The sequence below is a fragment of the Henriciella sp. genome (assembly GCF_029936995.1).
In the GTDB taxonomy this organism is placed as follows: Bacteria; Pseudomonadota; Alphaproteobacteria; order Caulobacterales; family Hyphomonadaceae; genus Henriciella.
Genome location: NZ_JAPYRE010000003.1, coordinates 226252 through 282204, shown reverse-complemented (window position 1 = coordinate 282204; position 55953 = coordinate 226252). Strand labels below are relative to the sequence as shown.

56 protein-coding genes and 5 tRNA genes (2 of these 61 cut by a window edge) are annotated in these 55953 nt (G+C 58.6%); 16 read left to right on the top strand and 45 right to left on the bottom strand.

Annotation, left to right across the window (positions count from 1 at the left end; all coding sequences use genetic code 11):
* The 27 genes from nuoL to Q1K31_RS08440 all read right to left on the bottom strand — a co-directional run.
* Positions 1-1474, bottom strand: the 5' portion of a protein-coding gene (gene nuoL / locus Q1K31_RS08570; protein ID WP_300378770.1) for an NADH-quinone oxidoreductase subunit L. The gene continues 689 nt to the left of window position 1, outside the view; 1474 of the gene's 2163 nt are visible here — the first part of the coding sequence; it begins with the start codon at positions 1472-1474; the stop codon falls past the left edge of the window.
* Positions 1475-1483: 9 nt separating this feature from the next.
* Positions 1484-1792, bottom strand: a complete 309-nt coding sequence (nuoK, locus tag Q1K31_RS08565; protein ID WP_300378768.1) for an NADH-quinone oxidoreductase subunit NuoK — start codon at positions 1790-1792, stop codon at positions 1484-1486.
* 3 nt (positions 1793-1795) lie between these two features.
* Positions 1796-2386, bottom strand: coding sequence for an NADH-quinone oxidoreductase subunit J (locus Q1K31_RS08560; protein WP_300378766.1), 591 nt, complete (start codon positions 2384-2386; stop codon positions 1796-1798).
* A gap of 60 nt (positions 2387-2446) precedes the next feature.
* The gene (gene nuoI / locus Q1K31_RS08555; RefSeq protein ID WP_300378764.1) at positions 2447-2932 is read right to left on the bottom strand and encodes an NADH-quinone oxidoreductase subunit NuoI; all 486 of its coding nucleotides are present in this window, start codon (positions 2930-2932) and stop codon (positions 2447-2449) included.
* The gene (gene nuoH / locus Q1K31_RS08550; RefSeq protein WP_300378762.1) at positions 2929-4005 is read right to left on the bottom strand and encodes an NADH-quinone oxidoreductase subunit NuoH; all 1077 of its coding nucleotides are present in this window, start codon (positions 4003-4005) and stop codon (positions 2929-2931) included. The genes nuoI and nuoH overlap by 4 nt, the downstream gene beginning before the upstream one ends.
* Before the next feature lie 9 nt (positions 4006-4014).
* Positions 4015-6114, bottom strand: a complete 2100-nt coding sequence (gene nuoG / locus Q1K31_RS08545) for an NADH-quinone oxidoreductase subunit NuoG (RefSeq protein WP_300378760.1) — start codon at positions 6112-6114, stop codon at positions 4015-4017.
* A 3-nt stretch (positions 6115-6117) separates the two neighbouring features.
* Positions 6118-6498 carry a hypothetical protein gene (locus tag Q1K31_RS08540; protein ID WP_300378758.1) on the bottom strand — a complete coding sequence of 127 codons (381 nt, stop codon included), beginning with the start codon at positions 6496-6498 and terminating at the stop codon, positions 6118-6120.
* 14 nt (positions 6499-6512) lie between these two features.
* Positions 6513-7817 (bottom strand): NADH-quinone oxidoreductase subunit NuoF, encoded by a 1305-nt coding sequence (gene nuoF / locus Q1K31_RS08535; RefSeq protein ID WP_300378757.1) that lies wholly within the window; start codon positions 7815-7817, stop codon positions 6513-6515.
* Positions 7817-8827, bottom strand: a complete 1011-nt coding sequence (gene nuoE / locus Q1K31_RS08530) for an NADH-quinone oxidoreductase subunit NuoE (RefSeq protein WP_300378755.1) — start codon at positions 8825-8827, stop codon at positions 7817-7819. The genes nuoF and nuoE overlap by 1 nt, the downstream gene beginning before the upstream one ends.
* A 40-nt stretch (positions 8828-8867) precedes the next feature.
* The gene (locus Q1K31_RS08525; RefSeq protein WP_300378753.1) at positions 8868-10067 is read right to left on the bottom strand and encodes an NADH-quinone oxidoreductase subunit D; all 1200 of its coding nucleotides are present in this window, start codon (positions 10065-10067) and stop codon (positions 8868-8870) included.
* Positions 10060-10677, bottom strand: a complete 618-nt coding sequence (locus Q1K31_RS08520) for an NADH-quinone oxidoreductase subunit C (protein WP_300378751.1) — start codon at positions 10675-10677, stop codon at positions 10060-10062. The genes Q1K31_RS08525 and Q1K31_RS08520 overlap by 8 nt, the downstream gene beginning before the upstream one ends.
* Positions 10678-10695: 18 nt before the next feature.
* Positions 10696-11265, bottom strand: a complete 570-nt coding sequence (locus Q1K31_RS08515; protein ID WP_300378749.1) for an NADH-quinone oxidoreductase subunit B family protein — start codon at positions 11263-11265, stop codon at positions 10696-10698.
* A 1-nt stretch (position 11266) separates the two neighbouring features.
* A complete protein-coding gene (locus Q1K31_RS08510) occupies positions 11267-11641 on the bottom strand; it encodes an NADH-quinone oxidoreductase subunit A (RefSeq protein ID WP_300378747.1) in 375 nt (124 codons plus the stop codon).
* A 189-nt stretch (positions 11642-11830) separates the two neighbouring features.
* Positions 11831-11905: transfer RNA gene (locus Q1K31_RS08505), tRNA-Phe, on the bottom strand.
* 87 nt (positions 11906-11992) lie between these two features.
* A complete protein-coding gene (locus Q1K31_RS08500; protein WP_300378745.1) occupies positions 11993-13237 on the bottom strand; it encodes an aspartate aminotransferase family protein in 1245 nt (414 codons plus the stop codon).
* Between the two features lie 44 nt (positions 13238-13281).
* A tRNA-Arg gene (locus tag Q1K31_RS08495) sits at positions 13282-13358 on the bottom strand.
* A gap of 13 nt (positions 13359-13371) precedes the next feature.
* Positions 13372-13677 (bottom strand): ETC complex I subunit, encoded by a 306-nt coding sequence (locus Q1K31_RS08490; protein ID WP_300378743.1) that lies wholly within the window; start codon positions 13675-13677, stop codon positions 13372-13374.
* 30 nt (positions 13678-13707) lie between these two features.
* A tRNA-Pro gene (locus Q1K31_RS08485) sits at positions 13708-13784 on the bottom strand.
* Positions 13785-13829: 45 nt separating this feature from the next.
* Positions 13830-14261 carry a PaaI family thioesterase gene (locus Q1K31_RS08480; RefSeq protein WP_300378741.1) on the bottom strand — a complete coding sequence of 144 codons (432 nt, stop codon included), beginning with the start codon at positions 14259-14261 and terminating at the stop codon, positions 13830-13832.
* Positions 14251-14754: a DUF192 domain-containing protein gene (locus Q1K31_RS08475; protein WP_300378739.1), complete on the bottom strand. Its 504-nt coding sequence runs from the start codon at positions 14752-14754 to the stop codon at positions 14251-14253. Before Q1K31_RS08475 ends, Q1K31_RS08480 begins: the two co-directional genes overlap by 11 nt.
* A gap of 35 nt (positions 14755-14789) precedes the next feature.
* Positions 14790-15329, bottom strand: a complete 540-nt coding sequence (locus Q1K31_RS08470; protein WP_300378737.1) for a cold-shock protein — start codon at positions 15327-15329, stop codon at positions 14790-14792.
* A 100-nt stretch (positions 15330-15429) separates the two neighbouring features.
* Positions 15430-15504: transfer RNA gene (locus Q1K31_RS08465), tRNA-Glu, on the bottom strand.
* Between the two features lie 77 nt (positions 15505-15581).
* Positions 15582-17369: a single-stranded-DNA-specific exonuclease RecJ gene (gene recJ, locus Q1K31_RS08460; protein WP_300378735.1), complete on the bottom strand. Its 1788-nt coding sequence runs from the start codon at positions 17367-17369 to the stop codon at positions 15582-15584.
* 16 nt (positions 17370-17385) lie between these two features.
* Complete coding sequence (gene glpX / locus Q1K31_RS08455; protein WP_300378733.1) at positions 17386-18342, bottom strand: class II fructose-bisphosphatase; 957 nt, start codon at positions 18340-18342, stop codon at positions 17386-17388.
* Positions 18343-18380: 38 nt separating this feature from the next.
* On the bottom strand, positions 18381-19661 hold the full coding sequence (locus Q1K31_RS08450) for a homoserine dehydrogenase (protein WP_300378731.1): 1281 nt from the start codon (positions 19659-19661) through the stop codon (positions 18381-18383).
* A gap of 5 nt (positions 19662-19666) precedes the next feature.
* Entirely contained in the window at positions 19667-20896 is a 1230-nt protein-coding gene (locus Q1K31_RS08445) for an LL-diaminopimelate aminotransferase (RefSeq protein WP_300378729.1), read from the bottom strand.
* Positions 20897-20942: 46 nt separating this feature from the next.
* The gene (locus tag Q1K31_RS08440) at positions 20943-21332 is read right to left on the bottom strand and encodes a hypothetical protein (protein ID WP_300378727.1); all 390 of its coding nucleotides are present in this window, start codon (positions 21330-21332) and stop codon (positions 20943-20945) included.
* Positions 21333-21450: 118 nt separating this feature from the next.
* On the opposite strand from Q1K31_RS08440, the gene Q1K31_RS08435 reads away from it, so the two are divergent.
* Positions 21451-23469, top strand: a complete 2019-nt coding sequence (locus tag Q1K31_RS08435) for a class I poly(R)-hydroxyalkanoic acid synthase (RefSeq protein WP_300378725.1) — start codon at positions 21451-21453, stop codon at positions 23467-23469.
* On the opposite strand, the gene argC is transcribed toward Q1K31_RS08435, so the two are convergent.
* From argC to rplM, 3 genes are all read right to left on the bottom strand, one after another.
* A complete protein-coding gene (argC, locus tag Q1K31_RS08430) occupies positions 23427-24470 on the bottom strand; it encodes an N-acetyl-gamma-glutamyl-phosphate reductase (RefSeq protein ID WP_300378723.1) in 1044 nt (347 codons plus the stop codon). The two genes, Q1K31_RS08435 and argC, sit on opposite strands and share 43 nt — an antisense overlap.
* 84 nt (positions 24471-24554) lie before the next feature.
* Positions 24555-25043 carry a 30S ribosomal protein S9 gene (gene rpsI / locus Q1K31_RS08425; protein ID WP_367187546.1) on the bottom strand — a complete coding sequence of 163 codons (489 nt, stop codon included), beginning with the start codon at positions 25041-25043 and terminating at the stop codon, positions 24555-24557.
* Positions 25044-25048: 5 nt separating this feature from the next.
* Positions 25049-25513, bottom strand: a complete 465-nt coding sequence (rplM, locus tag Q1K31_RS08420) for a 50S ribosomal protein L13 (protein WP_300378721.1) — start codon at positions 25511-25513, stop codon at positions 25049-25051.
* A 36-nt stretch (positions 25514-25549) separates the two neighbouring features.
* On the opposite strand from rplM, the gene Q1K31_RS08415 reads away from it, so the two are divergent.
* Positions 25550-26584: a hypothetical protein gene (locus tag Q1K31_RS08415; RefSeq protein ID WP_300378719.1), complete on the top strand. Its 1035-nt coding sequence runs from the start codon at positions 25550-25552 to the stop codon at positions 26582-26584.
* On the opposite strand, the gene Q1K31_RS08410 is transcribed toward Q1K31_RS08415, so the two are convergent.
* Entirely contained in the window at positions 26550-27593 is a 1044-nt protein-coding gene (locus tag Q1K31_RS08410) for a COX15/CtaA family protein (RefSeq protein WP_300378717.1), read from the bottom strand. The genes Q1K31_RS08415 and Q1K31_RS08410 overlap by 35 nt on opposite strands.
* Before the next feature lie 80 nt (positions 27594-27673).
* Between Q1K31_RS08410 and Q1K31_RS08405 the strand changes: the two genes are divergently transcribed.
* The gene (locus Q1K31_RS08405; RefSeq protein WP_300378715.1) at positions 27674-27865 is read left to right on the top strand and encodes a DUF2842 domain-containing protein; all 192 of its coding nucleotides are present in this window, start codon (positions 27674-27676) and stop codon (positions 27863-27865) included.
* Between the two features lie 9 nt (positions 27866-27874).
* Here Q1K31_RS08405 and Q1K31_RS08400 read toward each other — a convergent pair whose 3' ends face one another.
* Complete coding sequence (locus Q1K31_RS08400; RefSeq protein WP_300378713.1) at positions 27875-28771, bottom strand: phosphatidylserine decarboxylase; 897 nt, start codon at positions 28769-28771, stop codon at positions 27875-27877.
* An 11-nt stretch (positions 28772-28782) separates the two neighbouring features.
* The gene (locus Q1K31_RS08395; RefSeq protein ID WP_300378711.1) at positions 28783-30624 is read right to left on the bottom strand and encodes an ABC transporter ATP-binding protein/permease; all 1842 of its coding nucleotides are present in this window, start codon (positions 30622-30624) and stop codon (positions 28783-28785) included.
* Positions 30625-30724: 100 nt separating this feature from the next.
* Here Q1K31_RS08395 and Q1K31_RS08390 point away from each other — a divergent pair, with 100 nt between their 5' ends.
* On the top strand, positions 30725-31288 hold the full coding sequence (locus Q1K31_RS08390; protein WP_300378709.1) for a TIGR00730 family Rossman fold protein: 564 nt from the start codon (positions 30725-30727) through the stop codon (positions 31286-31288).
* A 4-nt stretch (positions 31289-31292) separates the two neighbouring features.
* On the opposite strand, the gene gltX is transcribed toward Q1K31_RS08390, so the two are convergent.
* The 3 genes from gltX to Q1K31_RS08375 form a co-directional block, all read right to left on the bottom strand.
* On the bottom strand, positions 31293-32636 hold the full coding sequence (gene gltX, locus Q1K31_RS08385; RefSeq protein ID WP_300378707.1) for a glutamate--tRNA ligase: 1344 nt from the start codon (positions 32634-32636) through the stop codon (positions 31293-31295).
* Positions 32636-34294: an NAD+ synthase gene (locus Q1K31_RS08380; RefSeq protein WP_300378704.1), complete on the bottom strand. Its 1659-nt coding sequence runs from the start codon at positions 34292-34294 to the stop codon at positions 32636-32638. Before Q1K31_RS08380 ends, gltX begins: the two co-directional genes overlap by 1 nt.
* A 73-nt stretch (positions 34295-34367) precedes the next feature.
* Positions 34368-35285: a Gfo/Idh/MocA family oxidoreductase gene (locus Q1K31_RS08375; protein ID WP_300378702.1), complete on the bottom strand. Its 918-nt coding sequence runs from the start codon at positions 35283-35285 to the stop codon at positions 34368-34370.
* A 167-nt stretch (positions 35286-35452) separates the two neighbouring features.
* On the opposite strand from Q1K31_RS08375, the gene Q1K31_RS08370 reads away from it, so the two are divergent.
* The 3 genes from Q1K31_RS08370 to Q1K31_RS08360 all read left to right on the top strand — a co-directional run bounded on the left by Q1K31_RS08370 (position 35453) and on the right by Q1K31_RS08360 (position 37776).
* Positions 35453-36475 (top strand): NADP-dependent oxidoreductase, encoded by a 1023-nt coding sequence (locus Q1K31_RS08370; RefSeq protein ID WP_300378700.1) that lies wholly within the window; start codon positions 35453-35455, stop codon positions 36473-36475.
* Between the two features lie 27 nt (positions 36476-36502).
* Positions 36503-37414 (top strand): hypothetical protein, encoded by a 912-nt coding sequence (locus Q1K31_RS08365; RefSeq protein WP_300378698.1) that lies wholly within the window; start codon positions 36503-36505, stop codon positions 37412-37414.
* 95 nt (positions 37415-37509) lie between these two features.
* Entirely contained in the window at positions 37510-37776 is a 267-nt protein-coding gene (locus Q1K31_RS08360; protein WP_300378696.1) for an HU family DNA-binding protein, read from the top strand.
* Positions 37777-37791: 15 nt separating this feature from the next.
* Here the strand turns inward: Q1K31_RS08360 and Q1K31_RS08355 are convergent, their stop codons facing one another.
* The 5 genes from Q1K31_RS08355 to glmU all read right to left on the bottom strand — a co-directional run bounded on the left by Q1K31_RS08355 (position 37792) and on the right by glmU (position 44195).
* Entirely contained in the window at positions 37792-39174 is a 1383-nt protein-coding gene (locus tag Q1K31_RS08355; RefSeq protein WP_300378694.1) for an MATE family efflux transporter, read from the bottom strand.
* Positions 39175-39188: 14 nt separating this feature from the next.
* Positions 39189-40568 carry a class II 3-deoxy-7-phosphoheptulonate synthase gene (locus Q1K31_RS08350; RefSeq protein WP_300378692.1) on the bottom strand — a complete coding sequence of 460 codons (1380 nt, stop codon included), beginning with the start codon at positions 40566-40568 and terminating at the stop codon, positions 39189-39191.
* A 103-nt stretch (positions 40569-40671) separates the two neighbouring features.
* Complete coding sequence (gor, locus tag Q1K31_RS08345; RefSeq protein WP_300378690.1) at positions 40672-42072, bottom strand: glutathione-disulfide reductase; 1401 nt, start codon at positions 42070-42072, stop codon at positions 40672-40674.
* Positions 42073-42124: 52 nt separating this feature from the next.
* Positions 42125-42823 (bottom strand): ribose-5-phosphate isomerase RpiA, encoded by a 699-nt coding sequence (gene rpiA, locus Q1K31_RS08340; RefSeq protein WP_300378688.1) that lies wholly within the window; start codon positions 42821-42823, stop codon positions 42125-42127.
* Between the two features lie 25 nt (positions 42824-42848).
* The gene (gene glmU / locus Q1K31_RS08335) at positions 42849-44195 is read right to left on the bottom strand and encodes a bifunctional UDP-N-acetylglucosamine diphosphorylase/glucosamine-1-phosphate N-acetyltransferase GlmU (protein ID WP_300378686.1); all 1347 of its coding nucleotides are present in this window, start codon (positions 44193-44195) and stop codon (positions 42849-42851) included.
* A gap of 79 nt (positions 44196-44274) precedes the next feature.
* On the opposite strand from glmU, the gene Q1K31_RS08330 reads away from it, so the two are divergent.
* Positions 44275-44958 (top strand): HAD hydrolase-like protein, encoded by a 684-nt coding sequence (locus tag Q1K31_RS08330; protein WP_300378684.1) that lies wholly within the window; start codon positions 44275-44277, stop codon positions 44956-44958.
* Here the strand turns inward: Q1K31_RS08330 and Q1K31_RS08325 are convergent.
* A complete protein-coding gene (locus tag Q1K31_RS08325; RefSeq protein WP_300378681.1) occupies positions 44955-45203 on the bottom strand; it encodes a hypothetical protein in 249 nt (82 codons plus the stop codon). The genes Q1K31_RS08330 and Q1K31_RS08325 overlap by 4 nt on opposite strands.
* Positions 45204-45699: 496 nt before the next feature.
* On the opposite strand from Q1K31_RS08325, the gene Q1K31_RS08320 reads away from it, so the two are divergent.
* From Q1K31_RS08320 to Q1K31_RS08285, 8 genes are all read left to right on the top strand, one after another.
* Positions 45700-45774 (top strand) — tRNA-Val (locus Q1K31_RS08320).
* Between the two features lie 209 nt (positions 45775-45983).
* Positions 45984-46721 carry a lysophospholipid acyltransferase family protein gene (locus Q1K31_RS08315; protein WP_300378679.1) on the top strand — a complete coding sequence of 246 codons (738 nt, stop codon included), beginning with the start codon at positions 45984-45986 and terminating at the stop codon, positions 46719-46721.
* Between the two features lie 9 nt (positions 46722-46730).
* Positions 46731-48005, top strand: a complete 1275-nt coding sequence (locus tag Q1K31_RS08310) for a glycosyltransferase N-terminal domain-containing protein (protein WP_300378677.1) — start codon at positions 46731-46733, stop codon at positions 48003-48005.
* Complete coding sequence (lpxK, locus tag Q1K31_RS08305; RefSeq protein ID WP_300378676.1) at positions 48002-49003, top strand: tetraacyldisaccharide 4'-kinase; 1002 nt, start codon at positions 48002-48004, stop codon at positions 49001-49003. The genes Q1K31_RS08310 and lpxK overlap by 4 nt, the downstream gene beginning before the upstream one ends.
* Entirely contained in the window at positions 49000-49959 is a 960-nt protein-coding gene (locus Q1K31_RS08300) for a lysophospholipid acyltransferase family protein (RefSeq protein ID WP_300378674.1), read from the top strand. Before lpxK ends, Q1K31_RS08300 begins: the two co-directional genes overlap by 4 nt.
* A gap of 64 nt (positions 49960-50023) precedes the next feature.
* The gene (locus Q1K31_RS08295; protein ID WP_300378672.1) at positions 50024-50449 is read left to right on the top strand and encodes a hypothetical protein; all 426 of its coding nucleotides are present in this window, start codon (positions 50024-50026) and stop codon (positions 50447-50449) included.
* Positions 50450-50459: 10 nt separating this feature from the next.
* Positions 50460-51374 (top strand): pseudouridine synthase, encoded by a 915-nt coding sequence (locus Q1K31_RS08290; protein WP_300378670.1) that lies wholly within the window; start codon positions 50460-50462, stop codon positions 51372-51374.
* Positions 51375-51402: 28 nt separating this feature from the next.
* Complete coding sequence (locus Q1K31_RS08285; RefSeq protein ID WP_300378668.1) at positions 51403-52737, top strand: cytochrome P450; 1335 nt, start codon at positions 51403-51405, stop codon at positions 52735-52737.
* 42 nt (positions 52738-52779) lie between these two features.
* On the opposite strand, the gene Q1K31_RS08280 is transcribed toward Q1K31_RS08285, so the two are convergent.
* The 3 genes from Q1K31_RS08280 to purD form a co-directional block, all read right to left on the bottom strand.
* Positions 52780-53685, bottom strand: a complete 906-nt coding sequence (locus Q1K31_RS08280) for a hypothetical protein (protein ID WP_300378666.1) — start codon at positions 53683-53685, stop codon at positions 52780-52782.
* Positions 53686-53689: 4 nt separating this feature from the next.
* Positions 53690-54778, bottom strand: coding sequence for a phosphotransferase family protein (locus Q1K31_RS08275; RefSeq protein WP_300378664.1), 1089 nt, complete (start codon positions 54776-54778; stop codon positions 53690-53692).
* 100 nt (positions 54779-54878) lie between these two features.
* Positions 54879-55953 carry the 3' portion of a phosphoribosylamine--glycine ligase gene (gene purD, locus Q1K31_RS08270; RefSeq protein WP_300378662.1) on the bottom strand. The gene runs 215 nt beyond the window's last position, so 1075 of the gene's 1290 nt are visible here — the last part of the coding sequence; its start codon lies beyond the right edge, outside the window; it ends in the stop codon at positions 54879-54881.

The window sequence follows — 55953 nt, the reverse complement described above, 5'->3', positions numbered from 1 at the left end:
TGTAGATGAGACGCCAGGAATAGAAGCTCGTCAGGAGCGCGGCGAGAATACCGAACCAGAATGCAAGCTGGCCGAAAGTGACTCCGTTCTCACCCGCAGCGAAGGCTGTCTCGAGGATCGCATCCTTGGAGAAGAAGCCGGCGAAGCCGAGTTGCGTATGCGGCAGCCCAAGCCCGATAATCGCAATCGTGCCGATCATCATCGCGGCATAGGTATACGGCATGAACTTGGCGACACCGCCCATGCGGCGCATGTCCTGCTCGTGATGCATGCCGTGAATAACCGAGCCCGCACCGAGGAACAGCAGCGCTTTGAAGAAGGCGTGTGTAAACAGGTGGAACATGGCCGCCTGATATGCCCCGATACCGGCCGCAAAGAACATGTAGCCCAGCTGCGAACAGGTCGAATAGGCGATCACGCGCTTAATATCGTTCTGGGCAAGTCCGACCGTGGCCGCATAGAGTGCAGTCACAGCGCCAATGAGCGTCACCATGCCGGCCGCGACAGGCGCATACTCATAGATCGGTGACATCAGGCAGACGAGATAGACACCAGCCGTTACCATGGTTGCCGCGTGAATGAGCGCCGAAACAGGTGTCGGGCCCTCCATGGCATCCGGCAGCCAGACATGCAGGAAGAACTGCGCCGACTTGCCCATCGCACCAATGAAGAGCAGCACACCAATCAGCTCCAGCGCGGGAACGTCATAGGCGAGGAATGGAATGACCAGCTCGCGTACCGGTGCGGCCTCGGCCAGCGCAAGCGGGGTCACGCTCGCATTTTCCTTGATTGCATTGAGGACTGGCTCAAACTCGACAGAACCGAACACCACAAATACGGCCATGATGCCAAGTGCCAGACCGAAGTCGCCAACCCGGTTGGTGACGAACGCCTTGATGGCTGCGTCGTTCGGCGCCTTGTTATGATACCAGAAGCCAATGAGCAGGTAGGAGGCGAGGCCGACACCTTCCCAGCCAAAGAAAAGCTGGATGAAATTATCTGCCGTAACCAGCATCAGCATCATGAATGTGAACAGCGACAGGTAGGAGAAGAAGCGCGCACGGTGCGGATCCTCGCTCATATACCCCCAGGAGTAGAGGTGGACGAGGCCAGATACGCCCGTAATCACGGCCATCATGACGATGGATAGCGCATCGACGCGGATCGCCCAGTCGGCCTGGAACTGGCCAACATCGATCCATGTGAAAAGCGTGATGACATGGTGCACGGCATGAACCGGCCCACCACCATGACCGCCATCCGCTGGCGCCGCTGTCAGGACCGCATCAGGCGCGTGTCCGCCAAAGGCGAACATGAAGAGCTGGATGACCGACAGGATGCCTGCCAGCCCGACCGTCCCGGTCGTGATGATCATGGCACCATTGTCGGTGACGTACTTCTGGAAAAGACCGGCGACCAGGGCAGCAAGGCCTGGCGCGAGCACGATGAAGAGCAGTAGAAAGTCCGGCAGCATGTCTGTCCCCTACCCCTTCATCAGATCGACGCTTTCGACGGCGATATCGCCACGATTGCGGAAATAGACGACCAGGATGGCCAGCCCGACAGCCGCTTCTGCGGCGGCAACGGTCAGCACCAGCATTGCGAAAATCTGCCCCGTGATCGTGCCTGTGAAGACCGAAAAGGCCACCAGGTTGATGTTCACAGAGAGCAGGATGAGTTCGAGCGCCATGAGAATGACGATGATATTCTTGCGGTTCACGAAAATGCCGACGACGCCGGTCGTGAACAGGACGGCAGAAACCGCCAGGAAATGATTGATCGTAATATCCATGACCTAGAGCCCCTCGCCTGATTTGACATCGACCCGGCGAATTGCATCGCTGCGGCGCCGCTGCGTCTGATGGGCAACGCTTTGACGTTTGACATGTGGGCGGTGCTGCAGTGTCAGGACGATCGCGCCTATCATGGCAACCAGCAGGATCAGGCCAGACAGCTGGAACAGCAGGAGATACTCCGTGTACATGACCTGCCCGATTGCCTCGACATTGTTTTCCGCACCCGGATGAGGATTGAAGCTTTCAGCACTTGTGCCGCGCGCGAAGGTGGCCAGCGCTATTTCCGCAATGAAGGCAAGGCCGATGAGGGCACCGAAGGGAAGATAGCTGAGAAAGCCCTGCTTAAGCTCGACGAAATCAACGTCGAGCATCATGACGACAAACAGGAAGAGCACCGCAACGGCGCCCACATAAACAACCACCAGCAGCATGGCGAGGAATTCCGCCCCGATCAGAACCATCAGACCAGCCGACGTGAAGAAGGACAGGATCAGCCAGAGCACCGAATGCACCGGGTTTTTCGCGGCGATCACGCATATCGCTGATATCGTGACAATCGCGGCCATTATGTAAAAGGCGATCAGTTCCACCGGTTCAGCCCCAGAATTGAGAGACGGCGAGCCGCCTCATGAAAACAAAAGTCCTGCACCTCAACGATAAGGTGCATCAAGCTCCAGATTACGCGCGATGAGCCGCTCCCAGCGGTCGCCGTTCGCAAGCAGTCTGTCCTTGTCATAAAGAAGTTCTTCGCGGGTCTCGGTCGCGAATTCGAAGTTCGGTCCCTCGACAATCGCATCCACTGGGCAGGCTTCCTGACAGTAGCCGCAATAGATACACTTCACCATGTCGATATCGTAACGCGTGGTACGGCGTGATCCGTCTTCACGCGGTTCAGCATCAATCGTGATCGCCTGGGCTGGACAGATCGCCTCGCACAGCTTGCATGCAATGCAGCGCTCTTCGCCGTTCGGATAGCGGCGCAGCGCATGCTCGCCACGGAAACGCGGCGACAGAGGGTTCTTTTCGAACGGATAATTGTTTGTAGCCTTGCGCCTGAACATTGTCCGTATCCCGAGGCCAAATGCACTCAGGAAATCGGTTAGCAGCGCACCACGAAGGGTCTGGACGAGGCTCATGCCTGCACTCCCATATAAACAACATAACCCGCAACAATGACGACAGCGCCGAGCGATGTCGGCAGGAATATCTTCCAGCCAATCCGCATGAGCTGGTCATAGCGATACCGCGGGACGACAGCTTTAACGAGCGCGAACAGGAAGAAGAAAAAGATAACTTTCAGCATGAACCAGACGAGATGTCCGAGGTTCACCATCCAGAGCGGGAAATTGGCAACAAAATCTTCCCCGAGCGGGATTGGCCCATGCCAGCCGCCCAGGAAGAGAATGGTCATCATCGCACACATCAACACGATGTTGAGATACTCGCCGATCATGAAAAGCAGATACGGCGTTGAGGAATACTCGACCTGATAGCCGGCAACGAGTTCGGACTCAGCCTCCGGCAGATCGAACGGCGGACGGTTCGTCTCTGCCAGTGCCGACACGAAAAACATGACGAACATCGCCAGCATCACCGGGAAGAGTATGAAATGGTTCCAGCTCAGCACATGCCAGGTCCAGAAACCACCAGCCTGGTTGTCGACGATTTCGGTCAGGTTCATGGAACCGACAAGCAGGATCACGGTGATAATGATCAGGCCGATCGAGACTTCGTATGACACCATTTGCGCGGCTGAGCGTAGCGACCCCAGGAACGGGTACTTCGAGTTCGAGGCCCAGCCGCCCATGATGATGCCATAGACGCCCAGCGACGAGACCGCGAAAAGATACAGAACCCCAACATTGAGGTCAGATACAACCCAGCCAGGGGCGACAGGAATCACAGCCCATGCCGCGAAGGCCAGAGTCAGCGAAAGAATCGGCGCCAGCAGGAAAACAGTCTTGTTTGCACCGGCCGGGATAATGATTTCCTTGAGCAGGAATTTCCCGAAGTCCGCAAAGCTCTGCATGAGGCCGAATGGCCCGACCACGTTAGGGCCCTTGCGCAACATCACAGACGCCCAGACCTTCCGGTCCATAAGCAGGAGAAAGGCCAAGGACAGCAGCAGGACAATCGTGAATAGCAGGATCTGACCAATCACGGTCAGCCAGCCAAACAGCAGTCCATGTTCCTGGATGAATGCACTCATGGCGCTCGCCTACTCCGCTGCTACAGGCGTTTCAAGGCCGCGCTTCATAAGCGAGCACTCCGCCATCGTCTTCGATGCCCGGGCTATCGGGTTGGTCATGTAGAAATCGCTGACAGCCGCGCCAAAAGGACGCGCCTTATCAAGAGCTTGCGGCTTTGCAGGCGCTTCAAGCAGGGCTGCATGTCCAGCCGCGCCAGGCGCGAATCCGAGACCCGCGAACACCTCATTATCCTCTCGCAGGATTTCGCGCAGCTCATCGGCAGAATCATAACGTAGTGTCTTGCCAACAACATCCGAAAGTGCCCGGAAAATAGCCCAGCCTTCCCGGGCCTCGCCCTTCGGCTGCACAGCCTTTTGTGTCATCTGCACACGGCCTTCCGTGTTCACAAAGGTCGCATCCAGCTCTGTGTAAGCCGCGCAAGGCAGGATGACATCCGCCCTGGCTGCACCAGCATCCCCGTGATGGCCGACATAGACGACCTTCGTATCCCCGAGGCGGGAAAGGTCATGCTCATCCGCACCGAGCAGGACAAGCGTGTCGAGACCACCAGAAAGCATCGTCTCTGTATCTGCACCGCCCTCTTCGGGGACAAACTTCACATCCAGCGCGCCAACACGGCCTGCAGCATGGTGAAGGACACCAAAGCCTGCCCAGTCTTCCTTGATCGCTCCGGCGTCAAGCGCAATCTGGTGCGCAGCATTGAGAATATCCTGACCGTGCTCGCTTGCCAGTGCGTGCTCGCCAACAACAACCATCGGGCGCTTGGCCGCCTTGAATGCCTTCACAAAGTCATTCTTCTGCTTAAGCAGACCATCCAGTGCCGCCGGCCCATCGCCGAGATGCGTGTAGTCATAGGTCAGGTCGACAGGATCGCCCACTAGACCAACCTGGAGGTCATTCCAGAGCCAGGCCTTGCGCAGGCGCGCATTCCAGACAGCAGCTTCCTGCCGTGGATTCGTACCGATCAGCAGAACCGCATCAGCCTCTTCCGCGCCCATCAGGGTGGGATTCAGGAGATACTGCTCCCGCACACCATTTGCCCCATATGTACTGCCAGCCGGTCGGCAGTCAGCCGACTTCACCCCAAGCGACTTCGCCAGATCATGCGCCGCCTTGACCTGCTCGACCTCAACAAGATCACCAGCAAGAAAACCAACCTTGTCCGCGGGTCCCTCAAGCAGCCCTGCCGTATGCGATAGAGCTTCTTTCCAGCTTGCCGGACGCAACTTTCCATTCTCACGAATATACGGCCTGTCCAGTCGCTGACGCGCCAGACCATCCCAGATGAACCGTGACTTGTCGGAGATCCACTCCTCATTCACTTCCTCATTCAGGACCGGCATGATGCGCATCACGGCATCGCCCTTGGCATCGACCCGGATAGCCGCGCCCATTGCATCCATGACATCGATCGACTCTGTCTTGCGCAGTTCCCAGGGCCGAGCATTGTAGGCGTATGGCTTGGACGTCAGCGCCCCGACAGGGCAAAGGTCGATCACATTGCCTGACAGTTCGGACTTCAGTGACTCTTCAAGATAGGTCGTGATCTCGGCATCTTCGCCGCGTGAAATCATGCCCAGTTCTTCTACACCGGCAACCTCTGCCGCAAAGCGGACACAACGCGTACACTGGATGCAACGCGTCATGATCGTCTTGACCAGCGGTCCCATATTCTTGTTCTCGACGGCACGCTTGTTCAGGGAATAGCGCGAACCGGAACGGCCATAGGCCATCGCCTGGTCCTGCAGGTCACACTCACCGCCCTGATCACAGATCGGGCAGTCCAGCGGGTGGTTGATGAGAAGAAATTCCATCACGCCATTGCGTGCCTTCTCGACATAATCACCCGTAGTCACGACGTTTGGCGGTGTCCCGTCCGGGTTCATACGCATCTCGCCAACAGTCTGCGCACAGCTTGCGATCGGCTTAGGCGCGCCCTTCCACTGGACGAGACACATACGGCAATTTCCTGCCACCGAGAGACGCTCGTGATAGCAGAAGCGCGGAATCTCGGCACCGGCTTCCTCACAGGCTTGCATCAGCGTGTAGGACTTGGGGACTTCGATATCCTTGCCGTCAATATTCAGCTTGAAAAGATCTTCAGCCATGAATCAGAACTCTTTCACGGGATTGAATTCAGGGGTTTGCGCGGCTGCATTCCAGCGCGCAAGGAGGTAGGTCGGTATAATCAGGAAAAGACCGCTGAGCATGGCGGAAGGTCGCCAGACACGTTGCACAACCACATCATGTGTCAGGCCTAGCAGAAGCGCCATGACAGCAACAGCGAACACCGCCCAGAGATACTTTGTTGAAACCAGCGCCATGAGGCCGAAGCCCGCCAATAGGCCAAGCTCCGCCGTGGGCAGCATCAGCACCGTCTCACGCAAGAGATCGCCGCCATGTATACGCACCATCAGGATCAGGCCGAAAACACTCGACCCGATCACGATAGCGCACCAGATGGCAGTAAGGATGTTGCGCAGGAGGCTCATTCTGTCCCTTGTTCCTATTCCGCTGCCACGACGGAACCACGAACCTGCGTGTGAGGTGCGCGGTACTTCGTGATCCGGTCTTCGATTTCATGGCGGAAGTGACGGATGAGGCCCTGGACCGGCCATGCGGCAGCATCGCCAAGCGCACAGATTGTATGACCTTCGACCTGCCCAGCCACATCCAGTAGCAGGTCGATCTCGTTCATTTCGGCCTCGCCTTTGGCCATCCGCTCCAGCACGCGCCACATCCAGCCAGTACCTTCCCGGCAAGGCGTGCACTGACCACAGCTCTCATGTTTGTAGAAATATGAAATGCGGGCAATCGCCTGGATCATGTCGGTGGACTTGTCCATCACAATGACGGCAGCCGTGCCGAGACCAGAGCGCAAGTCGCGAAGCGTGTCAAAATCCATATGAGCATCAAGGATCTGGTCAGCAGGGACGACCGGCACGGATGACCCACCCGGAATGACCGCTTTGAGATTATCCCAGCCGCCCTTGATACCGCCGCAGTGTGTCTCGATCAGCTCACGGAAGGTGATGGACATTTCTTCTTCGACATTGCACGGCTTGTTGACGTGGCCCGAGACGCAGAAAAGCTTGGTGCCGGTGTTGTTCGGACGGCCGAACCCGGCAAACCAGTCTGCCCCACGGCGCAGAATCGTTGGCGCGACAGCAATTGATTCCACATTGTTGACTGTCGTCGGGCAGCCATAAAGCCCGGCATTGGCAGGAAATGGCGGCTTCAGGCGGGGTTGGCCTTTCTTGCCTTCCAGGCTTTCCAGCAGCGCTGTTTCCTCGCCACAGATATATGCGCCGGCCCCGTGATGCATGTAGACGTCGAAGTCCCAGCCATTGACGTTGTCCTTGCCGATCAGCCGGGCCTCATAGGCCTCCTTGATCGCCTTCTCCATGGCTTCGCGTTCGGCAATGTACTCGCCGCGAACATAGATATAGCAGGCATGCGCGCGCATGGCATAGGACGCGACCATGCAGCCCTCGATAAAGAGGTGCGGGTCATGGCGCATGATTTCCCGGTCCTTACACGTGCCGGGCTCGGATTCGTCGGCATTGACGACGAGATAATGCGGCCGGTCGCGAACCTCTTTCGGCATGAAGGTCCACTTCAGCCCCGTCGGAAAACCTGCGCCGCCACGGCCTCGCAAACCAGACGCTTTTATCTGGTCGCAGATCCATTCAGGTGTCTGCTGAAGCATTTCACGCGTCAGGTACCACGCCCCACGCTTCTTCGCCTCTTCCAGATCAGGAGAGTGAAGACCGTAGAGATTGGTAAAGATGCGGTCCTTGTCCTGAAGCATCAGACTTTACCTTTCTTGCCGCCAGATGAGGAGTCGCCGTTTTCCAGAGCCTTGGCCTGCTTCACCCACTCGTCACGCCAGACACGTCCGCGGAAGACAAGCGACTGGTCGATCCATTTGATATTCTCTTCGGTCCATGCCGCAATCTGAGAAAACTTGCAGATACCTGCTTCATTGAGCTTCTTCTCGATCGTCGGTCCGACACCTTCGATCTTCTTCAGATCGTCAGCTTCGCCCTTCTTCACTTCGAGCGTTTCCGGCGGCTCACCCTCTACGCCGGGCTCCTCACGTTCCACATTGGTCGGGTCCTTACGGGGAGGCTCGCCTTTGGCTTCTGGCTCAGGCTTGTCCCCGGCTTCGGCCTCCGGAAGATTTGGCAGCACACCTGATGTATTGCGGCTTCCGTCATAAAGATCACCGGACTTCAGCGTCGTGGGCCCGCCTTCTGGCGCGCTTTTCTGACGATCGACAAAATTTCCAGGTGCGACATCGACCCCATTCCCGAGCTTGCCAAGAATTTCCTCAAGGCTTTCAACGGTCAGGTCTTCATAATAATAGTCATTGATCTGCACCATGGGAGCATTCACGCAGGCGCCCAGACACTCGACCTCTTCCCAGGACAGGCGGCCATCGTCGGTGACGGCCATCTTCTTGCCGATCTTCTGCTGGCATACTTCCTTAAGGTCATTGGCACCGCGCAACATGCACGGCGTCGTACCACAAAGCTGGACATGGTACTTACCGACCGGGGCCAGCTTGAACATGGTGTAGAAGGTCGCGACCTCATAGACGCGGATATAAGGCATCTCCAGGCGGTCAGCGACTTCACGCATGGCAGGCTCTGACAACCAACCATTATTGTCCTTCTGCGCGAGCCAAAGCAGCGGAATGACAGCCGAACGCTGCTTGTCCGCCGGATATTTCTCCCGCCAGAACGTGATCTTCGGTTCAGTCTCAGGCTTGAAGGTGAACTCGTCACCGCCAGCTTCCATGTCGAAACGGCGAAGCATTACGCAGCCCCTCCAGAAAAATATTCAAACGCGACCATCATTAGCGGTCGACCTCCCCGAACACGATGTCGAGCGTACCCAGGATAGCGGATACATCAGCCAGCATATGGCCCTTGCAGAGATGATCCATCGCAGCGAGATGCGGGTATCCCGGCGCACGAATCTTGGCCCTGTAGGGTCGGTTGCTGCCATCTGAAACCAGATACACGCCGAACTCGCCCTTTGGCGCCTCGACAGCGGCATACACTTCGCCTTCAGGCACGTGAAAGCCTTCTGTGTAAAGTTTGAAGTGATGGATCAGCGCTTCCATGGAGCGCTTCATCTCACCCCGGCGTGGCGGCGCGACCTTTGAGCCGGCCATGAGAACCTCACCTTCGGGCATGTTTTCTACGCACCACTTCATGATGTCATTCGCAATCAGCATCTCTTCCATGCGAACGACATAACGGTCGTAATTGTCGCCATTATTGCCAACGACGACCTGAAAGACGTCGCCCGGAATCTCATCGTAGATCTCATAAGGCTGGGAACGGCGCAGATCCCAGGCCAGGCCTGAACCACGCACCATGACCCCCGAGAACCCCCATTCCATGATCGTCTTTTCATCAACTACGCCGATATCGGCATTGCGCTGCTTGAAAATACGGTTTTCGCTCAGGAGACTTTCGATATAGCCAAGCTGCTCTGGAAACTCCTCGCAGAATGTCATGATATCATCGAGGAGTTCCTGCGGCAGGTCCTGATGGACCCCACCGGGCCGAAAATAGGCAGAGTGCATTCGTGACCCAGATGCGCGCTCATAGAATCCCATAAGCTTCTCACGCTCCTCGAAGCCCCAGGTAATCGGCGTCAGGGCGCCAACATCCATGGCCTGCGTCGTGATATTGAGCATATGAGAAAGGATGCGCCCCATTTCCGAGTAAAGCACACGGATAAACTTCGCACGGCGCGGAACCTCGACTCCAAGCAGGCGCTCGATGGCCAGGCACCAGGCGTGCTCCTGATTCATAGGCGCAACATAATCGAGCCTGTCGAAGTAAGGCAGGCCCTGAAGATAGGTCTTGTACTCGAGCAGTTTCTCGGTGCCCCGGTGCAGAAGACCGATATGACTGTCGATGCGGTCGACGACCTCACCGTCCAGATCCATGATCATACGCAGCACACCGTGCGCCGCCGGGTGTTGCGGGCCGAAGTTCAGCGTAAACTTGCGCTCATCGACATTCTCAGCCGTATCAGCCATCGCTCGGCTCCTTTTCGGCTTTCTCGTCGCCCGGCAATTCCTTGGTCATGCCTTCCCAAGGCGAGAGGAAATCAAAGTTTCTGTATTCCTGGACCAGCTGGACAGGCTCATTGATGACGCGCTTCTCGAGATCGTCATAGCGCACTTCCGTAAAGCCGGTGAGCGGGAAGTCCTTGCGCAACGGATAGCCCTCGAAGCCGTAGTCAGTGAGGATCCGGCGCATGTCCGGATGCCCGGCAAAGCGGATACCATACATGTCGAAGGCTTCACGCTCGAACCAGTCCGCACTGGGGTGAAGCTCGGTCAGGCTGGGCACTGGCGTCGCCTCATCGGCGGTAACCTTTATCCGGATACGCTGGTTCAGGCGCATCGACAGGAAATGGTAAACGACGTCGAAGCGCTCATTACGCTCCGGCCAGTCGACACCGCATATGTCGATGAGCGTCTCGAAGACGCACTGGTTATCATCCTTCAGGAACTTGGCGAGCTTCAGGATCGAATCCCGCTCGGCAATGATTGTGAGCTCGCCAAAGCTGACGTGAAAACTCTTCACGACGTCGGCGCACGTCTCACTGATGTGCTCGCCCAGTTCTTGCAAAGCGTCGGTCATTCCGCTCATCCTGATCGCTTACCGCTCAATCGAGCCTTCACGGCGAATTTTCTTCTGTAGCTGCAACATGCCATAGACCAGCGCTTCGGCGGTTGGCGGGCAGCCCGGCACATAGATATCGACCGGAACGATCCGGTCGCAGCCACGCACGACTGAATAGGAATAGTGGTAATAACCACCCCCATTCGCACACGACCCCATGGAAACCACATAGCGCGGCTCCGGCATCTGGTCGTAGACCTTGCGAAGCGCTGGCGCCATCTTGTTGGTCAACGTGCCGGCCACAATCATGACATCAGACTGTCGCGGTGACCCCCTCGGAGCCATGCCAAAGCGCTCAAGGTCATAACGCGGGTTGCCTGCCTGCATCATCTCGACAGCACAACAGGCCAGCCCGAACGTCATCCACATGAGCGAACCGGTACGCGCCCATGCAATCAGGTCATCCGCCTTGGCGGTAAAAAAGCCTTTATCGGCGAGATGGTCGGAGAGCCCGGCGAAGAATGGATCGTCAGGGCGGACATCATGCCCACCCTCAATACCAGCCCGGCTGGCTCCGAGTGCATATGGCTTGAAATCGTCGGCCATTTTATTCCCACTCCAGCGCCCCACGGCGCCATTCGTAGATGAAACCCACGGTCAGGACAGTCAGGAAAAGGACCATGGACCAGAACCCGAAAACACCGATTGCCCCAAGGCTGACAGCCCACGGGAACAAGAAGGCGACTTCGAGGTCAAAGATGATGAAAAGGATCGAAACGAGATAGAAACGGACATCGAATTTCATCCGCGCATCGTCGAAAGCATTAAAGCCGCACTCATAGGCCGAATTCTTCTCAGGATCAGGGTCTGACGGCGCAAGAATCGCCGAACCGACAATGAAGAGAAGAGAGAGAATGACACCCAGCCCGAGGAACAGGATCACCGGGAGATAATCGAGTGCAAACTGTTCAATCTCTGTCATGAGCGCAACTCCTGACCACTTGCCTTTGAAAGCGCCGGGTTAGGACGCTTTCGCGACCTTGGCAACCTGCCACCTCACCAATCATAGCCCTTCTGGCTGTAGATTTCGCCCTTGCAGCATGCGGCGAGGCGACGCGCTCAATGTAGCACGCACGAACAACTGGCCCAGGGCTTCGCGATCATTTGAAAATGGTGCCCGGGGGCGGAATTGAACCACCGACACGCGGATTTTCAATCCGCTGCTCTACCCCTGAGCTACCCGGGCAGGTCACTGGGGAACGCGCGTCATAGCCTTGCAGCCCTGGCTTGTCCAATCCCCTTTCCGAAGTTTTTGCAGAAAGCCTGCATTGGCTCAGCTGTAACGTGCGCTCACCTGCTCTTTCTTGGCGGCTTCGCCAGAGCGAACAGCCGCACAGGCCGATTCAAGATCCCGCAAATAGTCGTCGATCACATCGGCATGCTTTGGCGACAACATGAGATGCAGACTGCGTGGCTCCTTCGTGACCGAAGTGAACCAGCCGCGGTGAAACATCTCCGAATAGAGCGCAAAGGAATGAAGGTCAGGATGCCTGAAAGCAACAAGACCAAGGACCGGTTGCCCAAGAACCTCGAATCCAAGTGCCTTGAGCCCCGATTCGGCCCGCTTGCGCGTTTCGCATACCCGGCCCTGGAGGGCCTTGTATCCTTCGATGCCGAGATAATTCATCACCGCCCATGCGGCGGAGATCGCCCCGCCCGGCCGCGTCCCGGCCAGTGTCGGCGTTGTCATGGGCGCGCCGGACCAGCCATCAAACTTGAACGGCATGAAAGCATAGAGGTCATCGGAACGGAACAGCACGGTCGAGGCACCCTTCGCCGCATAACCATATTTGTGCAGGTCCGCGCTCATCGACATGACCCCCTCAACCTCGAAATCGAATGGCGGAACGTTTTCGCCGTTCATGCGCGCGAAGGGGGCGAAATAGCCCCCGACACAGGCATCAACATGCAGCCAGACATTCTTTTCTCTGGCGAGATCGCCAAGGGCCTCGATCGGGTCGATGATTCCATGTGGAAAATTCGGTGCCGAACCGACCATCATGATCGTGTTCGCATCCAGCTGTCCGGACATGGCCTCGGGATCGGCCCTGTAGCTACCATCGCTTTTGAGCGGCACACGGCGTATCTCAATATCCATCAGGTGCGCCGCCTTGTCGAAGGCCAGATGGGCCGATTGCGGCAAAACGATATTCGCCTGCTCCTTCGCCATGCCATTACTGCGGGCATAATCGCGAGCTGTCTTGATCGCCATGGTGATCGAATCGGTGCCGCCTGACGTCATGGCACCAGTCGCCCCTTCAGGCCCATGCAGCAGCCCCAGCGCCATGGAGATCACATCCTTCTCCATCTGCGCGAGCGAGGGAAACGCCATCGGCCCCAGCCCATTCTCGGACATGAAGGCGGTATAGGCAGCCTTCTGGACCTGCTCGATCTCTTCACCAGCGTTAAAAACATAAACCGCCGTGCGACCGTCACGCCACTTCGCATCGTTGGCGCCGCGCTCTTCGAGCATTGCGCGAACGGCTTCCCAGTCCTGACCTTTTTCCGGCATTCTCATGGAACTGTCCTCCCTTACGCGCAGCATAACGAAGACAGATACAATGGCGACCCCTGCAGGACTTGAACCTGCAACCATCGACTTAGAAGGTCGGTGCTCTATCCGGTTGAGCTAAGGGGCCAGCCTGTGGGTGTTCAGTGCGTCCAGGGCTGCTTGCGGTAGGCCGAGAAGTTCTGGGCGTAGGATTTCACCAGCCGCTTCGGCTCCCGTGGCTCATCCACCGTAAAAGTGAGTTCTTCGCGTTTGGCGTATTCAATCGCCTGCTCACGCGTTTCAAAATGCAGCCGCACCTGGCCGGTCGTGTCATTGATGCTGGTCCAGCCCATGACCGGATCGGCTGTGCGGTTGGCACCGGAGCGGAATTCGAGAACCCATTCGCGGGTCTTGCCGCGGCCGGACTGCATGGCCGTTTTTCTGGGCTTGTAGATCCGAGCGTCCATGACATGTCCTCCGGCGGTGCGGTTTGCCAATGGTCGGAGCGAGAGGATTCGAACCTCTGACCCCCTGGTCCCAAACCAGGTGCGCTACCAGGCTGCGCCACGCTCCGACATCGGATGCCCCTTCTATGAAGAGCCGGGCCAACGGGCAAGCCCTATTTAGCTGTGCGTCGCAGCACCCGGAAAGTTGCATCCGCCCGCGCGGCCAGCTGGTCGCCTTGTGTCAGCATATCTGCACACACATGAACGATGCCGTCATCGACAGAAAGCACCTCCGGATGGGCCTCAAGCCAGTCGCCAGGGCGAATCGTTCCGAAGAAACTCGTGGTCAGCTTCAGTGTCACTGACATCTTGCGCGTCGCATGCCAAACCGCCCAGGCGAGCGCGCCATCTGCAAAGGAACTGACCATGCCGCCATGCATGAACCCCATGCTATTACAATGACGCTCCAGGACCCAGATGCCACTTCTGAGGTCGTCCTTCGCGCTGGCCCGGCACACAGGACCATTGCGCGTGGTGAAAGGCCCGCGTGAACGGGAGACCTCAAAACCGGGTGGTGGCGCAGCAGCCTCGGATTTATCCGTCATTTGTTCCGAAAATCGCGTGATTCACAGTATCACCGGGCTTGATGCCAAGCTCTGCTGCACGCCCGCCATTGATCTCAAGGACACCTTTCACCGGCATGCCCGGAGAGATGGTTCTCAGCGATCCGGGAACCGTATTACGAGCGATCATCTGGATGGTGCCGTCGCTGGCGATGAAAATCATGTCCAGCGGGATCAGTGTATTCTTCATCCACATCGCCGGTTCACGGGGATTGCCAAAATCGAAAAGCATTCCCGCATTCTCGGGTAAGGATTCGCGCTCCATCAGCCCGAAAGAAATCTCCTCCGGCTCATCCGCGATCTCGATTGAAAATTCTACTGCGCCCTCTTCTGTCGTGATGGACAGTGTCCCCGTTTCGAGACCATCCGTTTCGGCGGGCGCTTCTTCCGTGGAAGCGTCCTGGGCAATAACCGGCGCGGCCTGAACCGCGGTCAGGGCGAGGAATACGGAAATGATTGGAAGAGCATGTTTCATCAGGCCCGTTTAGCGCCATCGCCAGAGCGCGGCAACTACCCTTGATCGCCCATTTCCGGATACGCCGTGGAGACATGATCGCCCTTGGGACCGGATTCCACGATTGCCTTGAGCATGGTGCCACTGTCGACACCTGAAATGCCGCCGCGCCGCAATACGGAGATATGCAGGAAGATGTCCGTCTCGCTATTGGGGCGGTTCACGAAGCCAAACCCCTTGGTGGCATTGAACCATTTCACAATTACCGTCTCGGGCTCACGTGAGTATCCGTCCTCTATCGCCTGGACTGCTTTTGGACGATCCATCTCGATAATGGCCCTGACCTGCCAGCCTCGCGGGCTTTTCACGGCGTCGCAGACAATATGCGCACCTTCGTCAGCATATGTCTGGCCAACATCGCGCAGACAGGAAACATGTAGCATTACGTCTGTTTCAACGCCGTCACTGCCGACAGCCTCCGCTGATGGCACAACAAAGCCATAGCCCTTCGCCACATCGAACCACTTCACATGGCCGCTCACCCTGACCGCAGGCGAGGCACCAGCTAGCTTATTATTGGACGTCACTGCACTCATCTACCATCACACCCCAGTATAGGATGATATGAAGCTTGGCATGGAAAGTCATCCCCAAGATGGGGTGACTTTCGCCAAATGATTGAATTTTGTGCTGTGGTGGCACTCCCTAGGGGAATCGAACCCCTCTTTCCAGGTTGAAAACCTGGCGTCCTAACCGATAGACGAAGGGAGCACTCGGTTGGAGGCCGAGCGTATAGCGAGGCTTCGAAGGCGGTTCAAGTCGAGTTTCAGCATACAAGCCGAATTTTATCAGTTGGAAGACACTTTCGCTGCATCCAGCACTTCCAGCTGGACCCTGCGACGCCCGTTCCATTCATTTATCTTGAGGCGGCCGGCCAGATGGACCGGCGTTCCGGACATCAGCGCCTGACCGACATCTGTGTCAGCACTACGCCATGAAATGCACTCAAGCCGTGCCGAGCCGTCATCAGCGAAAAACCGCACATGATTCTGCCCGACAATACGGCCGGAAACAGGTCGTACATCCCGCATCGCAAATACCGGCTGCGGGGCCCCTTGTCCGAAAGGCCCCAAAGCTTCCAGCTGATCACAAAGCTCCAGTGTCGCCGCGGCTGGCGACAAGACCCCGTCAATCTCCAGTCGTCTTGCCTCAGCCCGCTCATCCTTGAAAGCGCTCATATGGTCCTGCATCCAGCGGGAGAACGCCTCGATCCGCTCAGGCTCAATACTGAGACCTCCCGCCATGGCGTGCCCGCCACCAGACACAATCATTCCCTCACGCGCCGCCTGGCTGATCGCCGCGCCGATATTAACGCCCTTCACAGAACGCGCAGACCCCTTGGCGACGGGGCCAAGCCCCTCTCCCCAGCCAATCACGATACTCGGCAGGTGGAACCTGTCTTTCAGACGCCCGGCGACAATCCCGATAATCCCTGGATGCCAGCCTTCGCCCGAAGCAACGAGGACACCGCAATCAGCCTGGCGCTCGATCTCGCGTTCCGCCTGCGCAATGGCTTTTTCAAGGATTGCGGCTTCAACAGCCTTGCGGTCACTGTTCAGGCCATCCAGCTGCTCGGCAAGCGCAATCGCCTCCGAGCGGTCATCTGTAGCCAGCAGTTTCGCCGCAAGCCACGGATCGCCTACGCGCCCCCCCGCATTGAGCCGTGGGCCGAGCATGAAGGTCGCGTGGTATACACTTTCAACAGCGCCGATCCCAGCGACGTCGGCCAGAGCCCGTAAGCCGGGATTGTTCCCTTTCGACATGATCTTGAGCCCCTGCCGGACAAAAGCGCGATTGGCATCCTGCAAGGGCGACATGTCACACAGCGTTCCGAGGGCACACAGATCCAGCCATTGCAGGATGTCGGGGTGTCCTGTCTGCGGCGCATCTCCCCTCTCACGTGACACCTTGTTCATCGCCGCCAGCAGCACGAAGACAACACCTGCCGCTGCAAGGTGCCCATAGCCTGAGGTATCGTCGGCGCGATTCGGATTGACGAGTGCCGTCGTCTCAGGAAGCTCTGTTCCCATAAGATGGTGATCAATAACTATTACGGGCAGGCCGATCCTGCGGGCTTCTTCCAGGGCCTCCGTTGCAGCAGCCCCGCAATCCACCGTCACCACAAGGTCTGCGCCCTGCTCTTTCAGGTGCCGGAATGCCGCCGGTGACGGCCCGTACCCCTCCAGCAGGCGGTCAGGTACATAAAGTCCGATATCGCTGCCCCAATGCCGGAAATAGCGCGTCAGCAGGGCTGACGATGTGCCGCCATCCACGTCGTAGTCGGCAAAGACGACCACTTTCATGCGCTCTTTGATGGCATCCAGCAGAAGCCCTGCGGCCTTTTCCATATCCTGGAAACTCGCTGGATCAGGGAAGGTGTCCTTGAGCTTGGGTTGCATGTACGCCTGCGCCTGGTCGTGCCCAACACCCCGCGCAAGAAGCAAACGGCAGACCAGGTCTGGCAGACCTGTTTTCAGGGTATATTGCCGGACCGCATCGGGCTCCGGCGAGCTCAACGACCAGAACCGTCCTGACAGTGACTGCTCGACATCAAATAGCCGCTCCGTCTCCGTCATGATCTTCCAGCCATGCTTACGCGCTGCGATGGCGTGACGTGATCTTGCGAACCATACCGTCAGCAGAGCTCATCACCAGTGTATCGGTAATCGTCACACCGCCCTGAGAGATCACACCATCAACAAGTCCGCCTTTGGTCACGCCTGTTGCACAGAAAACCGTTTCGCTGCTTGCCAGCTCATCAAGGTTATATTTGCGGTCGAATTCTTCGATCCCGACCCGGCTGGCCCGGCCTCTTTCAGTATCGTTCCGGAACACAAGACGGCCCTGCATCTGCCCGCCGACACACTTGAGTGCAGCCGCAGCGAGCACGCCCTCAGGCGCGCCCCCCTGCCCGAGATAGATGTCGACACCTGTATCGGCATTGGTTGTATTGATAACGCCAGCCACATCGCCGTCCGAAATCAGGCTTATGCGCGCCCCGACGCTGCGAAGGCTCTCGATGATGTCGGCATGGCGCGGACGGTCCAGTACGCAGGCCGTCATTGCCTCGACCGGGCGACCAGCAACCTTGGCCATGGCCTTGATGTTTTCAGCCGGTGTCGCGTCAAGATCGACAACGCCATCCGGGTATCCCGGTCCGATCGCAATCTTGTCCATATAGGTGTCCGGCGCATGCAGCAGACCACCACGCGGCGCGATGGCGAGCACAGCCAGCGCATTCGCCATGGCCTTTGCTGTCAGCGTCGTTCCCTCAAGCGGATCCAGCGCAATGTCGATCTGCGGGCCGTCACCTGTTCCGACCTCCTCGCCGATAAACAGCATTGGCGCTTCATCGCGCTCGCCTTCCCCGATCACGATCCGACCCTGAAAATTCACAGAGTTGAACGCGGTACGCATGGCGTCCACAGCAGCCTGGTCAGCTGCCTTCTCATCGCCCATTCCGGCCAGTTTTGACGCAGCGATCGCTGCTACTTCCGTTACTCTGACCATCGCATCGGAAAGATGCGGCACAAGCACACTGTCTGCCATGTCATTCACTTCCGGCCATTGCCCCAGACCGGTTCCCTTTAATCAGTTGAATCCTCGATCGCCATGATCTGAGGTTGGCCCACACTAGATTCGAGTTCGCGAACACGCTCACTCGCATCGTTCATTTCCCTGCGCGAGCACGTATGCGTCACGATCGCGACGGGTGCGGCACCATTCTCGTCTGCCGAATCCTGCAGGAGTTTGTCGACCGATACGCCGCTTTCCGCAAGCGCTTCTGTCAACTCTGCCAGCGCACCGGCACGGTCTGCCAGCCGAACGCGCAGGAAGAAGGCAGACCTCTCATCGGTATCAGCAAAGACAAACTTGCGGATGCCGTGATGCTCAGCGCGACCGAAGGCCGGGCGCGCAATCGGGTTGAAGAGTTTTGCAACATCCCCCATGACCGCACTCGCCGTGGGCCCCGGACCGGCCCCCGGCCCCGTCAACGTGACGGCACCGAGAGGCTCTCCTTCGACACGCACCATGTTCAGGCTGCCATTGACGCGGGCCAATGGGTGCCCGGTCGGCATTGCCAGTGGTTCGACACGACAGACAACTTCATCATCCTTGGTGATCTTGCCTTCTGCGATCAGCTTGATGCGCAGGCCAAGCCGGTCAGCGAGATCGAGATCGAGCAGCTCGACCCCATCTACTCCACGTACAGCAACCTTTGAAAAATCGAGATCGGCCGAGAATGCGATAGCCGCAAGAATCGCTGCCTTGTGAGCCGCATCCATACCCGACACATCAAGCGTGGGATCAGCTTCAGCGTAGCCAAGGCGCTGCGCCTCGGCGAGGACCACATCGTATGGCCGGCGTGAGGCGAGCATTTCACTTGCAAGGAAATTACAAGTGCCATTGAGGATGCCGGTCACGCGCTTGACTTCCACGCCCGCCAGCGAGTCCCGCAGCACACGCACTACCGGCACACCGCCTGCGACCGACGCCTCGAACAGCAGGTCAACACCATTCTCACGCGCCAGCTCGGCCAACTCCTGCCCGTGCATGGCAATGAGCGCCTTGTTGGCCGTGATCACAGCCTTGCCAGACTTGAGTGCCGTTTCGACCGCAACCTTTGCCGGCCCGTCCGAGCCACCGATCAGCTCGACAAACACGTTGATGCTGTCGTCTTCGGCCAGCCGCGTTGCATCGTCGAACCATTCATACTGATCCGTCGAAACCGGACGGTTACGGTTGCGGTTTCGTGCCGTGACACCCGCAATCTCGACCTTGCCCGGCAGGCGCAGCGATTCCTGTTTCTGAACGAGATCTACCAGACCGCACCCGACATGACCGAGCCCGGCGATACCTAATTTCAATGACGTCAAACCCCTTGTCCTCCGGCACGCAATTCCTGAACGCGGCCCCTGCTATCAGCTTCCTTCGCCTGAAGGAACCGCTTGATGTTACGTGCAGCCTGACGAATGCGCTGTTCGTTCTCGACAAGGGCAATCCGGACATAACCATCCCCGCGTTCGCCAAACCCGGCGCCCGGAGCAACAGCGACCCCTGCTTCATTTATCAGTTCAAGCGCAAATTCGACGCTGCCCATATGCTTGCAGGCTTCCGGGATAGGCGCCCAGCAGAACATGGAGGCCGATGGAACAGGCATATCCCAGCCCGCACGTCTGAAGCTCTCAATCAGCGTGTCGCGGCGCGCGCGATAGATCTGCCGGTTCTGCTCAACGCACTCCTGCGGGCCATCCAGAGCGGCCGTAGCGGCCACCTGGATCGGGGTGAAGGCGCCATAATCGAGATAGGACTTCACCCGCGCCAAGGCAGAAATCAGGCGTTCGTTGCCTGCCGCAAACCCGATCCGCCAGCCAGCCATGGAATATGTCTTCGACATGGTCGTCGTTTCAACAGCGATATCCTTCGCGCCATCCACCTGCAGTATGGAAGGCGGAGGATCGTCAAAATAGATCTCATTATAGGCGAGGTCGGAAAGCACCCAGATATCGTGTTTCTTGGCGATGCGGACCGCTTCCTTGTAGAAATCAAGATCCGCCGTCGCCGCCGTCGGGTTGGATGGATAGCACAGAACCATCGCCGTTGGCGGAGGAACACTATAGCGAATGGCCGCCCCGAGGTTTGAAAGATACTGCTCAGGCGTGTGGGCTGGCACTCCGCGGATCGAGGCGCCCGCTATGATGAAGCCGAACGAGTGCAGCGGATAAGAGGGGTCCGGTGTCAGGATGACATCACCCGGCGCGGTAATCGCCTGCGCAAGATTGGCAAAACCTTCCTTCGACCCAAGCGTCACGATGGCTTCGCGATCCTGATCGAGCTTTACGCCAAAACGACGGTCATAATATTGAACCAGCGAACGGCGCAGGCCACGAATACCGCGTGAGGCAGAATAGCCGTTTACATCCGGCTTGCGCGCCGTCTCGCAGAGCTTGTCGACAATGTGACCCGGCGTCGGCAGATCAGGATTGCCCATGCCGAGGTCAATGATGTCCGCACCCTCGGCCCGGAGCGCCGCCTTGCGGCGGTTCACCTGCTCGAAGACATAGGGTGGCAGTCGTCTGATCTTGTAGAATTCGCCCGGCATGGGCTGTCTCCTGCTTTGTCCGTGCGGCGTATGCAATCCCTTTTATCTAGCGCCGGGCGCGTGGGCGCTCAAATAACGCAAAAAGGGAGGTGATCTCTTCTTCTGTAAGAAAGTCCGAAGGCGTATCAAGTGATACAACTTGCTGGCGCTTCTCGAGGCCCCAGGCCCTGATCTCAGCCGGTGTCATGGAAACTGTCGCGGAACGTGGGTCATTGAAGAACGCCGTCCGGAGCGCCTCTCTTTCGTCAGCTGTTTTGACAAGGCCACTCTGGCGCGCTTCATAGCTTGTATTGGCAGGCACGCGCGAAAGCTTGGGGTAGCCTTTACCCTGAAACTCGGCTTTCCGGGCTTCATACCAGTCAGGAGTCGCACTTCCGGCATCCGAAGAACTGCCCAGAGAACCTGCACACCCGGTCAGTATAATACAAAACAGCATCGCAATTGTGCGCATCCGTCAGATTTTCCTTGTTCGCTGATGATTCCGGAAACGTTTCTTCCCTATATATGTTTGACTAGAATGGCGAGAGTAAGGTGAAAGAGGGACGGCAGAAGCCATGGACGACCGCGACCAGAAGAGTCTGAACACGCTTTTATCGGAGCAGTCTCCTGAACAGTTGCAGGCCATTGGACAGGCACTGGCGGAAGCTGCCGCCGAGTCGCACGCCCTTCTCAGCGAAGTCATGTCTTCGAGCTCGGCCGGCATGGAGATTCCGGAGAATGCAGATCCATTCGGCATGATGGATACCTATGGCCGGCTCGGTAAATCGCTGGCCACGAACCCTTCCGCCCTGATGACGGCGAACCTCGATCTCTGGATGAGCTGGGTGAATCTCTGGAAGGATTTCACCACCGGAGAAATCGGGACGTCCGGCGACAAGCGCTTCAAGGACCCGGAGTGGTCGGCTAATCCGGCATTTGAGTTCATGCGCCGAGCCTATGAACTCAATGCCGAGTGGATGCTGTCGCTCCTGAACGCGGCCGATGACCTCTCGGACGCCGACAGGCGCAAGGCCCGCTTCTACATGCGTCAGACTGTCGACGCGTTATCGCCGACAAACTTCTTTGCCACCAATCCATCCGCCCTCAAGGCAATGCTTGAGACCGGCGGGCAAAGCCTTGTCGAAGGACTGCGCAATGCGCGCGCGGACATGCGTAAGGGCCGCGGCAAGCTCGCTATCAGCCAGACTGATGAAACCTCGTTCGAGGTCGGTCGCAACGTCGCCACCGCGCCGGGCAAGGTTGTTTACCGCAACCGGCTCATCGAACTGCTGCAATTCGAACCAGCCACGGAAAAGGTCCATGCCCGCCCGCTGCTGATCTTCCCACCCTGGATCAACAAGTATTACATCCTCGACCTTAGCGAACGCAATTCGATGATCCGCTGGCTGGTCAGCCAGGGCTTTACGGTTTTTGTTGTTTCATGGCGCTCTGCTGATGAAGAGACCCGTGAACTCACATGGGATGACTATGTCAGCGAAGGCGTGATGGCTGCCCTGCACGAGGTCACGACCCGGACCGGCTCCAGTGACGTCAACACAGTCGGTTACTGTATCGGCGGCACGCTACTCACCAGCGCGCTGGCCTATATGGCGCAGTCCGAAGACCGGCGCATCGCCTCGGCGACATTCTTCGCCTCACAGTCGGATTTCAGCGATGCGGGCGACCTCATGGTGTTTGCCGACGAGACATCCCGGAAAACTGTCGGCCAGGTCATCGAGGCCAATAATGGCATCATGCCCGGCGAACTCATGGGCGAAACGTTCAACTGGCTTCGCCCGGTCGATCTCGTCTGGCGCTATGTCGTCGACAACTACATGCTCGGCAAGAAGCCGCGCCCGTTCGACCTGCTCTACTGGAACGCCGACCAGACCAATATTCCCGGCAAGACACACCGCACCTATCTCGATGCCTTCTATGGTGAGAACAGGCTCAGCCGTGGCGAGTTCAGTGTCCTCGGCAAGACGGTGAGCATGGAGGACATCGACATACCCGTCACGATCCAGGCCAGTCGTGAAGATCATATCTGCCCTTGGCATTCAATCTATCGCGGGGCACAGCGGTATGGTGGCGACGTCAATTTCATTCTGGCCGGATCAGGCCATATTGCGGGGGTCATCAACCATCCCGACGCTCAAAAATACCAGCACTGGATGAATGACACGCTGCCGGACACACCAGAAGCCTGGCTTGCGGATGCTGAAGAGTTGAAGGGATCATGGTGGCCAAGCTGGATGCGGTGGCTCAAACCGATTGCGGGTGAGATGGTCACTGCAAAGCCTGTCCCGGACAGGGGGCTTGGCGAGGCCCCTGGTACATATGTGAAGATGCGCCTGAAACCAATCGCGGACGGAGAGAAACCCTCTACCGACTACGCCAAGCCGGCCAAAGCCGCGCCAAAGAAAACGAAAAGTACCTCGACAGCCGCCAGCAAGACTGCGAGCGCCAAGGCCAAGACCAGTACCGCCAGTAACGCAGCCAAGTCGAAAAAGCCTGCCGCGTCGGCAAAACGGAAATCCGGCAGCAGGAAGAATCAGGGGAAGAGCGGCAGGAGCACATCCAGCCCAAGCGCCTGATCCCACCCCATCATCAGATTGAAGTTCTGGATCGCCTGGCCGCTCGAGCCTTTCACAAGATTGTCGATCACGCCGAGAATCACAACGCGGCCGGATGCCCGATCCGGGAAAACTGCAATACGGCACTGGTTTGTACCACGCACATGACGCGTGTCTGGCGGTGGCGAGCCGAGCGGCAGAACATCCACGAATGGCTGGCCTGAATAGGTCTTCTCCAGGGCGGCATGGATCGCGTCGGCATCCCCGCGCACATGGCAGGTCACGAGTTCACCACGTGTCATCGGCAACAGATGCGGCGTAAACGTCACTTCCACCGAATCGTCCCCGGACCGCAGTCTTAGCTCCTGCTCGATCTCAGGTGTGTGACGGTGCGTGCCAACACCATAGGCGTGCACGCCTTCGCTGACCTCACAGAAAAGGTTGCCTTCCTTGAGCCCGCGTCCGGCGCCTGACGCCCCGGTCTTGGCGTCGATGATAATCGTGTTCGTATCAATCAGCAGCGGCTTCATGAGCGGCAGCAGCACAAGCAGTGCAGCAGTCGGATAACACCCTGGACACGCGACAAGCCCTGCCCCCGAAAGCTGTTCGGCATAAAGCTCGCTCAATCCATATACAGCCGACGCCGTACGCTCTGGCGACAGGTGTTCACGTCCATAGGCAGCTGAGTATATCTTCGCATCGCGGAACCTGTAATCGGCGGACAGATCGACGACCTTCACATGCTCCGGCAATGTTTCTATCAGGTCCTGTGAAGTCCCATGCGGCAAGCAGCCGAAGGCCACATCAATATCGTCCCAGCGAACATCATCCGCCTTCACAACATTCAGGTTATCCGCACCTGAAAAGTATGGAAAAATCTCTGACAGGGTCTTGCCAGCCAGTGCGTTACCCGTCGCTGCCACAGCATCCACACGGGGATGGTTTCGAAGCAGGCGAACCGTCTCTGCTCCGGTATAGCCCGATGCCCCCAGAACAGCGGCTTTCAGCGGCGTCTTCGTCATGGCTTTTTCCTTGTCATGCTTGAAGGCAAATAAAAAGGGCGCTTCCGGAAGAAGCGCCCTTTTCGAACTCTTTGATCGTAAGACCTAGCGCTTCGAGAACTGGAAGCTGCGGCGAGCCTTGGCCCGGCCATACTTCTTGCGCTCGACGGTACGCGGGTCACGTGTCAGATAGCCGAACGGCTTCAGCACGGCGCGCAGGGCCGGATCGTAATTGACCAGGGCGCGAGCAATACCATGACGCACAGCGCCAGCCTGTCCGGAGAGGCCAGATCCGCGAACCGTGCAGATGACATCGAACTCGGTACGGCGGTCAGCTTCGACCAGCGGCTGCTCGATAACCATGCGCAGCACAGGGCGAGCGAAATACTGCTCCTGATCCTTGCCGTTGACCGTGATCTTGCCGGTGCCTGGCTTGATCCAGACGCGGGCGGTTGCCGACTTGCGGCGGCCCGTGCCGTAGGAACGGCCATGCTCGTCAATCTTCGGCTCTGCCAGCACAACCTCTTCGGTGGCTGCAGCTTCGCCGCTGGTGACGGTTTTCAGGTCTTCTAGAGAATTGGCTGTATCGGACATGCTAATCAGTCGTCCCTCAGGTTCTTCACGTTCATCGACGCAAAATCGACGGTTTCCGGTTTCTGGGCTTCATGCGGATGCTCGCTGCCAGCATAGACCCGCAGCTTGGAAAGCTGCTGGCGGGCCAGAGAGCTTTCGCCCGGCATCATACGCTTGACGGCCATCTGGACAGCCCGCTCCGGGAAACGGCCAGAGAGAATCTTCTCGGCGGTCGTTTTCTTGATGCCACCCGGGTATCCGGTATGACGGTAATATGTCTTGTCGCGAAGCTTGTTTCCTGTGAACCGTGCCTTCTCGGCATTGATCACGATGACATGGTCGCCTGTATCGATATGTGGCGTGAAGTCAGCGCGATGCTTGCCCCGCAGGCGTTTGGCAACATATGAAGCGAGACGACCGATAACGACATCCGTCGCATCGATGACGATCCACTTGTTCTCCACGTCAGCTGGTGCGTTATAAGTCTTCATTGCTCCTCGGGAGCCTCTCATTCGGAGTGTTGGAATATGTTCAAGCGCCCGCGTTTAAGTGCGCAGACCTTCCCTGTCAACGCAGGGGTTGCCGGTTTCCTGCTTTTCTATGCCGTGTCCTGCTCAGGTCCGCAAGAGCCAGCAGAACCCACCCCTGACCAATCACAGGCGCCTGCTCCTGAACAACCCCGCGACCAGGCAGAGGAACAGGCCATCCCACCCGGCAGCCTTCCGGCTGTCTGGATGACACGTACCCTCGACCGGCCAATCAGAAGCATCGGCATTACGGGCGGTGCCGGCTCATCCTTCGCAGTCGCCTATGAAACAGGTGGGCTACAACTTTTCAATTTTGATGCCGAACGTCTGACCAGCATTTCCGATCATGATGTAAAGGCGCTCGCTGAGGGGCGCTATGTAATGATCTCCGGCACACCCGTCACACTCTATCCCGGTATCGGGAGCGAAGGTGACATGAAAGTCTGGATCTATGGTGGTGGCCTGTCCGAAGCCATTGAATATGACCTCAAGGGCGGGGATGGAGCCTCACTTGCCGGGATGTGCACCACACGTCCCGAAACCGGAAGCGACGCCCTGATTCGCATTGCCTACTGGACAGAAGCCTCTTCCACGATGCTGGAAGTCGGGGATCTCGTTGAACGCAATGAAGAGCTTGAATGGGTGAAGACCAGCGAGCTCTCCGCGGATCAGGCCATCACGGCCTGCACCTTTACCGACGGTGAGCCGGAAACCTTCACTTCCCCGGTTGCTGGTGCAGCCGGTCTGAAGCGGTTCAACGAGCGTACACTTGTGACACTCGGTGAAGACGGTGCGATAGATGTCCGCGACAGCGAGGGTGAGACCGAACGCTATGACATCCTTGATGGCATAACGGTCGTCGTTCCCGATCAGCCAAAAGCTATCGCAGCAACCGGTGATGCCCGCGGGGGCGGCTATCCAGGCGGATTGATCGTGCTTGGCGGCGATATCGAGCCGGGAGATCACCGCGTCGTCATGGTGGACCCGAGCAAGATTACGCTTACACCGCTGACAGCTCCCGTTGCGGGGCAGTAAGCCAGACCAGTCGCACACAGGCGGTAAAGACAATAACCCCAAGCGCCTGATGCACGATTGCAAGCTCTAGAGGGGCACCGTGAACCAGTGTCACGATGCCCCACACAGCCTGAAGTGTAATCAGCACAGCGATTGTCGAGACTTCACGCCAGCCTGCCTGCCCCCATTTGAAGACGACGCAGGCCAGCGACAGTCCCCATATGACATAGGCCAAGAAGCGGTGATTGAACTGGGTTGCCGCACGGCCTTCAAACAGGCTGCGAAGCCCCAGCTCACCCTCGACATAGTTCGACGGGAAAAACGCACCGGACATGTATGGCCAGTCCGTATACGTCCGGCCTGCATCCAGCCCTGCGACAAGCGCCCCGCTCGCCATCTGCAGGGTGACGAGGCCGAGCAGTACCAACGCCGCCAGGCGCAGGCCGCTGACAGGCTTCAGTCTCGCCCTGTGCCCGAGATCCAGCCAGAGCCAGAACGTGTAGCCGATAATTATGAGCGCCAGCATGAAGTGGGTCGCCAGCCTGTAAGGTGCGACATCAAGCCGGTCTGTATCTCCGATACCGCTGGCCACCATCCACCAGCCGATAAACCCCTGCAGCCCACCAAGTCCGATGAGAACAATCAGGCGGTTGCGCAGGGCCGGGCTCAACCAGTTCTTCATCCAGAACCAGACTAGGCCGCCGACCGCGACGAGCCCGATAAGACGCCCGAAAAGCCTGTGCCCCCACTCCCACCAGTAGATATACTGGAACTCAGACAGCGTCATATTGTAGTTCTGCTGCTGGAATTCCGCCGTCTGCTGATACTTGGCAAATTCTGCTGCCCATGCCGCATCCCCCAATGGCGGAATCGCGCCACTTATCGGGTCCCATTCCGTGATCGAAAGCCCGGAATCAGTCAGCCGTGTCATCCCGCCAATCAGGATCATGGCATAGACCATCAGCGCGATCAGGATCAGCCAGCGGCGAATCCAACGTGCGGCGATATCACTTTTTGCGGCAGACCTCATAAAGTCCTATCTGACAGCCAGTATATGAATCGCAAGCGGTTATGGCGTCGCATGCGGCCTGAAGCAGATGGGAGATCCAAGTGCGCAAGATCATTGCCAGCATCATCATGCTGCTTTTCCTCGCCTTCTGGATATTCCTTGCCGCCACCATTGGGACGCGCATGACAGATGCGCCCTTCTGGATTCAGCTCATTTTCTACATCGTCGCAGGCTTTGCCTGGGTATTTCCACTCCGCCCGCTCATGCGATGGATGAACACACCACCTACTTGATCCGGAAGACTACCTGTCTTCTGGATTGTCGTCTGGGTCAGACCTGTTCGCGAGCCCGGCTTCCCGGCGCAGCCGCGCAAACATCTCGGCGGGATCATCGCTGCGTTGCTCTTCATCCGGTTGCTGCTCATCTCCCGTCACTTCCGGCGGCACTGTCTCAGGTGTAGGCGGCGGATCCCCAGCCGCCACATCTGCGGAGGGGCGCAGCCCGCCAGAGACCTGTCCGGACATGTCAGCGAGCCTTGTCTCGCCCCCAATCAGGGTCTGGCCTGGCTCGACCAGAATGGCAATTTCTTCGGGAATGAAGACATCACACCAGCCACCGGCGCGGCGTTTCGCAATCGTCTTTCCTGAAGACACGCGGTCACCGGCATCCGAACGCGTCTCAAGCGTTGGCCCAAGCCCGCCTGCCGCCAAGCTGATACCGGCCTGAACATCATCGCCCCCAATCGTGAAGTAGAGCCGCTTCAGACCTTCATCGTTAGGATAGGTGGCGGCAAACTGACGGGCTTCACCCTCATCCTGGGAGAGATGGTCAATCGTCCCGGCAATGGGCGCGTGAATATTTGTGATCGCAAAGGGCGAAGACGAGATACGCACGCGCATGCAACCCGCCGGCATCCGTAGAGATTCCGGGGGATCGGCCTCCTCAATGGACACAACAATGCCGTCACACGGGGCCAGAATTAGCGAGGCGTCCTCTGGTGGAACCCGTTCAGCCGTGCGTGTCGCAAAAAGGAGGGCCAGTCCCGGCAGGAAACCGAGCAGGAAAAGCGGCTCCCACAACATTCCCAGCAAGACGCCAATAAGCCCTCCGGCAAGGAACGCGATGATACCTTCGAGATCGAATCCCCCATGCCACCAGGGGAAACTGCGATCCGACAGGGTGTTATTTCGATTGGCCATGCGTGCCTATCCTATTCTTCGACTGTGGCGAGCTGGTCCCGTGCCGCCTGTCTGGCCCACATACGGGAATACACGCCGTCTTCATGCAGAAGCGTATCATGGGCGCCACGCTCCACAATACGGCCTTCTTCGAGAACAATGATTTCATCGGCGTTCTGCACAGTCGACAGGCGGTGCGCGACCGTCAGCGTCGTGCGCCCCTTAGAAGCCTCGTCGAGCGCTTCCTGAACAGCCGCCTCAGTCGCGCTATCGAGGGCAGAAGTCGCCTCATCCAGCACCAGAATCGCAGGATTGGCGAGGATGACCCGTGCGATACCGACACGTTGCTTTTCACCTCCGGAAAGTTTCAGGCCACGTTCTCCGACGCGGGTCTCCCACCCGTCAGGAAGTGACTGGACGAACGGCAGGAGTTGCGCCCGGCGCGCGGCATCCTTGATTTCAGCTTCGCTCGCTTCGGGGCGGGCATAGGCGATGTTCGACCGGATTGTATCGTTGAAAAGCACGACATCCTGCGGCACCAGGCCAAGCGTTGTGCGCAGGGATGTCTGCGTCAGGTCGCGCACATCATGCCCGTCAACGAGGACCTGACCAGCATCGACTTCGTAGAACCTGAAGAGCAGCTTCAGCAGTGTGGACTTGCCGGCGCCGGACGTCCCCACGAAAGCGACTTTGCGCCCCGGCGAGACCTTGAACGATATATCCTGTACACCCACAGCGCGGGCGTCATGGGTGAAAGCCACATCCCTGAACTCGACTTCGCCTTCCGGCTTATCAAGCTTCCGCGCATCTGGCCGGTCCGCCACTTCCGGCACCATGCTGAGCAGGCCGTGCAGTTTCTCCAGATCGACAGCGCCCTGCTTGATTTCACGCCAGGCAAAACCGAGAATGTTCAACGGCGCATAGAGGCTCATCAGAACCATCATCACTGCCGTCAGATCGCCGATCTTCATTGTGCCCTGTGAATAGTTCCATGCCGACAGGGCGAGCACGGCGAGCAGCCCGGCATTCATGATGAACGCCTGAAGCCCGTTCAGCAGATACATGCTGCGCATCACCTCGACGAAGCGCTTGTTGTAACGGCTCATGGCCCGGTCATAGCGATGGGTCTCGCGCTCTTCCGCGGCGAAGGCCTTCACCGTCTCGAAATTTGTGAGCGTATCGATGGATACCGCACGCAACTCAGTGTCGGCCAGGTTCATATGACGGCGCTGGCGCACCCGCCACTCCGTGATCACCACCGTAACCACCCCATAAATGGCAATCGTCACAATCGCGATCAGTGCCAGCCTGTAATCATAAGCCGCCCCGAGCGCGATCGCCGCCAAGAAGAGGCGCACGAAAGTCGGTCCGATATTGAAAGCCAGGAACCGGATCAGATAGTCGATCGCGCTGGCGCCACGTTCGATCATGCGGTTGAGTGCGCCAGACCTCCGTGTCTGGTGAAAGCCGAGCGAAAGGGACTGCGCATGGCCGAATGCATCGACACAGGCCAGTCGCTGCGCATCCTGGCTGACAGGGCTGAACAATGTATCGCGAACCTGCGGCAAAGCGGCCGCAAGGAAGCGTAGTGATATTGCAAGCGCGATCCATGCGATGGCGATGCCAAGCGGCGCAGCTTCAACACCTTCCTCCCCGGCCACCTTGTTGATGGCAAAACCAAGGATCATCGGAGAAACGACTTCCAGAACGGCGGCACTGAGCGTCACGACAATCGCGATCCCCATGACGGGTCGCCACTTCGCCAGCTCGGGCCGCCAGAGCAGTTTCAGTATTCTCAGGATAGAGGCCCCTAGCCCCCCGTCTGCGCTTTCGATCGGGTCAGCGCTCTTGTCGGCATCTGTCAGATCTTTCATGCGCGGCATATGGGAGCAAAACGGCTTAAAGAACAGAGTGGCGCTGGCACGAATCCCTGCATGTCGTTAAATGCGTGAGATCGTCCTCAGGAGCATATGCATGACGAAGCTGAAATCCATCTGCGTCTATTGCGGATCTTCCAACACCGTGAAACCGGCCTACCTCAACCTCGCAAGAGAGCTTGGCCGGACGCTAGCCCAGAAGGATTTGCGGCTTGTCTATGGCGGCGGCGGCGTGGGCCTCATGGGCGCGTGTGCAAAGGCCGTCCATGAAGCTGGCGGCCAGGTGCTTGGCGTTATGCCGAAATTCCTCCTCCAGAAGGAGCGCATCTTCGAGGATGTCGAGCATCGCATCGTCGATGACATGCACACACGCAAGCAGATGATGTTCGACGAATCGGATGCCTTCATCGTCCTGCCCGGCGGCATTGGCACGCTGGAAGAAGCTGTAGAGATGTTGAGCTGGGCACGTCTCGGCCTGCACGCCAAGCCTATGGCCTTCCTTGACGAAGACGGGTTCTGGGCACCCTTTTTCGAGCTGATGGACCACATCATCGAAGGCAAATTCACGCCGGAAGAGTTCCGCGCCGCACTTGTCCACGAGAAAACACCCGAAGCCGCAATCACGGCCCTTCAGGACAGGCTTGTCGTGATGGACAGCTAGGCGCCTAGCCTCTCGCCAGGCGTCTTTCGACCGCTTCACGACCGATCAGGGGCAGGATCGCGCCCATGTCGGGCCCATGCTCCATGCCGGTCAGCGCCTTGCGAAGCGGCATGAACAGCCCGCGTCCCTTGCGCCCAGTCTGTTCTTTCAGCTTTGTCGTCCAGCTTTTCCAGGTTTCGGGTGTCAGCTCCCCGTCTGGCAACAGGCCGAGTGCCTCGCTGATGAAGGCCTTGTCCTCGTCATCGACAATCGGCTCGACATGCCCATAGGCAATGTCCGCAAAAGGTTGTGCGTCAAACACTGTCTGGCAGTTTTCGCGCACCGCCAGCCAGAACGTCTCGTTCGCCGCTTCAGGAGCAATCTGTGCAAGCTGCTCCTTCACCGCATTAAACGGCTTTGTGTGAATGAGGGTGGCGTTCAGCGCGAGCAGGTCACGCTCGTCAAACTTCGCCGGCGCGCGGCCAATCTTGGAAAAATCGAACTCAGCTGCCAGTGATTCAAGGTTATCGCGCACTTCGATATTGTCACTCGTACCGAGCTTGGCGAGAAGCGACAGAATCGCCATCGGCAGAATGCCACGCGCTTCCAGCGTCTCCATGTTAAGTGAGCCAAGCCGCTTGGAAAACGCGCCACCCTCGGCGTCCACAAGAAGCGGTGTATGCGCCATTTCAGGCGCGCTTCCACCGAGCGCCTTGAAAATCTCGATCTGCGCGCCTGAATTGGTCACGTGATCCTCGCCACGCACAACATGTGTGATCCCTGCGTCGATATCATCGACCACGGACGGTAGTGTATAGAGATAGGAGCCATCCTCGCGGATCAGGACGGGGTCGGAAACACTTGCCGTATCGATGCCCTGCGGTCCCCGCACCAGGTCTGTCCACTCGATACGCCCGCCGGACAGTTTGAATCGCCAGTGCGGCTTGCGCCCTTCAGCCTCGAGTTTCGCCCTGTCTTCATCGCTGAGATTCAGCCCTGCCCGGTCATAGACAGGAGGCCGTCCGCGCGACAGCGCGATCTTGCGCTTGCGGTCCAGTTCGTCGGCTGTCTCATAACAGGCGTACAGCAGTCCCATATCGCGCAACTTGTCAGCGGCCGCATCATATTTCTCGAACCGTGCCGACTGGTTGAACGTATCGTCCCAGACCAGTCCAAGCCATTTCAGGTCTGCCTTGATCTGCGCCTCGAAGGCCTCGGTCGAACGTTCGGTGTCAGTGTCGTCAACACGCAGGAAGAACTTGCCGCCATTCCCCATGGCGAACAGCCAGTTGATCAGCGCGGTACGAACATTGCCGACATGTAGCTTGCCGGTCGGTGACGGCGCGAAGCGGACTACAGGTGAGGTCATCAATCGTCCCTGAAACGGTTGGTAATCGGATAGCGCCGGTCGCGGCCGAAGTTCTTGCCGCCAACCTTTGCGCCGGGCGGCGCCTGCCTACGCTTGTATTCAGCGATATACAAGAGATGCTCGATCTGTTTGACAGTCGCCTCATCATGCCCACGAGCCATGATATCACGGATATCTTCTTCCCGGTCGACCAGCCCGCGGAGTATATCGTCCAGCACTTCATAGGACGGAAGCGAGTCCTCGTCCTTCTGGTCCTCGCGAAGCTCCGCACTCGGTGGCTTTGTGATAATCCGCTCAGGGATCACCTCACCCTCGGGCCCGAGCGCGCCCTTTGGATGATGCTCATTGCGCCAGCGGCAAAGGTCGAAGACTTCCGTCTTGTAGAAGTCCTTCAGCGCATTGTAGCCGCCGCACATATCGCCATAGAGCGTGGCATAGCCAACCGCCATTTCAGATTTGTTGCCCGTCGTCAGCACCATGTGGCCAAACTTGTTCGACAGTGCCATCAGCGTCAGCCCACGCAGGCGGGACTGGATGTTCTCTTCTGTCGTTCCCAGCTCTGTCCCGGCGAAACTTTCCGCCAGCATCTCATCCATCGCCCCGACGCCCGGCGCGATGTTGATGATGTCGTATCGAACACCCAGTGCTTCGGCGCAACGTTTGGCATCCTCGAGACTTTCCGAGGAAGTGTATTTCGACGGCATCATCACACACCAGACACGGTCCGGTCCCAGCGCATCGACCGCCAGCGCAGCGCTCAGCGCACTGTCGATCCCGCCAGACATGCCCAGAACAACACCGGGAAACCTGTTCTTGTTGACATAATCGCCAAGCGCGAGCGTTGCGGCACGGTACTCCATGTCCCAGCCTTCACGGTCCAGCCGGCAGCCCCTGTCCCTGAGGACAAGCTTTTTGCTTCCGCAATCGAATATCACTAACGCCGTACCGGTCTCGAACTGGCCAATCAGGCCGCAACGCTCGGCATGGGTTGAGTTGGTCGCATAGGAACCGCCATCGAAGACCAGCTCATCCTGTCCCCCCACCTGATTGACGAACAGGTAAGGCAGTCCGAGCCCGCTCCATCTGTCAAAGGCTTCTGCACGCTCCTCATGAATGGAACGACGCCATGGCGAACCATTTGGAATCACAAGCAACTCTGCGCCCGCCTGCCTAGCTGCGGTTGGCACGCGCTTGAACCAGACATCCTCACAGATGGCGAGACCGATTTTCACGCCTTTAAGTTCGACAACACAGGCTGGTGTCTTGCCCTTGGTAAAAAGCCGTTGCTCATCGAAAACGCCATAATTTGGCAGTTCCTGCTTGTCGTAGCGTGCAGACACCTGCCCACCAGTGCAGAACAGGACAGAATTGAAGAGGTCATCTCCTGCCTGCCAGGGTGCCCCGATAACGAAAGCAGGTAGGTCCGCGCTCTCATGCGCAAGCGCTTCGATGGCCGTCATGCAGTCCTCGACCGCGCTAGGCTTCAGCACCAGGTCTTCCGGTGGATAACCCAGAATGAACATCTCGCTAAAAACAACGAGGTCCGCGCCCTCCCCGGCTGCATCTTTCAGCGTCTGGCACGCCAGTTCGAGATTACCGTCAATATCGCCGACAATCGGGTTCAGCTGTGCGGCGAGGATGGTCAGCTTATCAGTCATGGCGGTGATCTAAACGGCCATGCCTGTGCTGCAAAGCCCCAAGATGACCGGCTGCGACAACAAAAACGTATCGTCAGCCAATGGATTTGAGCGCACTTTCTTCAGCTCCCTCGGCCAGGCGCACCGCTTCTGCGGCCACACGCCCCGGTATCGGCGTGTCGGCCAGCCCGAGGCAGGCCCCGAAGAAAGCTTCGTCAGCAGCCCCGAGCGGATCCGGCAATTCATCCGAAACATCCACACGGATTGGATGGCGGGTCGAGTTGACGACCTGGCGCGTCAGGAAGTCCACGGTTATCTTGCCTGACGGATAGGTCACCGCCATAGACCTGTTCCTGTTGGCGGCTGCCCGGCTTGCCCGGATGGAGGCAAAGCGGCCATCCTCATAGGCCAGTTGTGCCGAAGCTTCATCGATATGATCACTATGGTGTTTCTCGCCACGCGCTGACACTTCGGCCCCATCGCCCATCAGCTTCGCTGCCATGTCGAGATCATGGATCATCAGGTCCCAGATCACTGATACATCGCCGGCCCGGCCACCCGGAGCCGGCGGACCTTCGCGCACGGCCTCGATCTCGATCGGGGTCTCCTCGATATCGAAGAAACCCATGGCTGCCAGCACAAGCCGCTCCTGATGACCGACCTGAATCACCCGACCCTTCTCTTCTGCGAGATTAACGAGCGCATCCGCGCTCGCATGTGAAAGCGAGAGGGGTTTCTCGACGAGCACGTGCAGGCCAGCTTCCAGCGCAGCCCGGACAGAAGCTTCATGATATGATGCCGGACAGGCAACGATGACCGCATCGCAGGCCGCATGCAGGCTCTGCTCGTCATCGAAGACAGCGCCGCCATGCTTTTCCACGATCGCAGCCGCGCGGGACGGATGAGGATCGTATACGCCGGCGAACACAGCATGGTCGGACGCGGCGGCCTTGCCGGCATGATGCCCGCCAAACACGCCTGCCCCTATCACGCCTACTCTGAGACTTGTCATGGCCTACTCCTGTCTGCGCGTTCGCTTCACACCGCTTCGCACCATACCGCAACTGCCAGCAGACAGCCTCCCGGATCAATGAGTCTTGCGAAATCTTACCAGCCCATCTTCACACGGCGCACAAGCAAGACCATCTGCTAGCGCAACGACAATAGGAGGAGTTCACTATGCCATCACTGAAATCAAGGGAATGGACCCTGGCCAGCCGCCCCGTCGGAATGCCGAAACTGTCTGACTTCCAGCATCAGGACACTGAAGCACCCGAACCTTCCAAAGGGGAAATTCAGGTCCAGAACTCCTGGATGTCAGTCGATCCCTATATGCGCGGACGCATGTACGACAGGGAAAGCTATGTTCCGCCTTTCCAGATTGGTGAGGTCTTGCAGGGCCATGCGGTCGGAACAGTCACTGCCTCTCATCATCCGGATTATTCGAAGGGCGACCTCGTCACCTCAATGGCAGGCTGGCGCGAAGCCTGGACAGCAGACCCATCCAGCGTGATGGCAAACAAGATGCCAAAGACAAACCTTCCCGACTCTGCCCTGCTCGGTGTCGCCGGTATGCCGGGCCTGACCGCCTATGCGGGCATCCTGCGCGTAGCCGATCTCCAGGAAGGCGACACCGTCTTCGTCTCCGGCGCAGCCGGTGCGGTTGGTTCGACAGTTGTACAGATCGCAAAGATCAAGAACTGCACGGTGATCGGGTCTGCTGGCGGTGAAGAAAAGTGCAAGCTCGTCAAGAAGCTGGGCGCCGATCATGTGATCGACTACAAACAGCATGATTCCTATGAAGCGCTGCTTGGCGCGCTCAAGGGAGCCGCCCCGAAGGGCATTGATGTGTACTTCGACAATGTCGGCGGCGACCATCTGCAAGCCGCTATCGAGGCGGCACGGCCGATGGCCCGCTTCGCCATCTGCGGCATGATCAGCCAGTATAATGCAACCGAGCCTCAGCCCGGTCCCTACAATATCATCCAGGTGGTCGGCAAACAGCTGACATTGCGTGGCTTCATCGTGGGCACGCATGTTGATATGCAGCCGCAGTTCCTTCAGGACATGGCTAAGTGGATAGAGTCCGGGCAGATGAAGTTCGAGGAGACGGTTATGGAAGGCATCGAGAATGCCCCCGAAGCGTTCCTTGGTCTCTTTCAGGGCCGTAACACCGGCAAGATGCTGGTGAAGCTCGGCTAGCAAGCCCTCAAGCGAATGGAGCCTTGAATGGCGCGTCTGTTTGACGCCTACATCATCGTCGACTGGAGCGCGGCAGGCAAACCGGCGCAGGGCGCCAATTCCATATGGATTGGCGCTCTTGCACGGGATGCACGGCTGAAATTCAAGTTCCAGTCTGCGAACCCGTCAACACGGCTGCAGGCCCGCGAAATGATCGCGGGCCTTGCAGAACGATTTGCGGCACGTGGCGACAAGGTCTTGATCGGCTTTGATTTCAGCCTCGGTTATCCGGCTGGAACTGCCGAATCCATCGGGCTCGACACATCGGAAAAACCGGCATGGAAAGCCATGCATGATCACCTGTCGGCAAAGGTTCGGGAGAAACCGGACAATTCCAACACCCGCTTCGCAATTGCCGCCGGGCTGAATTATGCAATGACAAAAGGGCCGTCTCCCTTCTGGGGGGCACCTGCACGTGACCAGATAAAGACGCTCACTGGCCAGAAAGCGGACTTCGATCCCTCCCCCGTCCGTGAATACAGAGCCTCGGAAGAATGGGTACGCGCCAATAGCAAATCAAAACCGAAATCGGTCTGGCAGCTGTATGGCGCCGGATCCGTCGGCAGCCAGTCCCTGCTCGGAATTCCAACCGTGCAGGCACTCCGCGCCCGGCTGGACAAGTCCGCCATCTGGCCTTTCGAAACCGGTTTCGAAGCCTTCGATCAGGACAAGCTGGATGAAACCAATATCGTTTTCGCGGAAGTCTATCCGTCTCTGGTTTCAGCGAAACCCGAAACCGGAGAGGTCGCCGATCAGGCACAGGTGCGCGCACTCGCCCGCCACTATTACGATCTGGACGAAGCCGGAAAACTAGGTCGCCTGTTCGGGCCGCCAGAGGGCCTGGAAAGCACACTTATCCCCGAAATTACCGCCGAAGAAGGGTGGATTCTGCTGAAATAGCCCGTGGCTATTGGGTTTTCAGGATATTCACCCCCTCCGAATCGTGTAGAAACGATGAGCGGCAAGATATCGCCGTAAGCTAAAAGGAGAGCCCAATGAACAAGGGTGAACTTACAAAAGCCGTCGCAGAAGCTGCTGGCATGTCTCAGGCCGATGCAGGCAAGGCTGTGGATGCTGTTTTCGATAGCATTGCGGGCGCTGTGAAAAGCCGCAAGCAGGTTGCAATCGCAGGCTTCGGCACATTTCACGCCAAAACCCGTGGCGCACGTGAAGGCCGTAACCCGGCAACGGGCGACACGATCCAGATTCCTGAGAAAACCTCGGGAGCGTTCAAGCCCGCTTCAGCTCTTAAAGACATCTAAGAGCCCGCGAGGGGATTACGTCAGGGAGCGGCGCGCTGGTTTCAACCGGCGCGCCGCTTTCGATTCCAGCAGTGCCGTCTGAAGAACCCCGGCAATGATCGACGCAACCAGCACGCCCTCCATCATTCCCTGTGCCCCGCGGCCCCCATGCAGCCCAAGGTACCAGGTCATCGGGATCATGATGAGAAAATACGATCCCAGATGGATGAAGGTCGGTGGCCAGATGACATTCTGCGCCCGAAGCGCCATCGAGGCGACGTTCTGCAACCCGTCAAACACGATGACGAAAGCGGTAAATCCGACAATCGCCACGAGTTGCGGCCCGATTGCAACGCCATCCACATGCGCATCCGACTTCACGAGAATACCGGCGAGCTCTGCCCGGAATATCCAGACGAGCAGCCCCAGCAGGACACCGATGACAGCCCCGGCGACAATTCCCAGCCGTGAAGCGTCCTGGACCTCATCGGCATTCTTGCGCCCATAGGCTTCCGCGACCCTTACACTGGTCGCCGTGCCAAGGCCGAGATAGGCCATGAAACAGAACCCGATGACATGCACGGCCATGCCATACACCGTGTTGGCCGCCACGCTTATCCAGGTCGCGATGATGAAAGTGAAATTGAACCCGCCCCATTCAGCGACGTTCGATACCGCCATGCCATAACCGACCGCGTACTGGCGTGTGCCCTCACCTTCCGGGCCTGGGGGCGAAGGCTTCCATGCCGGTGTCATCCGCCAGACAGCAAACAGGAACAGGATGACGAGGAACCAGCGTGTCCCGGTCGTGGCAATGGCCACGCCATCTGCGCCTAGTTTCGGCATTCCCCACCATCCTGCGACGACCGCGAGATCAATTACGAGATTGATCCCGACGCCTGCATACATGATTGCAGTAACGATAAGCGGACGCCTGAGCGCTTCCAGGTAGGAGCCCGCAACATGCGTGATCATATGGCCAATCAGGCCATAGGCGAGGATACGCGAGACCGATGCCGCGCCAGCCGCAATGTCGTCCTCGAAACCGAACCCACGGAACAGCGGACCTGCGAGAAGTGCGATCCCCACTGTCAGCAGTCCGCCGAACCAGAGTGAGAACCACATGCCGCGCCTGAAGATACGGCCCGTCTCATGCGCCTTACCCACCCCCGCCAGTTCGGCGGTGAGGACGGACACGCCCATCAGAAGACCGATGGTCAGGCCCAGCGACACCCCGATGGGAAGCCAAGAGTTCAGGACATAGTTGAGCTCACCCGGCGCATTCTGGCCGAGTACAATCAGGTCCGTCAGGCCCATCAGCATCATCGCGGCGCGCGAGACGGCAATTGGCCCAGACAGTCTGAGCAGGTCTGCAATGTCGGATGGCCGCGCCCAGGCGGGCCAGACCCGCCTGCGCATGGCGAAATCCCCCTCTAGCTTGCCGCGCGCGTCTCGGCGCCGGCAGCTTCTTTCATTTTCTGGAGCTTCTCTGCGATGAGGAAGGCCAGTTCAAGCGCTTGCTCACCATTCAGACGAGGATCGCAATGTGTGTGGTATCTCGATGACAGGTCAGCCTCTGAGATCGCCTGTGCGCCCCCGATACACTCAGTGACGTCCTGGCCGGTCATCTCGAAATGCACACCGCCCGGATAGCAGCCTTCCGCCGACACGATATCGATGAACTGGCTGACTTCCGAGAGGATCCGGTCGACCGGCCGTGTCTTGAAACCACTATCGGTCTTCAGCGTGTTACCGTGCATCGGGTCGCAGGACCAGACGACCGTCCGGCCACTTTTCTTGATGGCTCGCACCAGTGGCGGCAGGCCTTCTTTCACGCCTTCAGAGCCGAAACGCGAAATCAGCGTGATCCGGCCAGCTTCGTCATTTGGGTTCAGCGTCTCGATCAGGCGCACAAGCTCATCGGGCTCCATGCCCGGTCCGCACTTGATACCGAGCGGATTGCGCACACCCTTGCAGAACTCCACATGCGCGTGGTCGAGCTGACGCGTACGATGGCCGATCCAGAGCATGTGGGCAGAGGTGTCGTACCAGTCGCCCGAGGTTGAATCGACGCGCGTCATGGCTTCCTCGAAACCAAGCAGAAGCGCCTCGTGGGATGTGTAAACATCGACCTGGGCCATCTGCGGCACCTTGGTCGAAGTCACCCCGCACGCCTCCATGAAGGAAAGTGCATCGGTAATCCGGTCAGCCAGCGCCTTGTAACGTTCCCCCTGCGGTGAACGGTCGACAAAGCCGAGCATCCACTGATGGACATTAGCAAGATCGGCATAACCGCCCTGCGAGAAGGCCCGGACCAGGTTCAGCGTAGAGGCTGATTGCGAATAGCTCTGGATTAGGCGCTCAGGGTTCGGCATCCGCGCGTCCGGCGTGAAATCCATCCCGTTGATATTGTCGCCGCGATAGGACGGCAGCGTCACATCATCGATCGTTTCCGTCGCCGAAGACCGTGGCTTGCCGAACTGGCCCGCGAGGCGCCCGACCTTCACAACCGGTTTGGATGCAGCGAAGGTCAGCACCACAGCCATCTGGAGCATGACACGCAGCGTATCGCGGATATTGTCAGCGCTGAACTCCTTGAAGCTCTCGGCGCAGTCTCCGCCCTGCAGCAGGAAAGCCTCACCGGCGGCCACAGTGCTAAGATTCTGCTTCAGGCGACGCACTTCCCCCGCAAAGACCAGCGGCGGAAAGTCTTTCAGGCGGCTTTCCACATCACGCAGGGCTGCTGCGTCCGGATAGTCTTCCGGAATATGCTTTGCCGGTTTCGATCTCCAGCTATCGGGTGTCCAGGTCATCGCTCCGCTCCTTCAGCGCGCGTATCAATCATATTGCAGTGCAGGATACAAGCTCTAGCACGGCAAGCACCATCTTGCGCTGCGGCATTCTCGAACCCGCGTGTCAGGCAGATTCCGTTTCGGGCACCCACTTCTGACGAAGCGTAACAATCTCTTCCGCAACGGTCGGATGAACCGCGCAGGTTGCGTCGAACTGCGCCTTGGTTGCGCCCATCTTCACTGCGATGCCGAGCATCTGGATCATCTCACCCGCGTCCGGGCTCACAATGTGCACACCCACGACGCGCTGATCATCCTGTCGGACAACCAGCTTGAACATGACCCTTTCCTTCTTCTCGAGCAATGCGATCTTCATTGGCCCGAAGTTTGTCTTGTAGATATCGACATCGCCATACGCCTTGCGGGCTTCGGCCTCAGTCATGCCGACCGTGCCAACCTCCGGCTGGGTAAACACCGCCGACGGCACATCGTCATGGTCAAAACTCCATTCATTTCCGCCAAAAACGGTATCGGCGAAACTGTGCCCCTCCCGGATCGCCACCGGCGTGAGCGCGATCCGGTCGGTGACGTCTCCGACCGCATAGATGTTCGGGACACTGGTCTGCGACTTCTCGTCCACGATCACGGCACCGCGTTCACTCAGTTTCACACCGGCCTTGTCGCAGCCAAGCCCTTCGGTTGCGGCACGCCGCCCGACCGCCATGACGACCACATCGGCATTCACAGTCGTGCCATTGCTGAGATGCACCTTGTACGGGCATTCCTCACCGTCCCGCTTCTCGATCTTGTCGAAAACAGCCTGCGTGATGACCCGTACACCTGCATCGGTCAGCCCGTCATGAACCGCTGTGCGAACATCCCAGTCGAAACCGTTCAGAACGGTATCGCCACGATAGACGAGACATGTCTCGACACCCAGGCCGGCGAAAATATGTGCAAACTCACAGGCAATATATCCGCCGCCGCCGATGACGATCTGTTTCGGCAATTCCTCGAGATGGAAAATTTCATTGGAAGTGATTGTGTGTTCTACCCCCGGCAGTTCTTCCGGAGCCGGCCGCCACGGCGTTCCGCCAGTCGCGATAAGGATCTTGTCGGCACTGATCGTCTTGCCACTCTCCTTGATCAGGACGGTGTGGTCGTCCTGCATCTCGGCGCGCTCCTCGAACACATCCACACCGGCATTGGCGAGGTTGCGGAGATAGATGCCGGATAGCCGGTCGACCTCATTGTGCATCTTGGTCATGAATTTCGGAAAGTCGAAGTCCGGCTCGCCGACATCCCACCCATAGTCGCGCGCTTCGTCGAGCTTGCGTCCATAATCGCTTGCATAGACCATGTACTTCTTCGGCACGCAGCCACGGATGACGCATGTCCCGCCGATCCGGAACTCCTCAGCAATCGCCACGCGTGCACCCGCCTGCGCGGCAATTCTTGCGGCCCGGACACCTCCCGACCCTGCACCGATGACAAACAGGTCGTAATCGTATCCGCTTTCAGCCATGAAATCTTCCTTCCGGTTTTTCGTTTACCGGCGGGATATGGACCGGCTGGGCCTAGTATTCAAACATTGAAGCACCATCCTCATGCCCGATGATCACTGTACGGGCGAGGCCGATGAAGAGGCCATGCTCGACAACCCCCGGCACAGCAGCCAGGTGCGCGGCCGCCTTTGGCGCATCAGGAATGACCGAGCAATGGCAGTCGAGGACGTAATTGCCACCATCTGTCACAATAGGCTTGTTACCGCTGCGCGTGCGCACATCAATTCGCGGACGGGACACACCTGCCGCCTTGAGCGCATCAAACACTTTCTTGGCCGTGATCGTATAGCCGAACGGCGTCACCTCAACCGGCAGCGGGAACGCCCCTAGTACCTCAACCTCTTTTGACGGGTCGGCAATGACTGCCATGAGGTCGCTTGCACTGGCGATGATCTTCTCGCGCAAGAGCGCCGCACCGCCGCCCTTAATAAGCTGCGCGCGGTCATCCACCTCGTCTGCCCCGTCGACCGTCAGATGTATGCGATCCACATGCTCGATCGGCAGCAGCTGAATGCCAAGCGATTCGGCCAGACGCCGCGTGTCTTCGCTTGTCGGCACCCCTTTTACGACCAGCCCGTCAGCAACTTCCTCAGCCAGGTATTCGACGAAGAACTTCGCCGTGGACCCGGTCCCGAGGCCAATGGTCATGCCATCCTCGACCAGCTCCATGGCGGCCGCGGCAGCATTTTCCTTCTCTTTTTCGTAAGCCATGAGAGCCTTCTCCTGTAAGCGTTTGTCAGCGCGCCTTCTTTTCGGCTGCTTTCCTGACCCGGAAATCCGTGGCCCAGCCGGCTTTCTCCACCTGCCGGCCACGCCCGAGCGCGAGTGCATCGGCAGACACGTCCTCGACAATAACAGAACCGGAGCCGACGATAGCCCCTTCCCCGATGCTCACAGGCGCAACCAGCGCACTGTTTGAACCGATAAAGGCGTTGTCTCCAATCTTCGTTTTATATTTCAGGTAGCCGTCATAATTGCAGAAGATCGTACCGGCCCCGATATTGGCATTCGCGCCGACTTCGCCATCGCCAAGATAGGCAAGGTGATTCGCCTTGGCGCCCTCGCCCACACGGGTTTTCTTCACTTCCACAAAATTGCCGATCTTTGCCCCCTGGCCTATGGAGGCACCGGGACGCAGGCGTGCATACGGACCGATCTCGGCGCCTTCTTCCACATGAGCCCCCTCGAGATGGGAAAAGGCGCGGACCGTCGCGCCTGTATCCACCCTGACATCAGGGCCAAAGACGACGTGCGGCTCGATGATGACATCCGGTCCTATGATGGTGTCGTGGGAGAAAAACACGGTCTCCGGGGCTGTCATTGTGACACCACTGCGCATGAGTTCTTCGCGCCGGCGCTGCTGAAAGGCCCGCTCGGCCTCGGCAAGCTCAACACGCGAGTTTACACCCAGCACGTCCTGCTCCTCGCAGGTAACGCTTCTACAATCCGTATTCTCAGCGCGGGCTATACCAACAATGTCGGTTAGATAGTACTCACCCTTCTGGTTATCGTTGCCGACTTGCGAGAGCAGACGAAACAGACGGTCTGAGCGCGCGCCCATCACGCCTGAATTGCAAAAATTGATTTTCAGCTGCTCTGAGCTGGCATCCTTGGCCTCGACAATGGCCTCCAGCTGCCCGTCAGCAGACGTGACAAGCCTGCCATATGCACCCGGCTCCTGCGCCCTGAATCCCAGAACGCCCACTGCTGCCCCCTCATCCAGCTTTGCAAACAACGCCTCGACAGCACTGGCAGGAATAAGCGGCGTGTCGCCATAAAGGACGATGACATCACCGTTGAAATCCGTGAGCGATTCTTCCGCGGCCCTCACGGCATGAGCAGTGCCAAGCGGCGGATCCTGAATGGCTATACAGTCCGGGCCAACTTCATTCCCGACGTGATCATGCAGCGCGGACGAACCAGGACTTACAACTGTAACGATCCGCGAACAGCCCACCCGACGGGCCAGGTCGATAGACCAGTCCAGCATAGCCCGTCCGCCCACCTTGTGGAGAACCTTGGGCAAGCCAGACTTCATACGCGTGCCCTGTCCCGCTGCAAGAATGATCGCCGCTCTTTCCATGATGAAACTCGCCTCGTTATTCGACGGGAACTCGCCTAAACCATATGCTGACTCGATGCGAGGACTTTCAGGAGCGCCAATGAAACACCAAACCAGGGCCGGGTGGACGATCGTGTTTGATCTCGACGGTACGCTTGTCGATACAGCGCCCGACCTTCACGCATCACTGAATCACTGTCTGGAGGGCGCCGGACTGGAGCCAGTCCCATTCGACGCGGTCAGGGGAATGATCGGCCAGGGCGCCATGGCGATGATCAGGAAAGGCATATCCTATAATGGGCTCGCGCCGGATACCATCGACACAGACCGCCTGTGGCAGGATTTCCTGACACACTATCAGCAGAACATCTGCCGGATGAGCCGCCCCTATCCCGGGGCAGAGGATCTCGTCGATGCCCTGAACATGGCAGGCGCCACCTGCGCGGTTTGCACAAACAAGACCCAGGCCCTTGCAGAATCAGTACTCGACGGACTGAGCCTGAGTGGAAAATTTGCCGCCCTGCGCGGTGCCGACAGCGTGCCGGACAAAAAACCTCATGGCGATCATATCGTGCAAACCGTCAGGGCGTGCGGGGGAAGCATGGATCGCACGATCATGGTGGGCGACAGCCAGACAGACGAAAGGGCAGCCCGGAACGCCGGGCTGCCCTTCATATTCGTCACATTTGGCTATGGGCCGTCACCGGACGGATCCGGCGAAAAGATGATACGCGCCAACACCTATGAAGAAGTAAGTGACGCCATCACCCGGCTGACTGCCTAAGCAGCTTCGACTGCGTTTTCCACTGGACGATAGCTCGTGCGCATCTCATCTTGTGTTTTAGCAATACGGCGACGCGGCATGCCGTTCACCATGTTGCTCCGCAGATCGGTCCGTGCGCTGCGCATGGCCGGAACGAAGCCTGCGTCGACGAGATCGACGTCAACCTCATAGCCGCGCTCGGCCCAGTATTCACGAATTTTCTCGCGAAGGCGCTTTGCACCTTCGTTGTTGCACCAGTCTTTCATTTCAATCTCTCCAGGCTAATAAGTCTTGTCAGGAGGAGGTGCCTCCCGCAATGGCCTGTCCTTCTGTTTGCTTTTTTTCACGAGGCAGGCTCATCGGCCTCGCCTTTCGTGACGCTTAAATGACGTGTTCGCGGCAAAAGCTCAAGACGTTTTCTTTATGAAATTCGATTAACCCTCTTAGATGAACAGCTGTTCATCCTGAATAAACATTCATCTTGAGATCTATTTCAGGGCTGTAATCAGGCTATCGCTTTCCCAAGCGTCATATACCATTGGTTTCATATGCAATTATCCGCATAAGACAGTATTTTCGGCATGTCCCGCAAACGGGCGACAGTATGCCGCGATTACGATGCCGGATTGTTTATACGAAAACCCGTCATGCGTTTGCGTATGACTGCTATGCCCGGTAGCAACCATCTTCTGGCTTGATAAGGCACTGCCAAGCCAGATTGACCCATGCTGGCGACAACTCTATGACGCTTGATCCCGAGACGGGCGATTAGCTCAGCGGTAGAGCACTGCCTTCACACGGCAGGGGTCACTGGTTCGAACCCAGTATCGCCCACCATTCGCTTCCAGTCGAACACCAGTTCGAAAATCGATCCAGTTGGTCAATTATGGGATAGCGAATGACGCGACCGCGCGTCTTTGACTTTTGTTTTCATCCCGAAGCTCGGCTTTTCCTGGTGCGCACGGTCAGGACTGTCCTTGATCGCCAACAGGCCAGTTGCCTTTTACCTTTGCGAAAAACACCCACCCACTCTACACCCGCACGCCATGAAATCGCTTTTGCGCCACCCCTTTGTGTCTTCGCTGCTGGGTTACATGATCTGGGGCTATATGGTCCTCTGTGCCCGCACGATCCGGTGGCGGGTCGAAGGGGAACAGGCGTTTCGAGACGCCTGGGCGCAGGATCCCGGAATGATCGTCGCTGCATGGCATTCGCGTATCCTGCTCCTGCCAACCATATGGAGCCGCATCGCTCGGAAGCTTCCTGGCAAAGCCTATCCGACCTCCATGCTAATCTCCCTGTCGCGTGACGGTCAGGCGGTGGCCAAGGCAATCGAACATCTGGGGCTTGATGCCGTCCGCGGATCTTCAACCCACAAACGCAAGCGCAAGAACAAGGGCGGCACAGCAGCCATCGCTGAAACCAGCCGGCGTCTGCGCAGCGGCAGCGTCGTTTGCATTACACCGGATGGCCCACGCGGACCTGCCGAGAAAGTGCAGGCCGGGCCCGTGCTCCTGGCCCAGCGCACCGGCGCAGCCATCATACCGTATGCGCTTGCCTGCAAACCAGCCCGGCGGCTCAACACCTGGGACCGATTCATGATCCCTCTGCCCTTCGCCAGAGGTGCTATGGTGATCGGGGCCCCGGTCTTGATCGACAAGCAGGAAGAGGCCTCGGCAGGCCGTGAAAAGTTACAGGCCGCAATGGATAAAGCCTATGTCCGCGCCCAAGCCCTGATCGGGGAAGACACACCTGAGGCTGACGCCGCACCCAAGCATGACTAGACTGCTCAGATGAGTCTCGCCCGTACCGCCTATGAACTCGCAACCTCCGCCGCCGGGCCCCTGCTCCGCGTCGTTGTGCGCCGGCGCCTGAAAGCTGGAAAGGAAGTTAAGGGCCGCACAGGAGAGCGGTTTGCAAAAACAGACAGGCCGCGTCCCGCAGCCCCCCTGCTCTGGATGCATGGCGCAAGCATTGGCGAGACGCGCCTGCTGCTGGAAACGGCACGTGCCCTGAAAACACACCGCCCGGACCTTTCCTTCCTTATCACTAGCCAGACGGCCACCTCCGCCGAGCTGGTTACGCGTGCCATCAAGGAAGAGCCCATCCTGAAAGGCTGCGCCCTGCACCAGTTCGCTCCCCTGGACACACCTGGCATTTCAGCAAGGTTTGTTGATCACTGGTTGCCTGATCTGGCGGTATTTGCGGAAGGCGAGATCTGGCCCAACCTCCTCAAACAGCTCCGCAAGAAATCAATACCAACAGCTCTCATAAATGCGCGAATGACGAGCAACAGTCTAAAGGGCTGGTCGCGCTGGCCAGCTCTGAGCCAGAGCCTGTTCGGCCGCTTCGATACATTGCTGGCGGCAGACCGGCAGACTGCCAAGGGCCTCGCGGCGATAATCGGCCGCGACGTTCCGATGCCCGGTAACCTGAAATCCGCGCTTTCTCTGCCGCCTCCCGATGCACTGGATGCAGACCGGCTCCAAAGCGAATTCGTCGGCTCCCGCGCCTGCCTTGTCGCGGTCTCTACACATGAAGGGGAAGAAGCCTTCGTAATGGATGCCCTCACCGGGATCACCCGGCCGACAGCCTGCATTATCATCCCCCGGCATCCGGAGCGCGCCGCAGGCATCCTTGCCCTTGCCCATGACAAAAAGCTCAAAATCTCCCAGCGCTCCGCAGGACAGCCTGTTACACCCGAGACCGATGTCCTGCTTGCCGACACACTCGGGGAAGTCGCCCTGTTCGCCCATCTGGCGGACACTGTCTATCTTGGCGGTGGGCATGCGTCCGGCATCGGCGGACACAATCCGCTTGAAATTCTCAGGTTAGGCAGGGCCGTTACAACAGGACCAAACGTGTTCAACTTCTCAGACGTCAAAAGCGAACTCGAAGGACAAACCGGCTATTACATCGTCGAGACACCGCAGGACCTGGCTGACGGTTTCCCGTTCAGCCCGCCAACACAAGGCCTGGTGAGGTCGCTTGAGGACGCCGCACGCGCGCCCATGGACGCAACGATCGAGGCGCTCCTGCCACTTCTTCCGGAAGGGGACACCGTATGAGACCACCTCGCTTCTGGTCTGGTGAGATCGACCCGCGCTCACGCGAAGCCGCCCCCCTGACCCGGTTGCTCCTTAGCCCATTTGCAGCCCTCTATGCGCGCACCACGGCACACCGCATCAAGACCGCCGAACCACTAAAGCTCGATATACCCGTCGTCTGCGTGGGCAATCTGACGGCTGGTGGCACCGGAAAGAGCCCCGTCGCCGCGAGCCTGCGGACACATCTGCAATCACGTTATCCCGATGCGCGGATTGCGACCCTGTCTCGGGGGTATGGTGGCAGGCTGAAGGGCCCGCTCAAGGTCAATTTCGCCAGCCATGCAGCTGCGGAAGTCGGCGACGAGCCCCTGATGCTGGCCGCTGGCGGCGAAGCCTGGATCGGGGCCGACCGGGCTGCGGCCGGTCAGGCCATGCAGGCAGACGGCGTGGATCTCATCATCATGGATGACGGCCACCAGAACCCTGGCCTCCAAAAGGATGTTTCCCTTGTCGTCGTCGACAGTGAAGCGGGCTTCGGCAATGGTTTCGTCATTCCCAAGGGGCCCCTGCGGGAGCCCATTGCCGCCGGACTTGCCCGGGCGGATGCAGTTGTCCTGACCGGCGACACCGGAACACCAGAAGGCCTCCCCGGCGATCAACTCCCGGTCCTGAGGACGTCCATCAAGCCCGTCGCAGACCTTCAGCCTCAGCCCTATGTCGCTTTTGCCGGGATCGGACGTCCGGAGAAGTTCTTCGACACACTTGAAGCTCATGGCGCGAAACCGGCTGACGCCGTCCCGTTCCCTGACCACCACGTCTACTCCAGAAGCGACCTGACCTATCTCCGGCAGCTCGCCAGCCAGTATGACGCCCAGCTCATCACCACGGAGAAGGATTTCGTCCGCCTGCGTCATGATCAGCGTGACGGCATCGTGACCCTTCCCATCCGCGCAGAATTCGCAGATACGGCCACGCTGGATAAGTTGCTCGAAGCTGTGACACAAAAACTGGAGCCATGACCCGCCGCGACGCCCCGCAATATGTCCGCCCGAAGGATATCGACAACCGGTCGACCTTTTCCCAGCGCCTCGGCTGGCGTCTGGAGGCGATTGCATGGGATGTCGTCTACTGGTGGCCGATGAAACTGCTAGGCCCGGATCAGGCTTCAAATGCGGCTGGCTGGATCGTGAAACGCATCGCGCCGCTTTTCAGCCAGAACAGGACGGTCAAGCGCAACCTGCGCATGGCCTTTCCTGACTGGAGCGAAGAACAGGTTGAAGAGACTGCGAAAGCCGCCTGGGAAAGCGCAGGACGCACAGCCGGTGAGCTGCCCCACCTACCCAGGATACATCCCTATCAGGGCGACCGTGTAGAGGTGGTCAACCCGGAGCAGCTCGACGCGGTCGAAGCCTCGGGGGAAGGCGCTGTCTTCATCTCGGGCCATTTCGCCAACTGGGAAATCATGGCCGCAGTCATCTGCCGTCGGCCGGTCGATTGCCTGGTGACGTATCGCGCGCTGAACAACCCGCATATCGACAGGCGGATCAACAAGGTCCGCCATGATTACGGCATAGGCGTCCTGACTCCGAAAGGGCTCGGGACGCGTGAGCTCATGCGCGCCCTGAAAGCTGGCCGCTCGGTGGCCTTGATGAACGACCAGAAGTTCAATCAGGGTATCGGCGTCCCCTTCTTCGGGCATGAGGCCATGACAGCCCCCGGCCCGTCGCGGCTCGCGATCAAGTACGGCCTGCCAATCATTCCCGTCTCGACGGTACGCACGGGCCCGGCCCGCTTTCGTGTAACCATTCATGAGCCCATCCGGCCTGCCCCCGGCCTTGAGGGTGAGGAAGCGGTCAGGGACTGTGTGACCCGGATCACTTCATTTATCGAGAAGAGCGTTCGCGAAAATCCCGGCCAATGGTTCTGGCAACACCGGCGCTGGCCGAAATCGGCCTGGAAGGACGCTGGCGTCTAGGGACCGCAGCTCAATGATGGCTGGACACGCCTCCTGATTGTGCCAAATCAGGGAGGCTTAATGAATGGAGCCATCCATGCCCGTCTTCACCATCGTTTCCGCAGCCGCCCTGACCTTCTGCGCCCTGATCGGTCTCGGCGCGCTATTCGCTCCGAAATGGGCACAGGGGGTCGTCCGCCTTGTGCCGGACCCGTCACCAGACAAGCCTGGCGGCTTCTCGGAATTCCGTGCCACCTATGGCGGCCTTCTCTTCCTGCTTCACACCACCGCCCTGGTCATGTTGCTCCAGGTTGGCGGCATCATTTCCATTCTGGCGATCATGCCGGTTGCCGCGGGCTGGCTTGGTGCTGGCTTTGGACGAAGCCTCTCCTACCTGCTGGACAACAATGAGAACCGTCAGCCGGGCCTCATACCGGTCTGGATACCGCTGGAATTCGCACTTGGCCTTGCAATTGCCTCACCCGTTCTTCAGATAGGCCTGAATCCATAAGGACAGCCCCATGACGGATCGTCGAGAGACGCCCCGGCCCGCAAGACGGACCAGCAAACCGAACACACCCGACAGCAAATCCCCGGCGGACTGGGGAGAAGGCGAGCGCATTGCCAAATGGCTTGCGCGTGCGGGTGTGGATTCACGGCGCGCCTGCGAAACCCTGATCGAAGCAGGTGCCGTATCGGTGAATGGCCGCAAGCTCACATCCCCGGCTTTCAAGGTCACAGGCAGTGAAACGATTACGGTAAAGGGCAAGCGTATCCGCCCGCCCGAAGCCACACGGCTATGGCGCTATCACAAGCCATCCGGCCTGATTACGACCACAACCGATCCGGCTGGCAGGCGTACTGTGTTCGACGAACTGCCCAAGCACCTGCCCCGCGTTGTTACCGTCGGACGCCTCGACCTCACGACCGAAGGCTTGCTCCTTTTGACCAATGACGGCGAACTGGCCCGCGCGCTTGAGCTGCCAGCCAATGATTTCCGCCGCACCTATCGCGCACGTGCGCATGGCCGGGTCACACCAGAGAAGCTGAAACAACTGGCTGACGGCATCGAGGTCGACGGGGTGAAGTACGCCCCCATCAAGGCCGAACTGGAACGTGAGACCGGTACGAACAACTGGATTCGCGTCGAACTCACCGAGGGCAAGAAACGCGAGGTTCGCCGCGCGCTGGAAGCGGTTGGCCTCGACGTGAACCGCCTGATCCGGACTTCATACGGCCCGTTCTCCCTCGCCGATCTCCAGCCCGGCGCAGTCGAGGAAGTTCTGCCGAGCGAGCTCAAGGCCGAGCTTGGCGATCGCATCAAGACCCAAACGCCGCGCCCCGGGGGCAGGCAGAACAAACCGGGCCGCCAGAAAGCTGACGCCAAGACAGGGCTTCACAAAGACAGGAAGGCGCGTAACCTCAAAAGAAAATGAGACTGATGTCATTTTCTGGGAGGTTTCCATGGCTGATACCGGCGTCGCAATTCCACCCGCAACCAAGAAAGATAAATCGCGCACGATGAGTGACGCGGCCGCGGCAAATGCGGACAGGATCGTTGACCCTGAGACCTACGCCAACCCGCACGCCCTGGATGCGGCCTTCAAACGCCTGCGTGATGAAGACCCTGTCGCCTGGTGCGAGCCGGACGACTTCCGGCCCTTCTGGGCCGTGACCAAGCATGCCGACATCATGGAAGTCAGCAAGCAGAACAAGCTGTTCACCAATGGCGAACGCGAAATGCTGAGCTATGAGAAGGCCGAGGAACGCGTCTATGCCCAGACCGGGGGCCCGCACCTTCTCAAGACGCTTGTCCAGCTCGATGACCCGATCCACTACAAGCTGCGCCATCTCACCCAGGACTGGTTCATGCCGCACAAGGTGAAGACGCGCGAAGACGCGATTCGCCGGATCGCGAAGGAATATGTTGACCGGATGGAAGACATGGGCGGCGAATGCGACTTCCAGAAGGATATCGCTCTTTACTATCCGCTGCGCATCATCATGCAGATCCTCGGCGTGCCAGAGAGCGACGAGCCGATGATGCTCAAGCTCACACAGGAAATCTTCGGCGCGCAGGACCCGGACCTGATGCGGGACACCAAACTGGCCGAGGAAGGCGACACCGAAAAGGGACTCGACTCGATCAACCAGACTCTCGCCGAGTTCTTCATGTATTTCACCAGCATCACGAAGGACCGGCGTGAGACCCCGAAGGATGACGTCTCTACGGTTATCGCCAATGGCATGATCGATGGGGAGCAGATCGGCGAGCTGGAAGCGATGAGCTATTACATCATTGTCGCTGCAGCCGGGCATGACACGACCAGCGCCTCGACCGGCGGCGGTGTCCTCGCGATGCTGAACAATCCGGCACAGCTCAAAAAGATGATGGATGACCCAAAGGCCATGTCACGCACCGCCGTCGATGAGGCCATCCGCTGGACGACCCCGGTCAAGCATTTCATGCGCACCGCGCAGGAGGACTATGAACTGCGCGGACGAAAAATCCTGAAAGGCGAGAGCCTGCTGCTCTGCTACCCGTCCGGCAACCGAGACGAGGAAGTCTTCGACAACCCGTTCGACTTCCGTGTCGACCGCAGCCCGAACAAGATCATTTCCTTCGGCTATGGCGGGCATATGTGCCTCGGCATGCACCTCGCGCGCCTTGAGATGCAGGCCATCTATGAGGAACTGTTTTCACGGGTGAAGTCGATCGAACTGGCCGGGGATCCGACCTATATCCGCGCAAACTTCGTTGGCGGCCCGAAATCCATTCCGGTGCGCTACAAGTTCTAGGACGAAGGGGGGCTATCCCGACCGATAGCCCCATGATGTCCGTCAGCTCGGCAGAAGCTCTTTCGGGTAGTCCGGATAACTCGCCTTCATCACACCGTGATTGAGCAGCATCTGTGCCTTTAGCGTATCCCCGGCCTCATTGAAGAAGCTGGTCAGCACCCAGTAATTCTCCACACGGCGGCTCTGTGACAGGGCCACGATCTCCCGCTTCAGCCGATAGGTCTCGCCCACGAAAAGCGGCCCGTCGACCATTCGTATCTCAAGATCGGCAAACAGGCCGATGGATGGACGCTTGACCGGCCAGCCCGCCTGTCCCCCCGTATAGTTTCCCAGCACAGACACCATCTCAGTCGGGATGATAGCCTTTCCCCACGGCGAGGCACTGGCATCATGGTACCAGTCCATTGGCTCGGTAATCTTCTCGAGCTTCTCATTGAGCGAGAATGGATAGAGATTGCCCATGTTCTGGTCGGGCTTCATGATTACCAGTTCGTCTTCCTTGCTCGTCATGCCCACTGACATGTCTTCAAGGATCACCAGGTCGCCCGCCGGACGCAGCTTCGCCTTGCGGGCTTCCAGCAGCGTTTCGCCGTGGTCTGGTCCGAGCGTCGCACTTGCCTCCAGCACAGGCGTGCCGTCTTCCTTCTCGGCACGGCAATGTGCGGATATGTCAGACGTCTGTTCAACGAAGACACGCACCGCCTCACCCTCGACAACCATGTTCTGGAAGTGCGCGGAGAAACAGCCACGCTCGAACCAGTCCTTGCCGAACATATCGACCAGGTAAGGCGAAAACTGGCTGAAATGGGTCGGCCCCTCGATCGGGCCAGCCTTGATTCCGAGCTTTTCGGCCTCGCTGTCATCATGGATGGAGCTATGGCCATCATAGGACTGGTCTGCCAGCATCTGCGCAGGTTTGCGCAGCGGGCCTTCGATAACCTCTGCCATAAAACTAGCCCTCCATGCCGGCCATACGGGCCCGCTCGGCGGCAAACTTGGCAAGCGGAACAACACGCTCGGCGTTGGAGGCCGCATTGGCGTTGGATGCCGTGCCATCACGCACGCGGCCAATAATACCCTGAAGAATGCCCGCCAGGCGGAAGGCGTTATAGGCAAAATAGTAGTTCAGGTCCGGCACGCCCTTGCGTCCGGTATGCTGGCAATAAAGATCGACATATTCCTCCAGCGTCGGAATGCCATGTGCCTTGAGGTCGTCGATGTTGGCAATCGACCCGCGGGACTCGTCATTCCCCGGCATCACCCAGTTCATCAGGTGATAGGAAAAGTCGGCCAGTGGGTCGCCAAGCGTGCAGAGCTCCCAGTCGAGCACCGCGGCGACCTTTGGCTCTGTCGGGTGCAGGACCATATTGTCGAGACGGTAGTCGCCGTGAACGATCGTGACATCCTCATCCTGGGGCAGGTTCTTCGGCAGCCAGTCGATAAGCTGCTCCATCTCCGGTATGTGCATCGTTTCCGACGCCTTGTACTGCTTGGTCCAGCGGTGGATCTGGCGAGCGCAGTAATCGCCTTCCTTGCCGAAGCCCTCCAGCCCGATGGCACGCCAGTCCGTATTGTGCAGGTCGGCAAAGGTTTTTACCTTGGCTTCATAGATGGCGCGGCGCTCGGCTGGTTCACAGTCCGGAAGCGTCTGATCCCAAAGAATGCGCCCGTCGACACAGTCCATGACGTAGAACATCGTGCCGATAACACCTTCGTCCTCGCACAGGCCGTAAGGCCGCGGGACAGGGAAGCCTGTCGGGTGGAGTGCGTTAATGACGCGGAATTCGCGGTCAACCGCATGAGCCGACGGCAACAGTTTTCCCGGCGGCTTGCGGCGCATCACATAGGTCTTGTTGGGCGTGAAAAGCTTGTAGGTCGGGTTGGACTGGCCGCCCTTGAACTGCTTGACGGTGAGAGGGCCTTCAAAGCCCTCAACATGCTTCTCCATCCAGGCCAGGAGGTTCTTCTCGTCAAACTGGTGGGACTCGGCGACCTCCTTGGTCCCGGTGTACATTTCCTGTGCGTCGCCATCCTGCGCCATGCTCTCTACTCCCTGAGATTTTACGTTTCGCGCACACTACCCTCTACAGATCGCCGAACAAGCTTCTCGCAGGGTCAAATCGCAATTTGATTATAACCGGCTATCGCGTCACACGATAACCGATATCCGTGCGGCAAAACCCACCGGGCCAGTCAATCAGTTCAACGGCCTCATAGGCTTTCGAAATCGCCACTTTAAGATCTGCGTCCGTGGCCGTCACGCCCAGTACGCGTCCACCTGCTGCGACAAGTTCTTTCTGCTCATTGATGTCGGTGCCGGCATGAAAGACTGTCACACCATCAATGGCGTCGGCCTTGTCCACGCCATTGATGACGGTGCCTTTCTCAGCTGTGCCCGGATAGCCGTTCGCCGCCATGACGACGACCGCTCCCGGCCTGAAATCGGAAAGCCCCATCATCTCGCACAGGCCGGCATGGCTGCCCGCCAGACCACCTGTCGCGCAAACCAGAAGCGCCGGCACGATATCACCCGGCAGCCCCGCCATCAGGACCTGGCATTCAGGGTCACCAAAGCGGGCATTGAATTCGACAACTTTCGGCCCCTGCTCTGTCACCATGATGCCGACATAGAGCACGCCCTGATACGGCATCCCGTCTTCGGCCATGCCCGACAGCATCGGCTCTACGATAGTGGTCTGGACCAGTTCCATCGTGCGCGCATCAACAACCGGCGCAGGGGCATAGGCGCCCATGCCACCCGTGTTCGGACCGGTATCGCCATCACCAACGCGTTTATGGTCCTGCGCCACCGGCAGGTAGATCGCGCCTTCGCCATCCGTCATAACGAAAACCGAAGCCTCTTCGCCTTCCATGAACTCCTCGATGACGATTTCACTCGAGGCATCACCGAACTTGCCGGTCATCATCTCCTCGACAGTGTTTTCGGCATCTTCTAGGTTCTCGGCGATCACCACGCCCTTGCCGGCTGCCAAACCGTCGGCCTTGATGACGTAAGGCGCCTCCATCGTCTCGAGAAACTCAAGCGCCTTTGTGAGATCGTCGAACCGGCCATAGGCAGCAGTCGGCACGCCGTACTTTTCCATCAGGTCTTTCGCAAACCCTTTGGAGGTTTCCAGCTTGGCCGCCGCCTGGCTTGGGGCGAAGACATCAAATCCACGCGCCCGGAGTGCATCACTGGCACCTGCCGCAAGCGGG

What these genes read in the sequence shown, in the direction of transcription:
- Q1K31_RS08295 (WP_300378672.1), top strand. Translation starts at nt 50,024, where the DNA reads ATGGAGCCATCCATGCCCGTCTTCACCATCGTTTCCGCAGCCGCCCTG.
- Q1K31_RS08515 (WP_300378749.1), bottom strand. Translation starts at nt 11,265, where the DNA reads ATGGCCGACGATTTCAAGCCATATGCACTCGGAGCCAGCCGGGCTGGT.
- Q1K31_RS08400 (WP_300378713.1), bottom strand. Translation starts at nt 28,771, where the DNA reads ATGGCCAATCGAAATAACACCCTGTCGGATCGCAGTTTCCCCTGGTGG.
- gltX (WP_300378707.1), bottom strand. Translation starts at nt 32,636, where the DNA reads ATGACCTCACCTGTAGTCCGCTTCGCGCCGTCACCGACCGGCAAGCTA.
- nuoI (WP_300378764.1), bottom strand. Translation starts at nt 2,932, where the DNA reads ATGAGCCTCGTCCAGACCCTTCGTGGTGCGCTGCTAACCGATTTCCTG.
- glpX (WP_300378733.1), bottom strand. Translation starts at nt 18,342, where the DNA reads ATGGCAGACAGTGTGCTTGTGCCGCATCTTTCCGATGCGATGGTCAGA.
- Q1K31_RS08520 (WP_300378751.1), bottom strand. Translation starts at nt 10,677, where the DNA reads ATGACCGACGCTTTGCAAGAACTGGGCGAGCACATCAGTGAGACGTGC.
- nuoF (WP_300378757.1), bottom strand. Translation starts at nt 7,817, where the DNA reads ATGCTTCAGGACAAGGACCGCATCTTTACCAATCTCTACGGTCTTCAC.
- lpxK (WP_300378676.1), top strand. Translation starts at nt 48,002, where the DNA reads ATGAGACCACCTCGCTTCTGGTCTGGTGAGATCGACCCGCGCTCACGC.
- Q1K31_RS08285 (WP_300378668.1), top strand. Translation starts at nt 51,403, where the DNA reads ATGGCTGATACCGGCGTCGCAATTCCACCCGCAACCAAGAAAGATAAA.
- Q1K31_RS08435 (WP_300378725.1), top strand. Translation starts at nt 21,451, where the DNA reads ATGGACGACCGCGACCAGAAGAGTCTGAACACGCTTTTATCGGAGCAG.
- Q1K31_RS08325 (WP_300378681.1), bottom strand. Translation starts at nt 45,203, where the DNA reads ATGAAAGACTGGTGCAACAACGAAGGTGCAAAGCGCCTTCGCGAGAAA.
- Q1K31_RS08365 (WP_300378698.1), top strand. Translation starts at nt 36,503, where the DNA reads ATGGCGCGTCTGTTTGACGCCTACATCATCGTCGACTGGAGCGCGGCA.
- Q1K31_RS08475 (WP_300378739.1), bottom strand. Translation starts at nt 14,754, where the DNA reads ATGAAACATGCTCTTCCAATCATTTCCGTATTCCTCGCCCTGACCGCG.
- Q1K31_RS08275 (WP_300378664.1), bottom strand. Translation starts at nt 54,778, where the DNA reads ATGGCGCAGGATGGCGACGCACAGGAAATGTACACCGGGACCAAGGAG.
- Q1K31_RS08315 (WP_300378679.1), top strand. Translation starts at nt 45,984, where the DNA reads ATGAAATCGCTTTTGCGCCACCCCTTTGTGTCTTCGCTGCTGGGTTAC.
- Q1K31_RS08375 (WP_300378702.1), bottom strand. Translation starts at nt 35,285, where the DNA reads ATGACAAGTCTCAGAGTAGGCGTGATAGGGGCAGGCGTGTTTGGCGGG.
- rpiA (WP_300378688.1), bottom strand. Translation starts at nt 42,823, where the DNA reads ATGGCTTACGAAAAAGAGAAGGAAAATGCTGCCGCGGCCGCCATGGAG.
- Q1K31_RS08410 (WP_300378717.1), bottom strand. Translation starts at nt 27,593, where the DNA reads ATGAGGTCTGCCGCAAAAAGTGATATCGCCGCACGTTGGATTCGCCGC.
- rpsI (WP_367187546.1), bottom strand. Translation starts at nt 25,043, where the DNA reads ATGTCCGATACAGCCAATTCTCTAGAAGACCTGAAAACCGTCACCAGC.
- Q1K31_RS08500 (WP_300378745.1), bottom strand. Translation starts at nt 13,237, where the DNA reads ATGAGAATGCCGGAAAAAGGTCAGGACTGGGAAGCCGTTCGCGCAATG.
- Q1K31_RS08290 (WP_300378670.1), top strand. Translation starts at nt 50,460, where the DNA reads ATGACGGATCGTCGAGAGACGCCCCGGCCCGCAAGACGGACCAGCAAA.
- Q1K31_RS08350 (WP_300378692.1), bottom strand. Translation starts at nt 40,568, where the DNA reads ATGACCTGGACACCCGATAGCTGGAGATCGAAACCGGCAAAGCATATT.
- Q1K31_RS08440 (WP_300378727.1), bottom strand. Translation starts at nt 21,332, where the DNA reads ATGCTGTTTTGTATTATACTGACCGGGTGTGCAGGTTCTCTGGGCAGT.
- Q1K31_RS08310 (WP_300378677.1), top strand. Translation starts at nt 46,731, where the DNA reads ATGAGTCTCGCCCGTACCGCCTATGAACTCGCAACCTCCGCCGCCGGG.
- Q1K31_RS08510 (WP_300378747.1), bottom strand. Translation starts at nt 11,641, where the DNA reads ATGACAGAGATTGAACAGTTTGCACTCGATTATCTCCCGGTGATCCTG.
- nuoH (WP_300378762.1), bottom strand. Translation starts at nt 4,005, where the DNA reads ATGAGTGCATTCATCCAGGAACATGGACTGCTGTTTGGCTGGCTGACC.
- nuoK (WP_300378768.1), bottom strand. Translation starts at nt 1,792, where the DNA reads ATGGATATTACGATCAATCATTTCCTGGCGGTTTCTGCCGTCCTGTTC.
- gor (WP_300378690.1), bottom strand. Translation starts at nt 42,072, where the DNA reads ATGGCTGAAAGCGGATACGATTACGACCTGTTTGTCATCGGTGCAGGG.
- Q1K31_RS08415 (WP_300378719.1), top strand. Translation starts at nt 25,550, where the DNA reads ATGTTCAAGCGCCCGCGTTTAAGTGCGCAGACCTTCCCTGTCAACGCA.
- Q1K31_RS08300 (WP_300378674.1), top strand. Translation starts at nt 49,000, where the DNA reads ATGACCCGCCGCGACGCCCCGCAATATGTCCGCCCGAAGGATATCGAC.
- Q1K31_RS08330 (WP_300378684.1), top strand. Translation starts at nt 44,275, where the DNA reads ATGAAACACCAAACCAGGGCCGGGTGGACGATCGTGTTTGATCTCGAC.
- Q1K31_RS08390 (WP_300378709.1), top strand. Translation starts at nt 30,725, where the DNA reads ATGACGAAGCTGAAATCCATCTGCGTCTATTGCGGATCTTCCAACACC.
- Q1K31_RS08490 (WP_300378743.1), bottom strand. Translation starts at nt 13,677, where the DNA reads ATGGACGCTCGGATCTACAAGCCCAGAAAAACGGCCATGCAGTCCGGC.
- recJ (WP_300378735.1), bottom strand. Translation starts at nt 17,369, where the DNA reads ATGACGGAGACGGAGCGGCTATTTGATGTCGAGCAGTCACTGTCAGGA.
- nuoG (WP_300378760.1), bottom strand. Translation starts at nt 6,114, where the DNA reads ATGGCTGAAGATCTTTTCAAGCTGAATATTGACGGCAAGGATATCGAA.
- Q1K31_RS08540 (WP_300378758.1), bottom strand. Translation starts at nt 6,498, where the DNA reads ATGAGCCTCCTGCGCAACATCCTTACTGCCATCTGGTGCGCTATCGTG.
- Q1K31_RS08525 (WP_300378753.1), bottom strand. Translation starts at nt 10,067, where the DNA reads ATGGCTGATACGGCTGAGAATGTCGATGAGCGCAAGTTTACGCTGAAC.
- Q1K31_RS08360 (WP_300378696.1), top strand. Translation starts at nt 37,510, where the DNA reads ATGAACAAGGGTGAACTTACAAAAGCCGTCGCAGAAGCTGCTGGCATG.
- Q1K31_RS08370 (WP_300378700.1), top strand. Translation starts at nt 35,453, where the DNA reads ATGCCATCACTGAAATCAAGGGAATGGACCCTGGCCAGCCGCCCCGTC.
- Q1K31_RS08480 (WP_300378741.1), bottom strand. Translation starts at nt 14,261, where the DNA reads ATGACGGATAAATCCGAGGCTGCTGCGCCACCACCCGGTTTTGAGGTC.
- Q1K31_RS08355 (WP_300378694.1), bottom strand. Translation starts at nt 39,174, where the DNA reads ATGCGCAGGCGGGTCTGGCCCGCCTGGGCGCGGCCATCCGACATTGCA.
- rplM (WP_300378721.1), bottom strand. Translation starts at nt 25,513, where the DNA reads ATGAAGACTTATAACGCACCAGCTGACGTGGAGAACAAGTGGATCGTC.
- nuoE (WP_300378755.1), bottom strand. Translation starts at nt 8,827, where the DNA reads ATGCTTCGCCGTTTCGACATGGAAGCTGGCGGTGACGAGTTCACCTTC.
- Q1K31_RS08380 (WP_300378704.1), bottom strand. Translation starts at nt 34,294, where the DNA reads ATGACTGATAAGCTGACCATCCTCGCCGCACAGCTGAACCCGATTGTC.
- argC (WP_300378723.1), bottom strand. Translation starts at nt 24,470, where the DNA reads ATGACGAAGACGCCGCTGAAAGCCGCTGTTCTGGGGGCATCGGGCTAT.
- Q1K31_RS08445 (WP_300378729.1), bottom strand. Translation starts at nt 20,896, where the DNA reads ATGCCGGGCGAATTCTACAAGATCAGACGACTGCCACCCTATGTCTTC.
- Q1K31_RS08470 (WP_300378737.1), bottom strand. Translation starts at nt 15,329, where the DNA reads ATGAGTGCAGTGACGTCCAATAATAAGCTAGCTGGTGCCTCGCCTGCG.
- Q1K31_RS08395 (WP_300378711.1), bottom strand. Translation starts at nt 30,624, where the DNA reads ATGAAAGATCTGACAGATGCCGACAAGAGCGCTGACCCGATCGAAAGC.
- Q1K31_RS08280 (WP_300378666.1), bottom strand. Translation starts at nt 53,685, where the DNA reads ATGGCAGAGGTTATCGAAGGCCCGCTGCGCAAACCTGCGCAGATGCTG.
- glmU (WP_300378686.1), bottom strand. Translation starts at nt 44,195, where the DNA reads ATGGAAAGAGCGGCGATCATTCTTGCAGCGGGACAGGGCACGCGTATG.